Origin of the sequence: uncultured Solobacterium sp. (assembly GCF_963550625.1) — a bacterium.
Lineage (GTDB): Bacteria > Bacillota_I > Bacilli_A > Erysipelotrichales > Erysipelotrichaceae > Bulleidia.
This window is the reverse complement of record NZ_CAUVCV010000012.1, coordinates 1-45,084: the sequence shown is the minus strand read 5'-3', so window position 1 is coordinate 45,084 and position 45,084 is coordinate 1. Positions and strand designations below refer to the sequence as shown.

Here is a 45,084-nt window from a genome sequence, read left to right as displayed (position 1 = left end):
CCATGGGATTTTATTGCGTGTTTTTTGAAAACCCCACGCTATTTTAAATTACCAAGAAAAACACAGTAAACGACTTACTGTGTTTTAGAGTTTTAATTATTCACCCTTTTCAAGAGCTAGTGTTCTAGTTGTTAAATCACAAACCTCAGCTGGTCCATAGTACTGAATCGCACCTGGGTATGTGTAGCATGTTTCCTTAGCCCACTGTTCTCTGTGTGCTTCGAAGAACTTGAATGGCTTACCATCGAGTTCAACAAGAGCCTTTCTGATTACCGGCTTATCTTCACCATGTCTTCTTTCGATGTTCATCATCTTTGTGATTGGCATACCACCAGCTACCCATTCATCAGCTGACTTAGATAGGTTAGAAACCTTTGATAGATATCCATTGTAACCATATTGGATTAACATGAATGCATTGTAACCTAATGAATAGCAGTAGTCTGCATCGAAGTTAGATGGGAATGCACATCTTCCTTCATAACCGAAGAAGTGGTGTAATGCATTAAACTTACCCTTGTAAGTACCTGCAGCCTTTCTCTCTTCTAACTTAGCTTTCACGATAGCAGAGAATAACTTCTCAGATTCAATGAGAGATACCTGTACGTTTCCGTGTGGGTCTCTTTCTAAGAATAACTGCTGCTGGATTCCTTCTGGAAGAATTGCGAATACTGCCATTGCTTCCTGAGATAATCCTTTTTCAATAAATGCATACTTTTCTTTCCAGTTTGGTAAAGCATTGAATGTTTCTGCCTTACTACCAGCAAGTAATTCGTTGATTTCAGCGATTAATGCAGAGAACTCTGGAACGAATTCAACAACACCTTCAGGGATAATTGCTACACCGAAGTTCATACCCTTAGCAGCTCTAGCTTCTACAGAATCAGCGATATAGTCTGCAATCTGTGATAAGGACATCTTCTTTTCCGCAACTTCTTCAGAAATCAAGCAAACGTTTGGTTGTGTCTGTAATGCACATTCCAAAGCAACATGAGAAGCGGAACGTCCCATTACCTTAACGAAATGCCAGTACTTCTTAGCAGAGTTAGCATCTCTTTCAATGTTACCGATAACTTCACTATATGTCTTAGTAGCTGTATCGAAACCGAATGAACATTCAATATCTTCATTCTTTAAGTCACCATCGATTGTCTTAGGGCAACCAATTACCTGTACACCAGCATCATGAGCTGCGAAGTACTCAGCTAAAACAGCAGCGTTTGTATTAGAGTCATCACCACCGATAATAACAATCGCTGTGATACCGTGCTTCTTACAAACTTCAGCCGCAACTGCAAACTGCTCTTCTGTTTCAAGTTTTGTTCTACCAGAACCGATGATATCAAATCCACCAGTATTTCTATACTGATCGATATAAGCATCATCGAAAATTAAATAATCATCTTCAAGTAATCCACTTGGACCCTTCTTAAATCCATATAATACATTTTCTGGATTAGTTGCCTTTAAAGCATCGTATAGACCGCACACTACGTTGTGTCCACCAGGTGCCTGTCCACCAGAAAGGATAACACCTACAACCTGTTTCTTCGCTACGGATGTATTCTGTCCCTTTTGGAATGTGATTTCCTTCTTACCATAAGTATTTGGGAATAAAGCCTTGATCTTTTCCTGATCAGCAACGCTTGTTGTCTCTTCCCCTTCCAAAACTGAAATCTCAGAGATACCGTTTCTTAGCATCTTTGGAAGCTTTGGTGCATACTGATATCTAGCTTTTTGTAGTGGTGATAAATCTGTCATATTTTTACTCCTTTTCGATTTAAACCTCATTACTAGAATACCACAACTTTTTTGAAATAAACATACAGAAGATTTGCTTGTTTTCTTGGGATTCGAGCATGATTTTAAAAATTGAATACTGATATAAAACATCGCTATTACGCGATGTCTTAAAGATTTATATTTGCTTTTGAATATACCTTACAACTTTTGTTAGTTTACTCTTCTTCCACTTTCCATCTTCAGCCGTTTTGGCAAGTGGATAGATAATTTGAAAGTCTAATGCTTCTCCTTCTACACGTCCACTACGTTTAGGATTCAAGAAGTTTTCTTCCCATTTTTGTTCATTTGCATTTTGATATTCTTTTGGATTCAAGTAAACCAACTGTCGTTTATACGCAGAAACCATCATCTTAGCCGCAAGTGCTTCTAAGTTTCTATACTCTTCTTCTTGCACATCCACAAAGATATCAGGCAATTTTGCAGTACGCACATGTTCTAACTCGCGATTGATACGAATACCGCAAGCATCCCAAGTAAACTTCTTTTCAGTAAAGTTGATTTTAACTAAGATACCATGCTCTGTATTGTATTGTGCACGTTGATAATCTGTATCAAAGATAAAATTTCCAAGGGAATAGAAAATTACTTTTTCCCCTACAGTCTCATAATTCATTGGTACATGCGGATGATGCGCTACCACAATATCTGCACCCATCTCTAAGAATCGATGATAACGGTCTCTTGTATAAGAAGAAGGTAATGATGTAAACTCCTCACCACCATGGCAAACAATTACACACCAACGGCAAGTCTTTTTGATTTCATCAATGTTTTTCTGAATGCGCTCCATATCATTCCAAAGAAGACATCCAGCTCGATTCGTATCAGCCGGTTTGCAGCCTCGACGATATCCAACACTGAATAAACCAATCCCACCAGCTTCATCAAATAATAAAGGTCTAGCAGCTTCTTCAATATTCATTCCTGCCCCAACTGTTTGAACGTGATTCTCTTTAGCAAGTTTTAAAGTTTGTGCTACGCCTTCTTCACCAGCATCTAAGATATGATTGTTACATAAACTCCACACATCTGCATGCATGTTATTCAATACTTTAATTGCCTTTGGATTCATTGCATGAATGAGTTGTTTAACACCAGATGTATCATCCTGTGGTGGCAAGTCAATGAGTGCCCCTTCCACATTTGCCACAACATGGTCACCACTATGCAAAAAGCGCAAAACGCCATCTGTAATCAGATGTCTATCTTCCCATTTTTTATCCATGTATTTATCAAAGCCAATATCACCTGTAAATACAAATGAACTCTTCTTTTTCATCTCATCACCACGTTACTTATCTTTGACATCATAGTATAAGTTTAGTTCACTTTCAATTCTAATCCATCATTAACAGATTGTTCATCTCAAATTGTAATTGTTGCAAAGATACTATTATGCCCTTTGATTACCTCAAAGCCTGCTTCTTCATAGATTTTAATTTCTTCCTTCGCGTTTACATCCACTAAGGTCATCATTGTATTTGTTCCATTCATTTGAATGGCTTTTGATAAGAGTGCTTGTTCATACCCTAAGTTTTGATACTCAGGTAAAATAAATAAACTATACGGTTCATTTTGTTTATATGTATATGTAACATCTAAATATCCAATTAGTTGTTCGTGATTGATTGCCAAGAATACTCTAAAACGATCAAATGCAGATAACACCTTCTCTGCTGTCCAGTAAGTTTCCTTAACGTGCATATCAATATATGCCTGTTTCCACTGTTCAGTATAGAGTTGTATATCTAACGGATATTGTTTATGCGATGGAAATCTAGCAATCATACGTTGCTGTTCACTTTCAAATTTTGCATCTTTTGAAATGAGTATATTCTTGAGCAAGACATTCTTAGGATTTATAACAAAGTCGCAACGATATCTTTTGTAATTTTTCTCCAAATATTGAAACAGCTTATTGTATGCATGTTTAGACTTTGATATACCAATGATCATTTCAATATATTTTTCGGTTGGTAAAATCAGTAATACGAATATCCCATCCGTATTACCACCATCAATATTTGCATATACATATTGGTCTTTTTTCTCAAAAGCACCATACAGATTGTTATTATCATACAGATAATGCGGATCTACATAGTTTTCATCACTACATATTTCATTGATGAATGCTTCATAACTATCCAAAGAAGTAATTTCTTCCAACATTTTTTTGGTACCTTTCTTTTATAGATCTCTATTTTCTAATGAATTCATGATCAACATTTTCGTTTGTATCATCCGAAATATATCTTTCAACACGCATGTGTAAATCATATTTATCACGCAACTTCGCAATCTCTAACATCATTGGCGATGTGTGATGAAAATCAATTGATTCTTGATCCTTCCAAGAATCAATTAACAATACCGTTTCATCATCATTTGCAGGATAGAAATATTCATAGCGTAAGTTTCCATTTTCTTCACGAATCTTCTTTGTTAATCCACTAGATTCCATCTCATTAGCAAACTTTCTTGCATTTCCATTGATACCTGTATAGTAAATATTGATTGTAATACTTACTATGTATCCTCTCTTGAATTCATTACAATCATTATACCTAAACTTCCCATATTATAAAAAGCATTTCAGAACTGAAATACTTTTTATAATATCTACTAATTTAAACGTAAGTGAATTACCATAGTTCGTTTTAATCTATCTGAAAAAAACATCACAATCTTGGATATCAGTTTTAATCCTCTGCATTGTTTCAAAGCATCTGCAAAGAATCCACTCACATTTACTGGCTTCGTGTTTGTATCTTTTGCGAATTCACATGGATTATCTACCGCAAAATACATCTCTGCATTCATATTTCCAGTTCTTCTAACAAATATATTTGCACGCTTTAATCCAATACTATCTGTCGCATCAAATACCATTTCACATTTTGGAATTCTTTTTTGTATTTGATGAATAAAATGAATAATTTTATCTTTTGTAAAATATTGAAATACACCTGCTAAAACAATCAATGTATGTTTAGAGGTATCTAAGTATTCAGCCCACTTCATCGAGAACATATCACAATCAATGAGTATCTCATTTTTACCATGACCAAGAAGTTTTTCTCTCACTGCAATTACATGTTCCAAATCTACTTCATAGAAGTTAGAAATATTATTTCTGATGCGGAAATATGCTGTTTCTAAACCTGCACCTAAAAACACAACATTGCATGCATGGTTGTTTTCTAAAAATGAAATAATCTTTTTATCAATCATCTGCTGTCTACAAACACTAGCCATATTGAAATACTCAAATGTATTCTGTGCAATTTTCTTTAGAGAGATATGGTTCTCAAGTAATAACGCTTTTTCATCATAGAAATAATTAGGGAATCTCTTAGATGCATATATTCTCGCATATAAAGGAATGTACAATGTATCTTCTACTCCTTGTAAGGAACTTGTATCATTCATAACTCTTTCCCTTTCCATGGAATACAACGGTTTACGCGTTGTCGATATTGGACATACTCTTTTCCATATAAATCTTCTAACCATTTTTCTTCCGTTAACTTCATTAATACAGTCATAAACCCCCAGTAGATGATTGGCAATACTAACAACACTAGATTTCCGTAAATCAATAAAACCCCTGTGCACACAAACATGAACGCACTATACACTGGATTTCTTACGTATGCATAGACACCAGTAGTTACCAATTCATTCTTTATGATATGTGCATCAAGTCGGTCAATAATAACAGCCTTCAACCATAGAGTGATTCCAATAATGAAACATAAAATACCAATTAGTACAAATATCAATCGTATATTAGTAAATGTAATGATAGGAATCATTCTTGTGGTAGAAAGAATGATACTGATGACTGTCATCAAAATAATAGTGATGACATACATTGGTCCAACACCCAAGATTGGTAGATGATTCTTTTTCATATTTTCCATCCTCCAATAATTAAAAAATTCTAGTTAGTTATATCTAACTAGAATTTTAGCACTTCTCATCAGTACGTTTCAATATTAATTAAAGGTATAGATATTATTTTTTCCTTGAAAGATCTTTATCCAAGGAATTCCAAACTTTATCTAATAGAGAATGGAACTGTTTGCCTTCTTCTTCACTCAAGCTAGATAGCAAGATAGATTCTGTTGATATCATTCCTTTTCTAGCATTCGTGATTGCCGCATATCCCTCATCTGTAAGAGTAATCACCTTTTCACGTTTATCCTTAGAATCAATGCGTTTTAATAAACCCTTTTTCTCCATACGCTTTACAAGTCCACTGGCCGTAGGTTGTGCAACATGCAGTGCATTTTGGATATCTTGCACGGTTTGATATCCATCTTTACTATGGTGGAAAGATTCAATAACCATCAGTTGAGATAATGTTAAACCTCCCTTTGCCAATAATAATTCAGTCCGCTTCTCTAACACATCACTGATCCAGTGTATATACTCACCGCAATCTATTTTTCTTGTCATGAGAAAATTTTATAGCACGCTATGTATATCGTCAATAGATATAAAATGCGTAAATAAAAAAAAGCTTTGAAACTTCTTTTTATTAATATTTTTTGCAAATCTACGACTTTTTATATTTTTTATAAATATTTATATACGTTAGTATTAACAGTAATAATCCAATGGTACTATCAAACAGAATTATATTACCACCCATTTTCATATCATTTAAACCTACAATTGTACCTAGCCAAAGAGGCAAAGAAAACACAATCCACATTATTCCATTTGCATGGTTATATGCACGAACATCTGTAATATCCTCTTCATGGACTGTATCACCCGCCCAAAACCACATAGGTTTCTTTCTGTTCCATGCGTATATTCCAATGCATGTACATAGAAGACTTGAAGGAATCATTATACTCAGCCATATTAGATTATCCATATCTATAACCCTCCTATCAGACTGTATTCCAGAAATCCAATGAATATATCTAAATATAATATACTATTTTTTCATAATAAACGGCAGAGATTTTATACTCCACCCTTAATCAATATTATTTATTATGAGATTTACTACGCTTATGAAAATCTTCATCGATGCGTTCTTTCCAATTCTCATTCACAAAGTTACATTTTCTTAATGTACCAATTACTTCACCAATAACCTCATAATTTAATGCAGTACCTGCACTATCACAGTTGAAATTAACTGCTCTACTTTCATCAATACCCATATAACTTGCGACATTAACAGCATCAATATTGGCACCCAAGAATATAAACTCCCAGCCATACTTTTCTTTTTGTAATTCTATTAGTTGTCTTACCTTGCCATAATCATAGCTATGACTAGAATTTTCCATGCCATCCGTTGTGATGACAAACATCGTATGCTCTGGAATATCTTCTTTACGCGCATATTTATGAATATTCATAATATGGCAAATCGCATTACCTACTGCATCTAGGAGTGCTGTAGATCCTCCTGTAACATAATCTTTCTCTGTCATTGGAAATATTTCTTTTACATCGACTCTATCGTGAATCACTTTACTTTTGTGATCAAACAGTATTGTGGAAATCAGGGCTTCCCCTTCCTCTTTCTTCTGTTTTTCAATCATTGCATTAAAGCCACCAATTGTATCGTTCTCTAATCCATGCATCGATCCACTACGATCCAAAATAAATACTAGTTCTGTTAAATTCTTTTTCATACACTTACCTCCTAAGGTGATTACCTTTTGTATGACTTAAGTGTATCTATATTTTTTGATGTAATGGTCGCTTACAAAGCGACATTTTTTATCCACCAATTAAACTTTGGTCAAACGCAAATAATGCTTCATTGATTTCATAGACATTATAATTACCCTGTTTCACAAAGTATTCGATAATCAAATCAAACTTACTAGAATGTGATAATGCAAACCCAGCCTTTGCAAGCATGTTTTGCATTTCCTCTAACGATAATTCTAGTGCTAAAGCGAATGCAATAACTGTAGGTTTAGACGGCTTATATAATTTATCAGAACGAATCTTTGAAAAGAGTTTTCTATCGATATTTGCTTTCTTGTAACACTCCGCATCACTCATACCACTCTCGTCAATTTTTCTTAATAACATTTCTGAAAAGCTTTCATCAATATCATTAAGCCACTCCGTTATTGATTTCTGTTCAGCAGAACTTAATGGTACTGACTCTTCTTTTAAACATGCATGCTCAAACTCTACAAATCTAGCTCTTTGCAAAAATAAAGAATCAGAATGTTCATCTACATATTGATCATCAATGTATGATTTGATATCAGAATATAATTTATCCCCTATTTCATATGATTTACGATCAAATATCACAAGATATACCATCATCTCATTATCTAAAAGAAACTTTCTAATCTGTTCAACTGCAACTCTTAATGCTTGCGCTTTTGGATACCCATAAATTCCAGAAGATATAAGTGGGAATGCTATAGATTTACAACCGTATTCATTTGCAAGATTTAGAGAAGCTATATAACATGATTCAAGTAATTTTTTTTCATTATGACTTCCATCAATCCAACGTGGCCCTACCGTATGGATAACATACGTGCATGGTAATTGATACCCTTTGGTAATTTTAGCAGCACCTGTTTCACACCCATTTAGCAACTTACATTCCGCAAGTAATTCAGGTCCAGCAGCACGATGAATACAACCATCTACTCCACCTCCACCTAAAAGAGAATTGTTTGCAGCATTGACAATTGCATCAACCTTCATTTTTGTAATATCATTTCGAACAATTTGCAAAGGCATAAGAAACCTCCCTGTTAATAAAAACATTTGTGCATATAAACTTTCTTATATTCTACTTCACTTCATATTGTTTTGTATAAAACTTTACAAATATCATTTATCAGTGTACTTCTTTAAAATACGAAATTCATTACATTCATAAAAAAGAGTCATGTATTTATAACATGACTCTGTTTACACCTATTTTTTACTTACTCTTCTTGAAGCATAGGAACCAATCTAAGCAGTATTGATCTTCTGATTGATTTTCCATACGTTCTCTAGCAGTACCACAACTTCCAGCTGTTGGAACAATTACATCATCACCTGGACGCCAGTCTGCAGGTGTAGCGCAATGGTCTGAATCTGCTTTTTGAAGTGCGAGAATAATTCTCTTAATTTCATCAAAGTTTCTTCCAGTTGATAGTGGGTAGTATAAAATTGTACGAATCTTACCGTTTGGGTCAATTACAAATACTGCACGAACTGCTTGTGTATTAGAAGCATTTGGCTGAATCATGCCATATTTGTTAGCAACTTCCATACGGATATCTTCAATCAGAGGGAAAGTAACATTCACATGCTTCATATCCTTCCATTCAAGTTCTTGGATTCTACGTAACCATGCGATGTGTGCATAGAGTGAATCAACTGAAAGACCAACCAATTCAGTATTAATTGCCTTGAATTCATCAATCATTGAAGCAAATGTCATAAACTCTGTTGTACATACTGGTGTAAAGTCTGCTGGATGTGAAAATAGAATTACCCATTTTCCTTTGTAGTCTTCAGGGAAGTTAATCTCCCCCTGTGTTGTAATCGCCTTAAACGCAGGAGCATCTTCTCCTATCAAAGGCATTCTTTCTCTAATTTCTTCCATATTCAAATTCTCCTTTCATATATTTTTTGAACATGTATCTTTGATTAATAATATTATCTGCTATAATTTATATTAATCATTGTATTATTTGCGACAAAAATAGGAGGAAATTCTATGGATACGATTATTTTTCAAAATGAGAGTTTACCCGTACAGGTAGAACTTGAAAATGTAGCTTTGCGCGAAATGCATAGTGAAATACTTCATTTACACGATAATATTGAAATTATCGTCATAAATAGTGGAACTGTAATATGTTCGGCAGGAGAAGATAACTTTGAACTTCGGGCAGGAGATGTTTGTCTGATTAACCATAAACAAATGCATAGAATCTGTGCAAATGGTGAGGCTAGATGTGCTTATAAAGTATTAAATGTTGGTGTTAGTCTTCTAATGCAAAATCCACTCATCTATCAAAAATATCTCAAACCTATGATAGAGGATAACTCTTTCTCACATATTAGTTTTGATGGAAATAGCGGTGCAGCAGCTAAGATTGCGGAATTAATTACAGATATTGACGAACTCCTGCATACCTTACCGAGTGGTTATGAGTTACGATTAATCGCTCTACTGCATCTTTTATTCCATGAAATATATCTGACATATGTTAACGAGCCTAAAAAGCCACCGATGGAAAATAACGCATTTATCCAACAAAAAATGATTGAATATATATATAATCACTTTAACGAAGAAATTATTTTAGATGACATTGCTCACGCAGGTAATGTAAGTCGTAGCCAGTGTGCAAAGATCTTTAAGAAATATGCTCATCTATCCCCAATGAATTTCTTAAATAAACACCGCTTAGAAATCAGTCTTCATTTACTACGTTCTACTACAAACAGTGTTTCTGAAATTGCACAGAGCTGTGGTTTCTTTGATCAAAGCTATTTCAATCGACTCTTTCTAAGAGAGTATGGATGTACACCACTTAGCTATAGAAAAAGTGGATGGAAAAGTCCATCTATCTCCTAATCCCACAACTAAAAAATAACCTAGATAAATAATCTAGGTTATTTTTTATTATGCTTTTTTATATGTTCTAGAATAGATAATCATTTGTATAACGATAGATACAATGATTGATACTGTAATGTATACCAGCATCTGTGTCATATCTAAATAGCCATCAAACAACCATGCTTTAAATGAAAATAGTTCTTTGATGCTTGTCACAAACATTCCCTGTTCAACTCCATTCAATGATGTGTTCATATGCTCTAGTAACCCATTAATCAAGACATTTCTTAACACAATTGTAATCTGACTTGCCGGGAAGATATTACATACAGTTTGTACAGCTTCAGAGAACTGTGAGATAGGAATATATGCACCAATAATAAATCCAGAAGCTGCAGATAACATTCCAAAGAAAGCTCCGCTAGCACTAACAGATTTGAAGAATAAAACTACTATCATAAAGATTGAAGTTGCAGAGATAGATCCAAGTGCTACAACACCAAATGCCTTTAAAATCTCACCAATCCCAAGATAGATATCTCCTTGCACACCAATCACTCCAAGCCCAATCGCAAGTATCATACTTGTCAGAATCACTGAAGATAATGCCGCAGAGATAAAGTACGAGAAGATAATCTGTCCTCTTTTCAGGGGTGTTGCGAGAATGTCATAATCCACTTTATTTTCTCGATCTTTTACAAGGGTAATTAAACAGTTATATGGAACTGTAATCATAGCAGAACCTAGAATACCCGTTAAAAGGATTAGATTTGCAAACATGTCTTTATCATTCTTATCAATAAGTGAAGATAAACCAGGGAATTGATTTATTGCACTATCCATCGCATTTATAAATGTATCTTTTAAGAATAGTAGATACAATGCCAGTACGATCATTGATGTTAATAAGGAAAAAATAATAGATTGTTTATCCTTAAAAAATAGTAATAAATTTCTTTTTGTTAGTCCTAAAAAACCTCTCATGTTATGCACCAAGCTTTCTACCTGTTAAGTTCAGGAATACATCATCCATACTTCCTTTTACGATTTCATAATCCGTAATTTGATGACGATTTTGATATAAAAATTCTGTTAAATTAAATTCATTTTGCGATTCTAACTTCACGATATAGTGATCAACTTCATATCTGTATGCAAAGTCACTAATTAACTTTTCATTTTCACTGTTTTGTTCTGTATACCAGATGAGTTTTGTATTTGTATACTTATTCTTTAAACCTGCCGGAGTATCATTTGCGACGATATGACCTTTATCTAGAATTACTACTTTATCCGCATCTCTGACTTCTTCCATGTAGTGTGTTGTAAGGAATATTGTCATGTGCTTTTCCTTACGAAGATAGTCAATATACTCCCATACTACTTTTCTAGACATAGGATCGAGTCCAGTTGTTGGCTCATCCAGGAATAGAATCTTAGGATCATGTAGAAGTGCTCGTATAATATCAATTCTTCTTCGTTGCCCCCCAGATAATTTCTCATAATTACGATTCCAAATACTCTCTAATTCAAAAGCATGCATCAATGGATTTAAACGTTCCATAATTTCTTGTTTACTAATACCATAGTAGGAAGCTCTCGTAAGAAGATTTTCTTTTACAGTTAGTTTTCCATCTAGAACCGAATTCTGGAAGACAATACCTATATTCTCGCGAATCTTATCATCATCTTTTCCTAACGTATAATCAAATATCTGTACATCTCCTTCTGTTTTATCGAAGATTGTACATAGCATATTAATCGTGGTAGATTTACCTGCACCATTCTCACCAAGAAAGGCGAAGAACTCTCCTTCTTTTACTTCAAATGAGATATGGTCTACTGCAGTTGTCTTATCATATTTCTTTGTTAAGTTTTTTACTGTAATTGCATTCATAGTAATAACTCCTCCTAAATCTTTTTCTTTCTGAAAGCATCTTATCACCATGAAAGAATAAAAAAAGTGCTTCTCTACCAACCTGCATATACAGGCTACTGAGTTGCACTTTTCCTTTAAAATCATCTATTTTTATAATTCAATTCTTATTCTGAATCTTGTATATCTTTAATTGCCGTATTGATTTTTATCTCATCTGACTTCGCAATCCATGCAGTAACAAACCATATAAATACATAGATAATACTGTACAAAACAACAATCTTACGTACATCAAACAAGTTTCCATACCAGTCAAAAAGATAACCACATAGAACTACAATTCCACCAACTGATATAAAATGTATTACTATTCTCATCCACATTACATTCTTCTTCAAACTATCTAAATCTAAGAGAAAATAAGTTGGAAGTGAACACAAAAATCCTGTTAAACATATCGAAATAGGAACATTCCAGCTTAAAGTTAATGACTCTGCACCTGAGATATAATGTTGAAGAATCATCTGTATTCCAATTCCAAAAAGAATAGCAGCGGAAATCATAACCGTTTGATGAAAAATAATTTTTGCTTTTTGCATTTTAGATTCCTAGCCTTTCCTTTAATTCTTTTACATAACTTCTTGCGATGATAACTTGTTCTCCATTCAAAAGTTCTGCTGTCATCCTGCCGTTAATTTCAGATTTAACAGATTTGATCTTTCGAATGTTGATAATCATTGCCTTTGCGGCCCTGAAGAAATTACGAGTCAATTCACTTTCAAGTTCATATAATCGATATGAAACTTCAAGAGTATTATCCTTCGTATAGATATATGTTCTCTTATCTATAGATTCAATATAATAAATTTTATCAATCTGACACATGACAGTCTGACCATTATAACGCGCTGCTATAACACGACAGTTATTCTCAAGTGTATCGATTGCACTTTGAATTGTATCCGTCACTTCAACGACACTTACTTCAGCATGTTCATCATCATATGAATTTACTTTTTTGATTTCAACCTTCACGATGTCACCACCTATCAAAAAACTATACAAAAATCAGTTTCTATACTATACTGACCTCAAAAATTAGACCAAGAATCTAACGAATGGTGGTCAGCTTGATGCAGTTTTGGCCATCTGATCAACCATCTTATCCACATCAGATACTTCCATGCCCAAAGCAGACATAGTATCAGTTACCATGTATGATGCTGATGCAAGATGAATACCTCCTGCAGCTGCTAAGTTTAATACTGTAGAAAGCGTATCACGCATTTGCTGAGTATCGTATCCCGCAAGAGCAAGGTAATTAAGTGCCTCGGTACAGTCACTAGCTGAATACGCTGTCTTAGATTCCATTTCTTTTGCTAAAGCTTTTAGAGTATCCATTATGTTAACAGATTCTCCATTGACCTTAGACATAGAATCTTTCGTAATACCCATAGTAACCTGAACCTGACTCATGGAACCTTCAAAGTCAGCAGTTGTTTTAACTGATGCAGCACCAAGACAGCAACCGCTGTAGAAACAACAGTTACCTTCTTCCCTACATTTGTAATTCCGTTACCTATTTTCTCAAGCTTTCCACCAACCCCACCAATTTTAGTTAGTGTCTGATTGGTTTTAGATGCCTGAGATTTAAGACGGTTTAATTCAGCTTCGGTTTCTGCAATTTCTCTTTGTAATGTATCATATTGTGCTTAGATTATCTCCACCCTCTGCAACTGTTCATTTGCCTATTCAGCTGCCGTTTTTAAAGTTGCAAGCTTTTCCTTTGTTTCTCCAATATCCTGAGTTAAAAGCTTTTGTTTTTGAACAAGAATATTTGTGTTTGTTGGATCAAGCTCAAGAAGTCATTCCACATCTTTCAATGCTGATTGAGTATTCTTAATTTGACCATTAACGCCCTCAAGTGTAGTTTGTAGCTTGGTAGTATCATCGTCAATTTCTACAGTGATACCTTTGATTCTGTTTGCCATTGGCGTCTACCTCCTTAAAATTTTGCATAATAAAAACTCGGATTTCTACGAGCTAGTTGTATTTAATTTCAAAGTTCTCGTCCCAAAGAAAAATCTTCGTTATATTTGAACTTTCTTTATTGAATTGTATAAAAAATTTGACTTCTGCACTATTTTTATCTTGTCCATCTTCCCATTCTAATATATATTCGTATGGATAATAAACTGCACCTGGGCTTATTGGCTTTTTATTACAAGTTTCAAAAATTTTAAACTCTGTTTCCTTATTGGGTTCAAGAGTTAATTTTTGTGCATCATTCATTGCTCCAGATAAAGATATATTTCTTGCTGTTTTTAATGAAAAATTTGTGATTGTGCAATATATTGTAATATTTTCAATACTAAAATTTCCATCTTTTGTACAAATTTCATAAGAATTGTTATCTGAATTTCCATTTTGCAATATATTATCAATCTTTATATTAAAGTAGCATCCATCTCTACTTAATGATTTTTTTGAAAATACATTTGCCTTCTTTGCTTCGTCGTTGGCTTTCTTTGCAATAGAGTTTGCTCGTATCGCAAAAAACAATGCTAATGCAGATATTACATTTGTAAGAATCTCATTCCAATACGTTTTAACAAATTCAATTATCTCTTCCATGATAAGTTTCTCCTTTCTGTTCAGATAGGAAGAATATACCAGATTTTTAAATAAAAAACAATTTGTCAGAACTTATCAAAGTCCTCCTACGTTGCTAGATCATCATACTTCACTGAATCATTTAAAAATGAAGGAGTACATAATGACCACTCCTTCAAAGAAATTTACAATCAACTTTATCTATTTGATTTAATTTTGTAGTAATCCTCAGCATCTAAACCAACATTTACATGATGCTTTGCCTTCGCATTTTGGTTAATCAACAAACAAACCGTCTCTACATGTACTGTCTGAGGAAATAAATCAACAGGTTGTACGAGTTCTAGTCTGTATCCATTGTCACTGAGTATCTTTACATCACGTGCAAGTGTTGCTGGATCACAGGATACATAGACTAGTCGTTTTGGTGCGATAGTTACGATAGCGTCAATTGTATCTTTTGAGCATCCTTTGCGTGGTGGATCAATAATCATCGCATCTGTTTGTATCTTTGATTTGATAATTTGTTGTGCACCTTCGGATGCGTCCGCATTGATGAATTTAATGTTTGTTACATTGTTATTTTTTGCGTTGGTATTCGCATCACGGATTGCGTCTGTGACAATCTCAATACCATATACTTGCTTGGCTTGTTTTGCGGCGATGATACCCATCGTACCGGTACCACAATACAGGTCAATGAGCGTTTCATTACCTGTCAATCCTGCAAGTTCAATTGCTTTAGAATAGAGTTCTCGAGTTGCGTATGGGTTAATCTGATAGAACGATCTAGCACTGATTCTAAACGTACAACCAAGTAACTCTTCTTCGATGTAATGTCTTCCAGCCAGTAAGATTTCTTCACCATCGAGGATAACATTATCGTCTCGTTTATTCACGATAGCGACAAGGCTCTTAATTTGTGGGTAGTTTGCTAGGATGTCTTTGATTAAGCTATCACTATTGTGAAATGGATAGTTTCTTACCACAAGTGCCACCATCACTTCGCCTGTATTATGTGCATGCTTGATCAATACATGTCGCATATATTTCCCACATGCAAGCATGTCGAATTGTTTACGGAAGTAATTTGTAAGTTCATTTGATAAGTCCGTTTGTACATGACACACATCATATTGCACAATACGATTGGAATGTGGAGCATAGAATCCCATTTCTACCTTACTGTCATTGTATTGAACTGGTATTTGTACTTTATTACGATAATTCCAATGTGGTTCCACTTTGATAATTGGTTGTATTTCGACATCCATTCCTGCAATCTTATGGAAACAATCTTCGACTTTGTTTTCTTTGAACGTATTTTGTTCGATACTATCCATGTGTTGTAGTTGGCAACCACCACACTGTTTATAAACAGAACAGATTGGATCGATGCGATGAATTGATGGTTTTAGGATTTTGATAATACGACCGTAACCATAGTTCTTCTTCATTTTTGTGATGCCAATCTCTGCTTCTTCTCCATTTAGAAGACCTGGCACAAAAATGACGATACCGTTAATACGGGTAACGCCTGCACCATCTTCTGAATAACCTGTCGCTGTTGCGATATATCTCTCGTTCTTTTCCATCATCGTTTACATTCTAAAAAAGGGATATGTTGTATCCCTTATTGTTGAGTCTGTTGTGTTTCTTGTGTTTGAGTTGATTCTGTGTTTTCCTTGTTTTCAGTATTCTCAGTGTTTTGTTGGTTCTTTTGAGCTTCTGCTTCAGCAGCTGCTGCAGCTTCTGCTGCTTTTCTAGCTTCTACTGCATCTCTTAAAGCCTGAGCAATTTCTGGATTCTTTGGATAACTTACTAACTGATAGAGTGGCGCACTCATAGCGGATGTCTTTGTATATACACCATAGACGAAGTACTCTGCTTCACGACCATCTGGGATATTAGAAGTATGAATTTCTAAATCATACATCTTCATATCATTAGCCTGTGAAAAGTATACGTTTGGATCTAATACAGATGTAACTGCCGCATAAGCACTCTCTGAAGCTGCTTGTACCACATCATATGTTGTGTCATCTGGTAAATCGATATACACACGTAAAGTTCCAGTTGCTAGATGTACACTATGACCTGTTACACCTTCAATCGCACCTACTGCATCATCTACTTGCTTTAGCTGATCCTTTGTAATTGCAGGATTTAAATCATTTTCATAACGGTTACCCAATACTGGTGAATGGGAATCCATATATGTCGATGCTAGCATCCAACCAAAGTAAATCGCTGGTGCAAGAATCAATATCAAGCATACTGTAAATACAATATGCACAAGTTTTAATCCGTGTTTTCTGTTTTTCTGTGTCATATTACTCTCCGTACTTATTGTAGTCTTTTTCTGAGAAATACGCCAGTCTTAATCATGAACGCGTTTTTTGAGCTCTTCCTCTAAGATTTGAGATACCATTCCTGGGTTAGCCTGTCCCTTAGATTTCTTCATGACTTGTCCAACTAAGAAACCTACTGCACGGCCCTTACCATTCTTGTAATCTTCGATTGCTTGTACATTTGCGTCGAGCACTTCGTTAACCATTGCAGTTAACGCTGAACTATCGGAAACTTGTTTCAAGCCCTTTTCTTCAGCTGCTACTTCTGGGTCTTTACCTAGCATCAAGTCATCACACAATTGTTTTGCTTGTGCAGAGGATACTTTTCCTTCGTCCACTAACGCAATCATCTTGGCAAGCATTTCTGGTTTTAATTCAGATTTCTCAATGCTTGTTTCATGTTTGTTAAGCCATGCGCTGACTTCGCCTAATAGCCAGTTGCACGCAGCCTTTGCGTTTGTTGTATACTTCATGACTTCTTCAAAGAACTTAGACATTTCCATATCAGCGATTAAAATACGAATGTCATGTTCACTTAATGCGTATTGTTTTGCATAACGTTCTTTTCTCGCTTCTGGAAGTTCTGGCATATGTTCTTGAATATCTTGAATCCAAGAAGGATCTAGTTGTATTGGGAAAATATTTGGTTCAGGGAAGAATTTATAATCCACAGAACCTTCCTTACGACGCATCATGACAGTTGTATTTGTCTTTTCGTCGTAACGACGTGTCTCCTGATGAATCACTTCACCTGCTTCTAATAGTTTCTTCTGACGTTGAATTTCATACTCTACAGCTTTACCGACATGGGAGATAGAGTTTAAGTTCTTGATTTCATTTTTAACACCTAACTTATCAGAACCCTTTGGTGCGATAGAGACGTTAACGTCACAACGCATGGAGCCTTCTTCCATCTTACAATCAGATACGCCGATATAGAATAGTGTCTGACGAAGTGCTTCAACGTAAGCTTCTGCTTCTTCTCCAGTCTTCATATCTGGGTAGGATACGATTTCGATAAGTGGAGTTCCAGCACGGTTAAAGTCTAATAAGGAAAACTTTGTTAAGTGGAACTGCTTTGCTGTATCTTCTTCCATGTGAATACGTTCGATACGTATCTTCTTCTTACCAGCACTCGTATTAATTTCAATATATCCATTTCTTCCGATTGGATGGAATTGCTGGGTGATCTGGAATCCCTTTGGTAAGTCTGAATAGTAATAGTTTTTACGATCAAACTTTACAAGCGGATCAATTTCTAAGTGTAGTGCAGTACATGCTTGAATGGCTTTCTTAACTGCTTCTACATTCACTGATGGAAGTGTACCTGGATGACCTAAGTCGATCTCATTAACACAAGTATTTGCTTTACGTCCAAAGGAAGTTGGCGCACCAGAGAACATCTTTGTGTTTGTCTTTAACTGACAGTGAATTTCAATACCTATGGTTGCTTCGTATTCCATTATTTCACCTCCGTCTGCAAATCCCTTAAACCTGTGATATCTTCAATTGCCTTTGCAATTGTAAACATTGTGCTCTCATGCCATGCTGGGCATGTTAGGTTTACACCAATTGGACAACCCTCTTCAAATCCCATTGGGACTGTCATCGATGGGTCACCTGAGAAGTTTGCCATTGCCATGTAATTTTCTGCTACTAAGTAGTCAGTTGATAACTTATCATCGTTATTGATTTCATCGATGAATGGTGCGATTGTGCCACTGGCTGGAGCAATAATGCAATCATATTCCTTAAAGCATTCTTTCATCGCATTAACAATCAAGCGTCTAACCTTCTGCGCCTTACGGAAGATACGCTCTTGGTTAGCTTCAAATAAACCATAGGATCCAATCACAAATCTTCTACGAATCAAAGGCCCAAAGCCCTTTGTACGTGAGTTTGTCATGATTTCTTGCATATCTGCGCCATCTTCACGCACACCGAAACGAATACCATCAAGGTTAGAGTGATTGGAAGCCGCTTCACAGTTAGCGATTGTATAGTACGTAGGCAAGATTGCACGCATGAGCTTATCATCAAAGTGATACATATCTACCACAGCACCTGCTGCCTTGAGCTTATCTACAAGTTCATTAAATAGCTTCACTGTTTCTGGATTAGATACACTATCGATGACATTCCCAAGAATCGCAATCTTCTTACCTTGGATACTATCATTGAGTGCATCTGTGTAATGTTCAACTGGACGATTTGATGAAGTAACATCTAAATCATCACGTCCTGCTAATACTTCTAATGTAATGCATGCGTCTTCGACGGATCTTGTAAAGTAACCTACATGGTCTAATGAAGATGCGTAAGGAATAATACCGTAGCGACTGATTCTTCCATATGTTGGTTTTACACCAACAACACCACAATAAGATGCAGGTTTTCTTACAGAGTCACCTGTATCTGAACCGATTGCCATCGGCACAACACCTGCTGCCACAAGCGCTGCAGAGCCACCAGAAGATCCACCTGTCATACGACGTGTATCCCATGGGTTATGTGCTGCACCTGTAAAGCATGTTAAGTTTGTACCACCCATCGCAAGTTCATCCATGGATGCCTTCGCAATACATACCGCACCTGCTTCACGTAATTTCTTTGTGATTGTCGCATCATAGATTGGGAAATAGTTAGAGAGAATACGTGAACCTGAAGTTGTACGAATTCCCTTTGTATTTACGTTATCTTTGATTGCGATTGGAACACCATGCAGTAAACCGCCTTCTGGTAGTTGACTTAGTTGTTCCTTTGGATCAACAAATGTGATAACTGCGTTTAGTTTCTCCTGTAATTCCTGTGCTTTTGCGTAAGCTTCTTCACAGCGAGCAGCACTATCTGCTGGATGATTTACCATATCTTTAATCATTACTTCACCACCTTTGGTAGAACAAAATGTCCTTCCAATTTCTTCGTTACATTTCTCATCGCATCATCTTGAGAGATCACATGATCTGGCTCATCATGACGGATGTATGTTGTTGGTTCTTCAAACGGATAAATCATTTCTTCTACACCGTCTGTATTAATTTCTTCCATAAGCGCAAACTGTTGTTCAAGCGTTCCAAACTCACTTACAAGTTCGTCTGCCTCTTCGTTTGATAGATTAAACATCAGTTGGTTCGCTAACTTTTGGAAGTATTCTCTGTTTTTGTTTTCTACCATGATTTATACCTCATTTCTCGCTGATATATTTTAGCCTTAAATAGCGTTTTTATCAATGTTATCACCTTTTTTGCCATCGACATAAATACAATCTTCTAAAGATTCTATGTCTTTATTTCTTGACGTAAAAGTTTTTACGCTATAGGACCATGAATAAAGTTCCTATTGCGATAAAGATACAGCCAACTAGTGACTTGAGAGTGAACTGTTCGTGTAAAAAGATAAATGCGAATACCAAAGTGATGACAACGCTTAGTTTATCAATTGGCACAACCTTTGAAGCCTGTCCTAACTGTAATGCACGATAATAACATAACCATGATATTCCCGTAGCTAAGCCTGACAAAATCAAAAATATCCAACTCTTTTTACTGATTTCACTAATACCCGAACTACTATTTGTTAGAAATACCATACCCCATGCCATGAGAACCACAACCATTGTTCGTATCGCTGTCGCAAGGTTTGAATTGACATTTTCAATTCCAACTTTTGCTAGGATTGAGGTAAGTGCCGCAAATACAGCTGATAATAACGCAAAGATGAACCACATTGTTACACACTTTCCTTTTTCTATGATTCTTTCACAAATCGTGCAATAAACTCCTCTTCCGAAAGAATTGGAATGTTGAGTTGTTTTGCTTTTGTGTTTTTGGATGATGACGAAGTCACATCGTTATTAATTAGATAATTGGTTGATTTGGACACAGAACCTGTTACCTTACCACCCTGTGATTCAATATAGGCCTTTAGTTCATTACGATTTGCGTAATGATGTACATCACCTGTCACAACAAATGTTAGCCCTTCGCAAAGATTACCACTTGCGACTGTATTGGAACGTTGTACGGTAATTTCATCTAAGAGGTCTTCCAGTTGTGCAATGTTTTCTGGATCTTTGCACCAACTCACAAAGGCATTGGACTTTTCTGGTCCGATTCCATCGATGGAACTAAATACCTCTGTTGTCTCTGTATTCCTTGCAATATCGACTAGTTCTCTAAATGGATACACAGAGAGTAATCGTTTTGCGACATCCTTGCCAATCAAAGGAATATTGAGCGCATAGATGAGTTTTGCCTCATCAATTTCTCTTGCCTTATCAATGGAATTCATAATATTCGCTGCTGACTTTTCGCCAAATCCTTCTAGCTCTGTTATTTCATCGCGATGTTTGGATAAGCGGAAGATGTCGCCATTCTTTGTAATCCAGCCTTCGTTGATGAATCTTGCTAGTGTTTGTTCTGAGATACCGTCGATATCCATACCTGCCTTTGATACAAAGCGATTGAATTTCTTTAGTTTCTTAGCAGGACAACTAGGATTTGTACACTTGAGGGTTTCTGTACCACGCTCACTCATATCTACAACTGTTTCACTATGACAAACAGGACAAGTGTCTGGAATATGGAACTCTCCCACTGCCTGTTTAACACTGATGACCTTTGGAATAATCTTATTTGCCTTAATAACTTCTAGTTCACTACCTGCATCACCAATTCCTAAACGTTTACATTCACTAATATTGCAGAGGGATGCACGTTTTACGGTTGTACCTTCAATTTCTACTGGTTCAAAAACTGCTACAGGTGTAATGGTAGATGCTGCGCAAGACCACTCAATATGTTCGAGTTTGGATAGTACTGATTCATCTTGCCACTTAAACGCAAAACCGGCTCTAGTCGCATGGTGCCCTGTTACAGAACCACTTGCCGCATATTCTGTATCATCATAGACAACAACTAAACCATCCACTGGATATGGATTGATTGCGTTCGTAACTTTCTTTGTAAACTGGTCAATCTCTGCGTTGATATTTACAAGTGTTGGATGTTTTACACACTCACGTTCAACAACTTGGAAACCTAGCTTCTCCAAATAGTCCATACGCTTGCCCCAAGATGTAATTTCTTCTTCCGTATAAACAAGTGTAAATGGAATCCAATGAATCTGACGTTTCTTCACTTCTTCGATATCTTTTAGGGTTAATGAACCTGACGCAAGGTTTCTTGGGTTTGCGTAATCTTCGCCAGACTCCATCACAAACTGATTAAAGTCTTCGTATGAAATCACTGCTTCACCACGGATAACAAGATGTCCCTTTTCAGAGATTGTCTGGGGAATTCCTTGGATTGCGGAGGACAAATGGGTAATGTTTGTACCAATATGACCATCTCCACGGGTAACGACTTTACTTAACTTTCCGTTATCATATGTCACAACAAGTGTTAAACCATCTAATTTCCAGGAAATCCAGATCGGTTTTCCTTCTGCCCACTTTTCAACTTCTTCTGGTTTTTTCGTTTTCGCAAGTGATAAAGCCAAGAATTCATGAGCCTCTTTTTGGCCTGCGGTATGGTCGCTAGAGACTTTCATTGTTGGAGAGTCTTCTAACACAACACCAGTTTCTTCTTCTAATTTTTTCAGTCGATCAAATAAGGCATCCCATTCATAGTCTGTCATCTGTTCTGCCTTACCGTCATAGTATGCATCAGCTGCTTGATTTAACTGTGCGACCATCTGTCGCATAAGTTCTAATTTATCTTCGCTCATGTTAACTCCTTAAATCTGTCTTCTTCTTGATACTTGGATGTCCTGCCGCAACCTTCTTGACGCCAAATGGATACGGGAATGCGATTTCCGCAATCTCATTTTTGATACTGATAACTAAGCCTTCACCAAACTTTGCGTGAATGACTGTATCACCTTTCTTTAATCCTGAAGGTTTTGCCTTTGCCATCTGTTGTGTAAAGGATGCAGCACTATTATCAAATAATCTTTCTGATAAACGCACCTCTCTTTGTGTATTACCTGCATGCATACCAGAACCTAAATGTTCAATGTATTCTGCATCGATTTCCTCGATAAATCGTGAAGTCGTTCGTACACGTTGAAGAATCATTGAGAATCCACCTGCTTCTGTTAGGTAGAGTTTATTTCTAGCTCTTGTAAAGGCTACGTACGCTAGACGTCTTTCTTCTTCCACCCCACGATGGCTTTCATTTACTGCTCTTTCATTTGGGAAGATTCCTTCGTTCATATCTGAGATAAAAACAGTATCGAATTCCAACCCCTTAGCCGCATGAACAGTCATTAACTGTACAAAATCACTTGCCAGTGTTTCTTCACGGTCGCCATAGAGGGATACTAACTGCAAGTATTCATCTAATGTACTCTCTGGATATGTCTCAGAGAATTCTTTGACGTCATCGATTAATTCTTTTAGGTTTTCAATACGATCTTGTTCCTTGGCTTCCGTTAACATCGCACGATAGCCACTTTCTTCAATGATTTGTTCAAATAGTTTAAAGATTTCTACCTCACCACTATTTGCGCATTTACGCCATGATTCAACCATGTTTACGAAGTTCTCCATTGTTGTTAGCATCTTGCCACTAAATAGAGAAGTATCTTTCAACACTTCATACATAGAAGTATTTCTTGCTCGTGCAGTTTCCACAATCAAATCCATCGTCTTATTTCCAATTCCACGCTTTGGACGATTGAGAATACGTTGTAATGCAAGATCATCCGCCGTTGTTACCATACGTAGATAACATAATGCATCCTTAACTTCCTGACGTTCATAGAAGCGTGTACCACCATAGATGATGTATGGAATTCTTTCATCAAGTAGTGCTTTTTCTAAGGAACGAGACAAGTAATTGGAACGATATAAAATTGCAATGTCATGATAACTCTTACCTTCACGATGTAAACTAGAAATCTTACCTGCAATCCAAGCTGCTTGATATTCATCACTCGCTGCAGAATAATGGGTAATCTTTTCATCGCTATGTCGATTGGTAAAGAGTTCTTTATCCACACGATATTTATTATTTTTGATAACAGAGTTTGCACCATTGAGAATTGCCTCAACAGAACGATAGTTTTCATTTAGAATGATTGTCTTAGCTTGTGGATAATCCTTAGCAAAGTTCATAATGATATTTACATCCGCTCCACGCCATGTATAGATTGTCTGATCTGGGTCACCTACTACAAGTAGGTTATTATTTGGACCTGTTAATTGGTTGATTAATTCGTATTGTTTTTTATCGATATCCTGGAACTCATCTACCAAGATATAGTTAAAATGTCTTTGCCATTTCTCTAGGATTTCTGGGAATTTCGCAAACATGCGTACAGTCCATAAAATCAAATCATCAAAGTCTAATGCATATAAATCTCTTTGACGCTTGTCATAGAACGCATATATCTCTGCCTTTACTTTATCCGCATGATAATCACCAGCCAAAACAAGCGCTCTTTCTGGTGTAATATCTGCGGTTTTATTATTGGCAATGTAGTCTAACATAGAACTATAGGAATATGTTGTCGCATCAATTCCTTGTAACTTATACGCTTCCTTGAGTACAGACTTTTGGTCTTCTGTATCCATGATAGTAAAGTTACGTGGATATCCCATCGCAATAATATCTTCGCGTAGAATACGTACACATAAGGAGTGGATAGTACTTACCCATGGTGCACTTGTCTGACTAGCAAGCATATTACGAACACGCTCTTTCATTTCATTCGCTGCTTTATTGGTAAATGTGATTGCCAAAATCTTCGTCGGCCACACATTTTCATCTTCAATTAAATGCACAATGCGCATTGTTAAAACTCTCGTCTTACCTGAACCTGCACCCGCAATAATTCTGAGGTACTTTTCTTTCGATAAGACCGCATCTTTTTGGTTTTCATTTAAACTATTTATATCAATCATCGCTACATACTCCACATTCTGCATTACTTCATTTTGATTCAAAATAACAATTTCGGTGAATCTATTTCCCGTAGGTTCTATTATACCATTGACTACCCTCAATGAGGGGCTGTAGCACAATGTAAATATATTATTTTCTTTTCTGAAACTCCTAAGGAAAGCGTGCAGTTCATGGTATAATGAGCAAAGAGGTAACCCCATGGCAAGAATAGCAAATCAATGGAAAGATTATACCTGCTTTGATGCAGGAAATGGCGAAAAATTAGAGCAGTGGAAAGGTATCGTTTTAAGACGTCCAGACCCACAAGCAATCTGGCCAGCAAAGCAGAATACAAACCTATGGCAAGATACAGATGCCATCTATCATCGCTCGGATAAAGGTGGTGGTCATTGGGAGTATCGCAAGAAGCTTCCAGAATCATGGACTATCAATTATAAAGATCTTACATTCAAGGTATCTCCAACTGGTTTTAAACATACAGGCTTATTCCCTGAACAAGCAGTGAACTGGGATTGGATGTCTGATCTAATCAAGAAATATCCAAATGAAGAGATTCATGTTCTCAATCTTTTTGCCTACACTGGTGGTGCTACCATGGCATGTGCCAAGGCTGGTGCTGCAGAAGTTGTGCACGTTGACGCATCTAAAGGTATGGTGCAATGGGCAAAAGAAAATCGTGACTTGTGTGGTCTTCAAAATAATAAAATTCGTTTTATCGTTGATGATTGCTTGAAGTTCGTTGAACGTGAAAAGCGCCGTGGACATACCTATCATGGTATCCTAATGGATCCACCTTCCTATGGAAGAGGTCCAAATGGTGAGATGTGGAAGTTTGAAAAAGAAGTCACAAAGCTAATCCAAGCTTGTGCAGAAATTCTTGATAAAGACGCATTATTCTTCTTAATCAATAGCTATACCACTGGTTTTTCTTCCATTGTTTTAGATAATACACTTCGTACGATGATTTTGCCAGATCATCCAAATGGTATTGTGGAAACTGGCGAAATTGCCCTTCCAATCACAAATCGCGATTTACTACTCCCATGTGGAATCTATGGCAGTTGGCAGAGAAAATGATCAACGTCCTCTACGAAGATAACCACGTCTTGTGCGTGGAAAAGCCAATCAATATTCCTGTCATGGAAGATGATTCTCACGACATGGATTTATTAACCATGTGTAAAGAATATCTCAAAGAGAAATATCAAAAACCAGGTAACGTATATTGTGGTCTAGTACATCGTTTAGATCGACCGGTTGGTGGCGTCATGGTATTTGCGAAGACCTCCAAAGCAGCTTCTCGTTTATCTGAGTCTGTTCGAACACACCAACTCAAGAAAGAATACCTCGCCATTCTCGATGGTATTCCTGCAAAGAAAAGTGATACGTTAGAAGATTATCTATCCAAGGATACGCGTACCAATACCGTCAGTGTGACTGACGCAAAACATGGTAAGAAATGTCATCTATCCTATGAAGTCATTAGCCAAAAAGAAAAACAGTCCCTTGTACATATCGTGCTTGGTACAGGTCGATCACATCAGATTCGCGTTCAATTCGCTAGTCGCAAATTACCACTCATTCACGATCAACGATATAATCCACATACAACAAAAGGTCCGATTGGATTGTACGCATTCCGCTTAACATTCCCACATCCAACCTTAAAAACACCTATCGTAGTACAAGCAACCCCTGCTTCATCAATATGGAAAGAATTTGAGGTGAACTATGACAAACTATAATAAAAATCCCCAAAGAGTACAGCACAGTAGCGGTACAATCAATCCACCAAGAAAACGCAAAAAACCAAGACGTCGTATTCGTCCTGAAATTCTGATTGGACTTGTGATTGTTCTTTGTATTCTGGTAACAGCACTCATACTGCCAAATATGATTACCAATTCAAAGCTAAAGGGTCTTGGCTATACCAATACACAAATCAAAGAAATCAAAAATGAAAGACTCACAAAAGAAATCTTAGACAATCGATACTACTCTGTGGCACTTGCAAATGCACTTGATAAAAAGACACTGAATGTGGATTATTTAGAACTTTACACATCTGTAAAAGATAATCGTGCATTAACTGCAGAAGACTTCTTACTTGCAAGTCGCCTTAAGGATAAGGGATATGAACAAGCACAGATTCTCAATCTCTTTAAGAATCTAGAATATTGGGAAATTACACCACTACTCGTATTCGATTATCAATGGGATGAAAAAGTATATATCGATGATTGTGTACTACATCGTGATACAAACTCAAAAGATTCTTTCACATTATCAAATAAGTTCATTGAACCAAATACAGAAAATATCGTATCTGACCCTTCTTCCATCACAGTATATGTGAATCAGAAGAATAATCTACCTGCAGAATACGCACCAGAAGATCTTCAGACAATCGATCTTCAATACGCCTCTCAAGGTGTACAATTACGCGCAGAAGCTGCCAAAAACTTTGAAGCACTTTCTGCCGCAAGTATCCAAAACAAGGTTCCATTCTTTGCGTCAACAGGATATGTATCCTACCAAGCATTAAAGGATATCTATAATTCCTATAACGCAGATGTAGCCAGCTTATATGCGGATGTCCCTGGACAATCCGAACAACAGACAGGTTACGCTGCAGATGTAAGTCCTACATATGAAGGTGGTGCCTTCTCACAGACAAACACCTATCAATGGCTCAAAGAAAACGCAACAGAATATGGATTTATCTTACGTTATCCTGTTTCAAAGGCAGCGATTACAGGCAATAAGTCTGAAACAAACCAGTTGCGTTACTTAGGCAAATCACTAGCTAAGGCTATCGTTGATTCCAATCTAACTTATGACGAGTATTACGCATTATATCTAGCAAGTTGGTCAGATGAGAAAAATATGCCAAAGGAAAACGTATTAAGTGCTACGAATTATCAAAAATATCTAAATGAAAAGTCCGACGAATGATCGGACTTTTTCTTTCTATTTGCCTAAGAACTTCAAGATTTCTTCACGTCTAGCTTCCATATCATTGTAGCCAAGTTCATATAAGGCCTTTGTCTTTTCAACATCACCCTTATAGCGAGATACCTTGATATTCTGTGATGGTAGGATATGTATTGCTTTACCCTGTTCTACTTGTTGGTTGATAATTTCAACTTGATGATAGTAGTTTAAATGACGGACATGATAGTCTTTGGCCATCTGTGGACACTTGCGATAGATGATGCGCATTAAGAATTCCACAAACTTACTTGCTGGCTTACGAACATAGTCCTTTGGCTTTGTAGTGATGACAAGTGTCTTTGTACATCCTTGTTCTAATGCACGCTCAATCGGAATCATCTTTGTAATACCACCATCGAGTAACTTCTTACCACGATAGTTTACAATCGCTGAAGCGATTGGAAGTGCACAACTACCTAACAATACTTGCATACTATCGTCCATTTCATCAATGCCATAGTATACTGTCTTGCCTTCATCTAGCACATAACAACCCACTTCAATATTTGCCTTTTGATCTAATAAAGGCTGAATTGTCATATGTGCTTCCTTCTTTAATACATCATTGAATAGATGATTATATGCCACAAAATGACCTTCTTTTAATAGCGCCTTAAACCCAACGATATCTGGTGCAATAGAGTATTTTGTCGCCAAATCGTAGGCAATCTTTGTTTCTTTTTGCCAATAAAGTGCTAGATATACCGAACCACTCGAAATACCAACACCATAATCAAATGTAATATTGTTGTCGTTTAACCACTTTACGGCACCTGCAGTATACGCTCCACGGATACCGCCGCCTTCCAATACTAAACCAATCTTTTCCATATAACCTCTTTTTTATACTAATGGGATAAATACATTTAGAACCGCTCTAAATACCTTTACGATCCATACTGTATCACGCACCTCTTCATATGTAACTTCTTGTGATACTTCAAGTGCTTCTAAGAAATTCTCTTTCATCTTATATACAGAATCTGTATCATACATCACCACACCATTTTCAAAGTGTAGGAAGTAACTACGATAGTCTGTATTCGCTGTACCCACGATACCGAATTTATCATCAGCCACCATATTCTTGGCATGGTTGAAGCCCGGTGTGTACTCATAGATTTTAACACCGTTTGAAATTAAATCGAAATAATGTCCACGGGTAATCTGGAATACAAGTTTTTTATCAGGAATATGTGGTGTTAAAATACGCACATCTACACCATTCTTCGCAGCCATCTTCAGTGCAGTCTTCATTGACTCCGTTAGGATTAGGTAAGGTGCGTCGATATAGATATATTCCTTTGCATGCTGAATCATATTTAAATGCACATTTAACGCAAATGGTTCTTCATCTGTAGGGGTATCGGAGTATGGTTGATAGAAACCCTTTGTATTCGCAGGATATTCATACTGCAAGCGATACTGTTCGTAATCAATACTATCATTTGTGCCACGAACATAGGTATACATCCCTAGAAACATACATGTAAAGGACCATACTGCATCCCCTTCAACCATGATGGCACTATCTTTCCAATAACCAAAACGATGATGTCGATTGATGTATTCATCCGAGATATTCACACCACCTGTAAAGGCAACACGGTTATCTACCACCGTAATCTTACGGTGGTCACGGTTATTCATAAGAGCTGCTAAAGATGGACGTATCTTATTGAAACGATAAGTTTCAATTCCACGTTTTTGAAGTTGTTTATCAAAGTGAATTGGGATATCCAATGCTCCAAAGTCATCATAGATCATGATAACTTTGACACCCTGTTGAACCTTTTCCTCAAGTAACGCAACTAAATCATCTAACATCCAACCTTGATTAATAATGAAATATTCCAAGAAGATAAAATACTTTGCGCTAGAAAGCTCTTTTTTAAATACTGGGTACCATTCTTCACCACTCTTGAAATAGGTGCTTGTTGTGTGTTCATAAACTGGAAATCCACCACCGCGAATCCCATAACGGAAGATCTGTTTTGCGTCTTCATCGTGGATATCATCAAGTATCGATTCATCTGGTTTGATTAGATCTGAAAGGGAACGTGTTGCACGTACGGTTCCATGATGTAGTTTTTTCGGCACCTTACGGTTTCCTGTAATCAGATAAAGTGGAACCCCAATCACTGGTGCAGCTAATACCAATAATAACCAACCAATCTTATACGATGGATCGTTTCTTCGATTGATAATATAGATTGCGATAATCAGCGCTAAGATATCAAGCACTGGCATTGCAGTTCCATAAGTTGTAGAACCATAAAACAGTATTACAAAAAATCCCAACTGTAATAGGAGCAGTGGAATCACTACCATTAATCGACCTGTCAGTACTCGCCATAATTTCTTCATAAAAGTATTATATCAAACTCCTTTGAATTCTCTAAATTAGAGTGTTAATAAATAAATGTTCTTCACTTTCTCACCACGCCGATATAGCCAATGATTCTTTGGAACATTCACTGTCTGCAGTAGCTCTGCATGTAGGGATTGTATTGTCTTATCACTTGCGATATTGTCTGGTGAACATGTAATAATCACATTGTGAAAATGATACTCTTCTTTTGCGATTTGAAGTAACAATTGGCATGCATGATAGGCATAATGGTTTCCACGAAATTCATCATAGATTCGATAACCTATATTTCCTGCATAGTATAATTCTTCATCCATGCCAAAGCGTAAATCACATTCACCAATACACTCATAATCTCCATGACGATAAATGCTATAAACAATCGACTTTGGTGAACGATTAAAAAATGAAACTGGAATCACTTCCCGAATCCTCAAATCGACACTATCCGATTCATATAGTTGTTTCTTTATCATCACAAGTTTCCTATAGTTTTTCTTTTACGATATATACTGGACGATTCTTTACTTCCATATATGTCTTTGCTAGGTATTGGCCAATCACACCAATGGACAATAGTTGTAGTCCAGATGCTAGTAAGATAATACATACCAGTGATGGCCAACCAGCAGTTGGATCACCAAACATTAGCTTACGGATTACAACAAATATAATCATCAAAAATGAAAGGACACAAAACAGCACCCCTACAAAGGACGACATCGATAATAGTGCTGTGGAATATGCGGTTAGACCATCATATGCATATCTCCATAACTGCCAAAATGACCACTTGGTTTGACCATATTTACGCTGTACATTCTCATATGCAACCCACTTTGTATTAAAACCAACCCAACTAAAGATTCCTTTCGAGAAACGATTCTTTTCTGTAACGGAAAGAACAGCTTCTACCACACGCGTATTCATAACACGATAGTCTCTTGCGCCATCCATTACTTTTGTCTGTGAGAAACAATTTAAGATTTTATAGAATAATTTCGCAAACCAAGAACGGATACGTGGCTCACCCTCTCGCGCAGTACGTCTAGCAACAACTTGATCTGCGCCCGCAAAAATCTCATCAATCATCTGTGGTAGTAATGATGGTGGATCTTGTAAGTCAACATCCATAATCGCAACTAAGTTTCCCGAGGCATGTTGAAGGCCTGCATAGATTGCGGCTTCCTTGCCAAAGTTACGAGAAAATGAGAGGAGCTTTACGCGCTTATCCTTTTGATGTAAATTCTTGATTTCTGTAACAGTTCCATCTGTTGAACCATCATCCACGAAAATCAATTGATACATGATTGCATGTTTTAAAAAGTAAGCGTCATTCTTACAAAATTCTTCGTAGAAATATTTGATGTTTTCTTCTTCGTTATAACAAGGAACGATAACTGTTAATAATTTCGGCATAATACTTCCCTCATCTTTGCACTTAAAATAGCATAATCATCGCTACACTTCAATGTAGGATGTTACTTCAAAAGTAAAAAGGTTTAACCAGATGGTCAAACCTTCGCTTCATTAGTCAGCGACTTCTTTCGCAATCTTGCGATAGATATCCTGTAATTCTTGTTTTTGTGCATCGGACAATTGTTTATCTGGATCATCCTTTGATAATTCAAAATCATCTAAAAGTGATACATGATAATCAACCAGCTTACCATTCTTTACACCGATAACTGCTGGCACATAGAAGCCTTTTTCACCAGATGAATTTACCTTTAATACTGGATCAATGTATTCTAGTAACTTCTTGTAGTCATCTTTTTCAACTTTCGCAGAAGCGTCGACGTAATAAATTGTTAAGTTTAATTCCTTTGCGACTTCATTTAACTCTGGAACAGCACGGTTACACCAAGCACATTCATCATATCCGTAATAAAGAATACCTGTTCCACCCTCTTCAAACATACGTAGAGATTCTTTCAATGTGATAAGTTGGAAATCTGCGACATCATTGCGAATCCACTTATAACCTTTCATATCTGCCTTTGTGGAATTTAATTTGATTGGATTTGTGATTGTGAGTGTATTTGAAGTTTCACTTGTAGATGTGTTCTTCTTACTCTCAGTTTTATTGAAACAGCCTGCTAGTAATACGACTGCTAATAAGCATGTTAAGATTTTTTTCATTTGATACCTCTTTTCTTTGCGTTTTAGTATAGCACAATTTTGAAAACTCAATCTATTTTTCTTACTTCAACAGAATGGGAAAAAGATTCAATCTTTTCACGTGTAGCCATACCCTTAGAGTATGCAGTCGCAGAACCGCAAGATGCCCCAAAGCGGAAGCTATCAACGATATTTCTGGAACGGTTATATTCCATCAAGAATCCCGCAACGAGAGAATCTCCAGTTCCTACTGTATTTACAATCGTTGTTGGATCTAATACATCACAATGGAAAGTACCTTCCTTACAAGCAAGTATCGCATTTCCATCCAGATCTAAAACCATGACATTTTCTACACCTTGTGCATGTAGGTCTTTCGCTGCACGGCTCATATCATCGACTGTTTCAACAGGATAGGATACAAGTTCTTTTACTTCTTCCTTTGTTGTCTTCAATAAGAAAATGCCTGTTGATAACATACTCCTTACAAGCTGAGCATCTGTATCCAATACAACCTTGATGCCATCTGCCTGTAACTTCTTTAAGATGGATACCATCTGTTCAACGGTATACGATGGTGTATTTCCAGCCAATACTAGTACATCGTTTTCATACAAAGTATTTAGTTTTCCTGCTAGATTATCTAAATCTTTATCTTGAATATATGGACCACATGCATTCATGTTTGTGTCAGTTGTAGAATTACACTTTACATTGATACGTGTATTTCCATCAATATAAGAGAAGTTAGGACGAATATCCTGATATTTCGTTAATAAACGTATATAGAAATCTTTTGTAAATCCACCAAGGAAACCAAATGCACGTGATGGAACACCTAAGTTGCTTAAAACAATAGAAATATTGATACCCTTACCACCCGCTTCATAGTATTCCAAATCAGAACGATTTGTTTTACCTGCTTCAAGCGGTTCTGAAAACTCCATGTAATAATCTAACGAAGGATTAATTGTACATGTACAAATCATATTACACCTCTGCTACGTTCTGAATAATCTTCAAGATTACTTGTACAGATAATTCTAATTCATCGATGACACAATATTCGAAGCGACCATGGAAGTTTCCACCACCACAACCAATATTAGGACATGGTAGTCCCATGAAGGAAAGTTGCGCACCATCAGTTCCACCACGGATTGGTTCTTGTAGAATATGAATTCCTAACTCTTCCATGGACTTTTTCGCAATCACAACAGCAGTTGGATCTTTATCCAATACTTCCTTCATATTACGATAACTATCCTTGATTTCAATTGAGACAGCACCTTCTCCATACTTTGTATTGATAAATTCAGCTGCCTTTAACATTAACTCTTTCTTCGCTGTTAACTTTTGATAATCATGATCACGAATAATGTATTCTAATTCAGCATTTTCTACATCACCCTTCATATCATGAAGATGGATAAAACCTTCCCATAACTCTGTATGTTCAGGTACTGCATGTGCAGGCATCATTGCTTGATATTCACATGCAAGCTTTGCCGCATTAATCATACGATTCTTTGCGGAACCTGGGTGAATGGAACGTCCTTTGAAATGTAATACTGCAGATGCCGCATTAAATGTTTCATCTGATAATTCACGTACTGTTCCGCCATCCATCGTATAGGCAAACTTAGCACCGAACTTCTTTACATCAAAGAAGCGTGGACCATTTCCAATTTCTTCATCCGGTGTAAATCCAATCGCAATCTCACCATGCTTTACTTCTGGATGTTCATGCAAGTATACAAGAGCTTCCATAATGGAGGTAATACCAGCCTTATCATCTGCACCAAGTAATGTAGTGCCATCCGTTACCATTAAACGCTTCCCCTTAAATTCCTTCATCCATGGGAAACGTTCCATCGATAATGTTACCTCTGGATTTAAAGCAATGTCATTGCCATCAAAGTTTTCAATGATACGTGGATTTACATTGGTACCACTAAAATCAGGGGCTGTATCCATATGTGCAATAAAGCCTACTGTATCAATTACTTTATCTGTATTTGATGGTAGCTTTGCGTATACATAACAATGTTCATCAACGGATACATCTTGTAATCCTAATTCTTTTAATTCCTCAACGAGAAGATTTGCTAAATCAAATTGTTTCTTTGAGGAAGGTGTTTCTTGTTCATTTGCAGGATCTGATTGTGTATCAATCTTGCAATAACGGATTAATCTTTCTGCTGCGCTCATATTCTTTACTCCTTTTTATTGTTGTAAGAATGAGTGTTCATATTGAATCCCATTCTTTACGTTTTCTAATGTTTGTTTATCACATAGTGTTTCAATGATTTTTAATGCAAAATCAATCGTCGCACCCATACCACGACCTGTAATCAAATTGCCATCTTTTACAGCCAATACTTGTTGGTATTCACCACCAAAACTTAACTCATCAAATGTTGGATAACAGGTATACTTTCTACCTTGCAGTAAACCACGATGACCCAGAATCGATGGAGCAGCACAAATGGCACAGGATAACTTCCCTGATTTAAAGTGTGCTTCATACAAATCAACGAGTTTCTGATTGTTTTCAAGATTTTGTGTACCTAATTTTCCACCCGGGAAAATCATAACATCATATTCATTTTGAAACTCGCTAAACAGTTTATCAGCCTGAATCTTCACTTGATAAGATGTTGTAACTGTCAGTGTCTCATTCATTGAAATCATATCAATGGTTAATCCTGCACGACGTAATAAATCAACAGTGATTAGACCCTCACAAGTTTCAAATCCATCTGCCATAAAAATTGCACATTTCATTTCAATATCTCCTATCGATTCGTTGTTTCTGTTTCAACTTATGATAAATATTATACACCTTTAAGGCTTTGCCTTATCATTTATACTCTATTTTATATATGTTTGTAGCATAGAAAAACCGCAGTATCTGCGGTATTCACTTTAAAATTTGACGAACTCGTTTTTGCAGTTCTTTCACAGTTTTCTCTTCAAACCAAGGATTTTTACCCAGCCATCTAAAGTTGAGTGGACTTGGATGAACAATTGGAAAATACTTTGGTAGATATTCTTGATAGTTTTCTACTGTTTCCGTTAAATTCTTCTTTTTCTCTTTGCCAAGATAATAATCGATAGAATACTTTCCAACCAACAACGTTAATTCAATATTCGGCATTAACTTTAAAAACTTCTCATGATATTCTTGCGCAATGAACTTACGTGGTGGTAAATCACCTGTTTTTGCCTTACCAGGATAATAGAAGTCCATTGGTAAGATTGCGATATCCTTGCTATAGAATTCTTTATCATCAATTCCCATCCACTTACGTAAGCGAATACCAGATTGATCATCGAAAGGAATTCCTGATCTTTCTACATGTGACCCTGGAGCTTGTCCGATAATTAAGATTTTTGCGCTAGCATCTGCCTGTAAGATGGGACTGTATCCGTTCTTTGTATATTCTTTATTTCGTGGATCTTTTTTCAACTCTTCTAATAATTCATCTATTTTCATCTGTATGACCTCTGAAAGAAAAAATCCCGCTATCTTTCGATAACAGGATATATCAATTACATTTCAGATTCAATCTTTCCGATTTCACGAGCGTGTCTTCTACGATCGATTTCTGTTAAATACTTCTTACGAATACGAATATCTTCTGGTGTAATTTCTACAAGTTCATCATCATTGATAAATTCAATCGCAGCTTCTAATGACATGATACGTGGTGGAACAAGCTTCATCGCTTCATCGTTACCAGTGGAACGAACAGCTGTCATCTTCTTATTCTTGATTGGATTAACACCCATATCCATATTCTTAGCAGATACACCGATAATCATACCTTCATAAACAGGTGTCTGTGCACCGATGAATAACTGACCACGTTCCTGAATATTCCAAAGAGCGTATGTCATAGCACTACCTGTTTCAGTAGAAATGAGTGCACCATTTTCACGTTGTGGAATTTCACCCTTAAATGGTTCATAACCATCTAAACGCTGTACCATAGTACCTTCACCATGTGTCATATTGATGAAGTCGGATCTAAATCCGATTAATCCACGTGTAGGACACTTATAAGTGATACGTGTATATGTGCCAATTTCTTCCATGTCAGAAAGAATACCCTTACGTACATTGAGGGCAGAGATAACAGAACCAGAATATTCTGTTGGAACGTCAATCACAACTTCCTCGATAGGTTCACATGTAACACCATCAATCTTCTTCATAATAACTTCAGGACGTGATACTGCAATTTCAAAGCCTTCACGACGCATTTGTTCTAGTAAGATTGTTAAGTGTAATTCACCACGACCAGATACCTTAAATGTATCTGTAGAATCTGTATCTTCAACCTTTAAACCAACATTTACTTCAAGTTCTTTATCTAAACGTTCACGAATATTACGTGAAGTTACAAACTTACCAACTTGTCCAGCAAATGGAGAATCATTAACCATGAAGTTCATGGAAAGTGTTGGTTCTTCAATCTTTAACATTGGCATTGGATCTGGAGCACCTTGAGGACAGAGTGTATCACCAATATTAATATCAGGGATACCAGAAATCATACAGATTTCACCACACTGGATTTCTTCGACTGGAATACGACTTAATCCCTTGTAGATAAAGATCTGATTTGTCTTTCCTTGGTGTGCACTACCATCCGCATTACATACTGTATAAGATGTCGCAGCCTTTAATGTACCTTTATATACACGTCCAATTCCTAAACGTCCAATATAATCATCATACGCAAGTGCACTGATTTGCATCTGTACCGGCTCACCAATCAGGTTTGGATAAGCTTGTGTATGATGGATAATTGTTTCAAATAGTGGCACGATATCTTCATTTGTACCATCCTGCTCGTAATTAACAATACCCTCTCTAGCCTTACCAAATAGGATTGGGAAGTCTAACTGATCATCTGTTGCGTTTAGTTCGAGGAACAATTCATATACTTCATCGATAACTTCATTAGCACGAGCATCCTGCTTATCCATCTTATTGATTAATAAGATAGGACGAAGACCTGCTTCTAATGACTTCTGCAACACGAAACGTGTCTGTGGCATTGGTCCTTCTGCTGAGTCTACTAACAAGATAACCGTATCAACTGTTTTGATAATACGCTCAACTTCGGAAGAGAAGTCTGCGTGACCTGGTGTATCAACGATATTAATCTTGTAGTCTTTGTATGTTACAGAGCAGTTCTTGGAATAAATAGTAATTCCTCTTTCACGTTCGAGATCGTTGGAGTCCATAATGCAGTCTACAACCTTTTCGTTATCTTTAAATACATGACTCTGTTTGAGGAATGCGTCTACTAACGTTGATTTTCCAGCGTCAACGTGAGCAATCACAGCAATGTTAATAATCTTTTGATAATCCATCTTCTCTTCACCTTCTTTTAAGCATAAGCGGATAAATTATATATTTTATAGCCATAAATTACAACCCAAACCCACTTAAAATACAGATGTTTTCATTGACGATAGATGTGGAGGTTGCTATAATATTTGAGCGATGCACCAGTGGTGGAATCGGCAGACACGTACGCTTGAGGGGCGTATGAGGCAACTCGTGCAAGTTCAAGTCTTGTCTGGTGCACTAATTTAACCCACAACAGTGGGTTTTTTTATGCTTCCACCTACATTTTCATATGTACTTTCATGAAAAATATTGCAAGTCGGTATTTAATTTCAATAAAAGTAATGTAAGCGGTATAAAATCTCTTTACTTTTATTAGTAGCAAAATTATCATGTATATCTATAGGAGGAAAAGAGTAAATATGAAAAAAGTATTGATTCCGGCTTTAGCTTTAACTATGGCTTTATCCTTTGCCGGCTGCTCAAAATCTGAAAAAACAGGTTCTACAGCAGAAACAAAAGAGACAGTAAAGACAGACTACGATGTAGTAGTTATTGGCGCTGGTGGAGCTGGTCTTACTGCCGCTATTACTGCAGCTGAAAACGGTGCATCCGTTGTTGTTGTTGAAAAGATGGCAGCTATCGGTGGTAACACAGCTCTATCTGGTGGTGAAATGGCAGCACCTGGTAACTGGTTACAAAAAAAGGAAGGCATCGAAGATAGTGCTGATAAGTTCTATGAAGATGTCATGAAGGGTGGCGACTACAAGGCTAACCCTGAACTCGTTAGAGTTTTAGCTGACAACGCTTTAAGCGCTGCTGAATGGTTACGTGATGACATTAAGGTTGACTTCGAAGACAAGATGATGTTCTTCGGTGGACACAGCGTAATGCGTTCCTTAGTGCCACACAACGAATCTGGTGTTGAAATCATCCAGAAGTTAAAGGCTAAGGCTGACGAATTAGGTATCACAGTATTAACAAACACAAAGGCTACTGAATTAGTAGAAACAGACAAGAAGGTTACTGGCGTTAAGGCAACAACAAAAGATGGTGATGTAACATTCACAGCTTCTAAGGGTGTTGTTCTTGCGACAGGTGGTTTCGGTTCTAACATTGAAATGCGTAAGGAATACAATCCAGAAATGGATGAAAAGATCCTATCTACATGTTCTCCAGGAAGTACTGGTGACGGTATTGTAATGGCTGAAAAGATCGGTGCAGCTACAGTAGATATGTCATATATCCAAACATATCCAACATGCGACATCACATCTGGCACATTATTATATGTTGGTGACGTACGTTTAGCTGGTAGATCAATCCTTGTTAACAAGGAAGGTAAGCGTTTCGTTGAAGAACTAGAACGTCGTGACGTTATCTCTAAGGCTGTTACAGAACAGACTGGTGGCGTTTCATACATGTTCTGGGATGAAGCATCTATGGAAGCTTCTGGTGTTAAGGAAGCTCACCCTGAAGAATACGAAAGACTCATCAAGGAAAAGCACTTAGTGAAGGCTGATACAATTGAAGAAGCTGCTGCTTTCTTCGGTATTGACGCTGAAGCATTAAAGAAGACTATCGCAGATTACAACCAATACGCTGCTGATGGTAAGGACTTAGAATTTAATAAGCGTGGTAAGTTAGTTGCCTTTGGTGAAGGTCCATACTACATCATGGTTTCACAACCATCTGTTCACCACACAATGGGTGGTGTTGTAATCAACACTAACGCTCAAGTATTAGACAAGGATGGCAAGGCTATCGCTGGTCTATACGCTGCTGGTGAAGTTACTGGTGGTATCCACGGTACAAACCGTCTAGGTTCTGACGCTATCGCTGATATTACAGTATTCGGTAGAATCGCTGGCGAACAAGTATCTAAGTAATAAACATATAAAGCGAGATGTTATCATCCCGCTTTTTTATTTTGGTAACTACTATCATTTTTACATCTTTTTTACTGTAACAATCGTATTACTACATGAATTTACTATGATTTTAATATCATCAGTAATACATATCCAATTCCTTCCTTCTTTGGATATCTTACAATTCTTATCTCTTATTTTATTTTTACAATACTCGACAACATCTTCTATATCTGAACTCAAACTTTCTTGGATTCTAATTAGTCCTTTAGACGTTGTATTCATATTATCTATATTTAATAAAAATTCTTCTACTGTTTCATTTTTAAGTATTTTAGTATTATTTGAAAGGTATTTCTTTACATCTTTTACGTAATTCTCTATACATTCTTTCCATTCATCATCATTTCCCCACCAATGATATTTTGAATAATTCATTCTATCCAAAACTTTAGATGGGTAGATTTTTTTCAATCTCCAATTACAAATATGTTTACTTTTAATGATACATTCTATCAGACTATTTTTATGTCTAGATTTTCCTAAGACAACAAGTTTATCCCCACCATCTCCCCATTGATGTGGAGCAATATATACTTTAGTACCAGGAGAAAAAAGTTTTACACCAGATTTTATTTCATGTTCTTCCCCATAAAATCTTTTATCAACTATATTTCCAACCATACACCATCTCCAGGGATAATTTTTAACTTTGTTTTCTACCATAGTCATTTTACCTTGACCTAATTATAGCATGTAAAAAAGCCTCGATAACGAGGCTAATTCCATTGTTTAAAATCGTTATGATATAACTGAGAAAGTTCTTTTGGTTCTACACTGCCTTGTGGATATGTATAGACTGGAAGATTTGCGTCAGTATACATCTGCTTTAAAGCATCGATATATTCCCAACTATATTCAATCATCTCCCACTTAGTAAACCACGAGTTATCACCAATCATGCACGCATGTAACATTCTTTCGTATGCTTCTGGTGTGTTTAACTTAAAGATTAAATTACAGTTTTGGCAGAAGTCCATCTGTGCTTTTGTAATACTATCTTCACCTGGTGTCTTGATATTAAATTCAAGATATACTCCTTCTGTCGGCTGAATCTTAATCACTAGTACATTAGGATCTACATCCTCACGCTGTCTTTTGAATGTGATTTTAACTTCAATCTCACGTCGAGCCATTTTCTTACCTGTACGGATATAGAATGGTACACCTTGCCAACGTTCATTATCAATAAACAGTTTTAATCCCGCAAATGTTTCGGTAGTAGATGCAGGGTCCACATGTAGTTCTTCTCTATATCCTTCATACTGCCCCATCAATAGTGTGTCTTGAATCTTTAGTTCATTGACTGGACGTAGTTGTTTTAGAACTTCAAGTTGTTGTTCATTCATATTACCAGTTGGATCATCTACTGCTACGATACTCATAATTTGTAATAAATGGTTTTGAACCATATCTTTCAGAGCACCTGCGTGATCATAATAGTTTCCTCTTGTTTCAACACCAACTTCTTCCAGCGCAGAAATCTGAACATAATCAATGTTGTCTTTGTTCCAAACATTGTTAAATAGTAAGTTGGCATCACGAATTGTTAGAATGTTACGAACCATCTCTTTTCCAAGATAATGGTCTATACGGTAAATATGGTCACTTCCAAATAAATTCTCTAATTTTTTGCTTAGGAATTTTGCAAGTTCTAAACTTGCACCAAATGGCTTTTCCAATACAATCTTTGGATCATGCATGTTTTTCATTGTAGAGACACCATCTGTAATTCCTTCAAAGAAATCTGGTGCTACCGCATAATAAACAACATGATTCTCAGTTGGATGTTCTTCGTAGTATTGGTCTAATAACTCATATTGAGCTTGATCGGTAAAATCCATGCGGAAGTAATGAATATGTTTAAAGAATGCTTGTAACTGCTCATCTTTTACCTTTACTTGGGCAAACTCGCTAATCCAAGGTTCTATAATCTCATGGTAATCCGCATCTGTGTAATCACGTCTTCCAATTGGAGTAATTAAGAACTCTTCAGGAAGCTGATTTTTAATAAATAGATTATACATAGCAGGTAGAAGCTTACGATATGTTAAGTCTCCTGTTCCACCAAATATTGTAAGTGTTAATTTATTCATGGCTACCCCACTGATGGTGTTCAAAGCCTTCACGGTCGACTCTTTGATATGTATGTGCACCAAAGAAATCACGTTGGCCCTGAATAATATTCGCACCTAGACATACACTAGATAATTGGTTGATGTATGTAAGTGCAGCAGTAAATACTGGTAATGGTAAATCAATGGATTGTACAATTATCTCTTTTAGTGCTGGTGTATTTTCTAATACTTCATTTTTGAATACTGGATATAGAAGTAAATCATCTGCGCCATTATCATATGCATGCATGATATCTTGTAATAACTTTGCTTGGATAATACATCCAGCTCTAAAGATAGCCGCAATCTGCTTGAGATTTAAATCCCAACTATACTTATTAGACGCATCACGATATAAATTGAATCCCTGTGCAAAGGCAACTGTCTTAGCTAATTTATATGCTTGATGTACCTTTTCAATATCAACATTCTTCTTATGAATTCCACTTTCCTTGCGATATGCATCGCGTAATGCAAGTTGGTTAGACATAATACGTGCTTGATACGCTGCTGTTAATAAAGACGCATTAAATTCTTGTCGAAGTGCTTCAATACTTGTCCAACGACCTGTACCCTTATTTCCTGCAACATCTAAAATCACATCAACAAGGTCATGTTCTGTAATAGAATCTTTTTCACGTAACACAGTTACTGTGATATCGACAAGATAGCTCTGCACATCTCCTTGATTCCATTGTTCTAACACATCCGCAATTTCGCTATTTGTATAACCTGCGGTGTACTTTAGAATTAAATATGTTTCCGCAAGCAACTGCATATCCGCATATTCAATTCCATTATGTACCATCTTTACATAGTGACCACTACCTTCTGGTCCGATATATGCACAACATGGTTCTCCATCTTTCTTAGCAGAGATATCTTCCAATATCTTTCCTACAGAAGCGTACGCATCCTTATCTCCAGATGGCATAATACTCGGACCTTTTAAAGCACCTTCTTCACCACCAGATACACCAACACCAAAGTACTTTAATCCATGGCTAGCCATCTGCTTATGACGACGATTTGTATCTTCAAAGTAAGAGTTACCACCATCCATGATGATGTCTCCTTCATCTAATAGATCAACGAGTTGTAATAAGACATCATCAACTGGTTGGCCAGCTGGTACCATCAAAAATACACGACGTGGCTTTTCAAGAGAATTTACAAAATCCTCTAGTTTTTCAAAACCACTAAATCCAGGGATGTTCTCATCGATTAATACTTTCGTACGTTCGAAAGAACGATTATATCCACTTACCTTGTAGCCATGGTTTAGCATATTTAATGCAATATTCTTTCCCATGACACCTAATCCAATTACACCTATATTACTCATGTTCATTTCTCCTCATAATAATAGAAACACCTTCTGGAATTGTTACTGTAGATACCACATCCTGTACGTATGCATGTTTAATAGGTAGTACACTTAGTGAATCCGAAAAGCGATTTGCGACGATAATATCATCATCCACAATCACAAAGTCACGTGGATGTTTACCAGCACATGATGTCACTTGAATACGTTCGATATCTTTTCCAGATACATGTAGCACTGTAATGACATCCTGTGTACGTGTTGATACGTATAAATAATCACCCTTCTTACGTATTGCGGCTGTATCTTTCACATGTGAAAGACCGTTTTCTAACAGTTCTACTGTATTTACAACTTTCTTTGCATGCATGTCTACAACATATAGAAGATTACTTAATTCGCCTACCACATATAGGTATTTCTCATCATCTGAGAACACCGCATGTCTAGGTCCACTACCTTCTTCAAATTGAATCTCATCTATAACCTTAAAATCTTTATCAAGAATCTTTATCTGATCCAAAAAGAGACATGGCACCAGATATTGATCCTTGTATGGAATAACCTGATGACATCCAGCCTTTTCTTTGATATGTGTTCTTTCAAGCAGTTCTAATTTGTTATTTTCAAAACGCAATAGTGTTACATCTCCACTATGGAAGTGAGCTGTAAAGATCAAGTTGTCTTTTACACCAACGTAACAGGATGTAAATGCTTCAAAAACAATATGATCAATTTCATGACCACTCAAATCAAAGACAGCTACACCAGAGCCTTCCTCGAAATCACATACGGCTACGATATAATCATTCAACCATGCTAAATATTTTGGATTACACACTTTTGTAAATAAGCGGACGTCTTTTACCTTACGTTCTTCATATGTAAACGCATAAATACCTTCACTTTTTTCGGATGTATACGTTCCTACGTATCCTGTATATGACATTTTTAGCTCCTTTTTTTATTTCTATTGTTTTTATTGTATTCTCTTTTATTTAAAAACACTGCTATTTTGCCCTAAAACGCAAAAAAGCCAGAGTTCTCTGACTTTTATATTTCTTTGGATTTTTCCAGTGCAGACGCAATCACCTTATCCATATCATAGTACTTATACTCACCCAAACGACCACCAAAAAGAATATTTGTTTCGTGTGAGGCAAGTTCCTTATACTGTTCATATAAAGCAGTATTCTTTTCGTCATTGACTGGATAGTAAGGATCATCACCCTGTTTCCATTCAGAACTATATTCACGACTAATGACAGTCTTTGGCAAATCATTGCCTTCTTCATCTTTTCCAAATGTAAACCACTTGTGCTCAATAATACGTGTCCAAGGTGTTTCACGGTCTGTATAGTTTACAGCTGCATTTCCTTGGAAATTTGGAATATCTAAGAGTTCATTTTCAAAACGAACAGAACGATACTCTAATGTACCTAAGCGATAATCAAAATAAGCATCGATTGGGCCAGTATAGACTACCTTTTCCGCAAGTGCGTCATACTCATCTTTCACTTCAAGATAGTCAACATTAAGTCGTACTTCAATACCTGCAAGCAGGTTTTCAACTAGCTTTGTATAGCCACCAACAGGGATACCCTGATAGAGCGCATTAAAATAGTTATTATCAAACGTTAAGCGTACTGGTAAACGTTTGATGATAAATGCTGGTAGTTCAGTACAAGGCCTTCCCCATTGTTTTTCTGTATATCCTTTGATTAGTTTCT

Annotated in this window: 46 protein-coding genes and 1 tRNA gene; 6 read left to right on the top strand and 41 right to left on the bottom strand. The window is 36.5% G+C overall.

The annotated features are described in order from the left end of the window. Positions 1-96 precede the first annotated feature (96 nt). The 11 genes from RYK16_RS06755 to RYK16_RS06705 all read right to left on the bottom strand — a co-directional run bounded on the left by RYK16_RS06755 (position 97) and on the right by RYK16_RS06705 (position 9,412). A complete protein-coding gene (locus tag RYK16_RS06755; protein ID WP_314851505.1) occupies positions 97-1,761 on the bottom strand; it encodes a diphosphate--fructose-6-phosphate 1-phosphotransferase in 1,665 nt (554 codons plus the stop codon). 157 nt (positions 1,762-1,918) lie between these two features. Continuing rightward, complete coding sequence (locus RYK16_RS06750; RefSeq protein ID WP_314851504.1) at positions 1,919-3,082, bottom strand: CapA family protein; 1,164 nt, start codon at positions 3,080-3,082, stop codon at positions 1,919-1,921. Positions 3,083-3,168: 86 nt separating this feature from the next. After that, entirely contained in the window at positions 3,169-3,975 is an 807-nt protein-coding gene (locus RYK16_RS06745; RefSeq protein ID WP_314851502.1) for a GNAT family N-acetyltransferase, read from the bottom strand. Between the two features lie 28 nt (positions 3,976-4,003). Continuing rightward, positions 4,004-4,315, bottom strand: coding sequence for an antibiotic biosynthesis monooxygenase (locus tag RYK16_RS06740; RefSeq protein ID WP_314851506.1), 312 nt, complete (start codon positions 4,313-4,315; stop codon positions 4,004-4,006). Between the two features lie 113 nt (positions 4,316-4,428). Beyond that, entirely contained in the window at positions 4,429-5,235 is an 807-nt protein-coding gene (locus tag RYK16_RS06735; RefSeq protein WP_314851501.1) for a class I SAM-dependent methyltransferase, read from the bottom strand. Then, on the bottom strand, positions 5,232-5,720 hold the full coding sequence (locus tag RYK16_RS06730) for an isoprenylcysteine carboxylmethyltransferase family protein (RefSeq protein WP_314851500.1): 489 nt from the start codon (positions 5,718-5,720) through the stop codon (positions 5,232-5,234). Before RYK16_RS06730 ends, RYK16_RS06735 begins: the two co-directional genes overlap by 4 nt. 103 nt (positions 5,721-5,823) lie before the next feature. After that, positions 5,824-6,267 carry a MarR family transcriptional regulator gene (locus RYK16_RS06725; RefSeq protein WP_314851499.1) on the bottom strand — a complete coding sequence of 148 codons (444 nt, stop codon included), beginning with the start codon at positions 6,265-6,267 and terminating at the stop codon, positions 5,824-5,826. 100 nt (positions 6,268-6,367) lie between these two features. Further along, positions 6,368-6,694, bottom strand: a complete 327-nt coding sequence (locus RYK16_RS06720; RefSeq protein ID WP_314851498.1) for a hypothetical protein — start codon at positions 6,692-6,694, stop codon at positions 6,368-6,370. 115 nt (positions 6,695-6,809) lie between these two features. Further along, positions 6,810-7,469 (bottom strand): hypothetical protein, encoded by a 660-nt coding sequence (locus tag RYK16_RS06715; RefSeq protein WP_314851496.1) that lies wholly within the window; start codon positions 7,467-7,469, stop codon positions 6,810-6,812. A gap of 88 nt (positions 7,470-7,557) precedes the next feature. Continuing rightward, positions 7,558-8,553 (bottom strand): O-acetyl-ADP-ribose deacetylase, encoded by a 996-nt coding sequence (locus tag RYK16_RS06710; RefSeq protein WP_314851495.1) that lies wholly within the window; start codon positions 8,551-8,553, stop codon positions 7,558-7,560. Positions 8,554-8,740: 187 nt separating this feature from the next. After that, positions 8,741-9,412 (bottom strand): peroxiredoxin, encoded by a 672-nt coding sequence (locus tag RYK16_RS06705; RefSeq protein ID WP_294208964.1) that lies wholly within the window; start codon positions 9,410-9,412, stop codon positions 8,741-8,743. Positions 9,413-9,526: 114 nt separating this feature from the next. Here RYK16_RS06705 and RYK16_RS06700 point away from each other — a divergent pair, with 114 nt between their 5' ends. Continuing rightward, positions 9,527-10,393 (top strand): AraC family transcriptional regulator, encoded by an 867-nt coding sequence (locus RYK16_RS06700; RefSeq protein WP_314851493.1) that lies wholly within the window; start codon positions 9,527-9,529, stop codon positions 10,391-10,393. A 48-nt stretch (positions 10,394-10,441) separates the two neighbouring features. On the opposite strand, the gene RYK16_RS06695 is transcribed toward RYK16_RS06700, so the two are convergent. From RYK16_RS06695 to RYK16_RS06625, 15 genes are all read right to left on the bottom strand, one after another. After that, the gene (locus RYK16_RS06695) at positions 10,442-11,362 is read right to left on the bottom strand and encodes an ABC transporter permease (protein ID WP_314851492.1); all 921 of its coding nucleotides are present in this window, start codon (positions 11,360-11,362) and stop codon (positions 10,442-10,444) included. A gap of 1 nt (position 11,363) precedes the next feature. Then, positions 11,364-12,275 carry an ABC transporter ATP-binding protein gene (locus RYK16_RS06690; RefSeq protein ID WP_314851491.1) on the bottom strand — a complete coding sequence of 304 codons (912 nt, stop codon included), beginning with the start codon at positions 12,273-12,275 and terminating at the stop codon, positions 11,364-11,366. Between the two features lie 146 nt (positions 12,276-12,421). Beyond that, positions 12,422-12,856 (bottom strand): DUF3021 family protein, encoded by a 435-nt coding sequence (locus tag RYK16_RS06685; protein ID WP_314851489.1) that lies wholly within the window; start codon positions 12,854-12,856, stop codon positions 12,422-12,424. 1 nt (position 12,857) lies between these two features. Further along, entirely contained in the window at positions 12,858-13,292 is a 435-nt protein-coding gene (locus tag RYK16_RS06680; protein WP_314851488.1) for a LytTR family DNA-binding domain-containing protein, read from the bottom strand. Positions 13,293-13,382: 90 nt separating this feature from the next. Continuing rightward, complete coding sequence (locus RYK16_RS06675; protein WP_314851486.1) at positions 13,383-13,733, bottom strand: phage tail tape measure protein; 351 nt, start codon at positions 13,731-13,733, stop codon at positions 13,383-13,385. A gap of 389 nt (positions 13,734-14,122) precedes the next feature. Then, entirely contained in the window at positions 14,123-14,248 is a 126-nt protein-coding gene (locus RYK16_RS06670; RefSeq protein ID WP_314851485.1) for a hypothetical protein, read from the bottom strand. 52 nt (positions 14,249-14,300) lie between these two features. Continuing rightward, entirely contained in the window at positions 14,301-14,891 is a 591-nt protein-coding gene (locus RYK16_RS06665; protein WP_314851484.1) for a hypothetical protein, read from the bottom strand. Positions 14,892-15,067: 176 nt separating this feature from the next. Beyond that, complete coding sequence (gene rlmD, locus RYK16_RS06660) at positions 15,068-16,468, bottom strand: 23S rRNA (uracil(1939)-C(5))-methyltransferase RlmD (RefSeq protein WP_314851483.1); 1,401 nt, start codon at positions 16,466-16,468, stop codon at positions 15,068-15,070. A gap of 35 nt (positions 16,469-16,503) precedes the next feature. Then, entirely contained in the window at positions 16,504-17,202 is a 699-nt protein-coding gene (locus tag RYK16_RS06655; RefSeq protein WP_314851482.1) for a hypothetical protein, read from the bottom strand. A gap of 48 nt (positions 17,203-17,250) precedes the next feature. After that, positions 17,251-18,684, bottom strand: coding sequence for an Asp-tRNA(Asn)/Glu-tRNA(Gln) amidotransferase subunit GatB (gatB, locus tag RYK16_RS06650; protein WP_314851481.1), 1,434 nt, complete (start codon positions 18,682-18,684; stop codon positions 17,251-17,253). Then, positions 18,684-20,099 carry an amidase family protein gene (locus RYK16_RS06645; RefSeq protein ID WP_314851480.1) on the bottom strand — a complete coding sequence of 472 codons (1,416 nt, stop codon included), beginning with the start codon at positions 20,097-20,099 and terminating at the stop codon, positions 18,684-18,686. The genes gatB and RYK16_RS06645 overlap by 1 nt, the downstream gene beginning before the upstream one ends. Continuing rightward, a complete protein-coding gene (gatC, locus tag RYK16_RS06640; RefSeq protein WP_028077705.1) occupies positions 20,099-20,395 on the bottom strand; it encodes an Asp-tRNA(Asn)/Glu-tRNA(Gln) amidotransferase subunit GatC in 297 nt (98 codons plus the stop codon). The genes RYK16_RS06645 and gatC overlap by 1 nt, the downstream gene beginning before the upstream one ends. A gap of 139 nt (positions 20,396-20,534) precedes the next feature. Further along, complete coding sequence (locus RYK16_RS06635) at positions 20,535-20,948, bottom strand: EamA family transporter (protein WP_314851478.1); 414 nt, start codon at positions 20,946-20,948, stop codon at positions 20,535-20,537. Between the two features lie 20 nt (positions 20,949-20,968). Further along, entirely contained in the window at positions 20,969-22,948 is a 1,980-nt protein-coding gene (gene ligA / locus RYK16_RS06630; protein WP_314851477.1) for an NAD-dependent DNA ligase LigA, read from the bottom strand. Position 22,949: 1 nt separating this feature from the next. Beyond that, a complete protein-coding gene (locus RYK16_RS06625; protein ID WP_314851476.1) occupies positions 22,950-25,127 on the bottom strand; it encodes a UvrD-helicase domain-containing protein in 2,178 nt (725 codons plus the stop codon). A gap of 199 nt (positions 25,128-25,326) precedes the next feature. Between RYK16_RS06625 and RYK16_RS06620 the strand changes: the two genes are divergently transcribed. From RYK16_RS06620 to RYK16_RS06610, 3 genes are read left to right on the top strand one after another with little or no spacing between them, the layout of a single operon-like run. Further along, the gene (locus tag RYK16_RS06620; RefSeq protein ID WP_314851475.1) at positions 25,327-26,205 is read left to right on the top strand and encodes a class I SAM-dependent methyltransferase; all 879 of its coding nucleotides are present in this window, start codon (positions 25,327-25,329) and stop codon (positions 26,203-26,205) included. Further along, entirely contained in the window at positions 26,190-26,873 is a 684-nt protein-coding gene (locus tag RYK16_RS06615) for an RNA pseudouridine synthase (RefSeq protein ID WP_314851474.1), read from the top strand. Before RYK16_RS06620 ends, RYK16_RS06615 begins: the two co-directional genes overlap by 16 nt. Continuing rightward, positions 26,860-28,083, top strand: coding sequence for a M15 family metallopeptidase (locus RYK16_RS06610; RefSeq protein ID WP_314851473.1), 1,224 nt, complete (start codon positions 26,860-26,862; stop codon positions 28,081-28,083). Before RYK16_RS06615 ends, RYK16_RS06610 begins: the two co-directional genes overlap by 14 nt. A gap of 15 nt (positions 28,084-28,098) precedes the next feature. Here the strand turns inward: RYK16_RS06610 and RYK16_RS06605 are convergent, their stop codons facing one another. From RYK16_RS06605 to typA, 10 genes are all read right to left on the bottom strand, one after another. Continuing rightward, positions 28,099-28,953, bottom strand: a complete 855-nt coding sequence (locus tag RYK16_RS06605; RefSeq protein ID WP_314851472.1) for a patatin family protein — start codon at positions 28,951-28,953, stop codon at positions 28,099-28,101. A gap of 12 nt (positions 28,954-28,965) precedes the next feature. Next, complete coding sequence (gene cls, locus RYK16_RS06600) at positions 28,966-30,489, bottom strand: cardiolipin synthase (protein WP_314851471.1); 1,524 nt, start codon at positions 30,487-30,489, stop codon at positions 28,966-28,968. A gap of 36 nt (positions 30,490-30,525) precedes the next feature. Beyond that, entirely contained in the window at positions 30,526-30,969 is a 444-nt protein-coding gene (locus RYK16_RS06595; RefSeq protein ID WP_314851470.1) for a GNAT family N-acetyltransferase, read from the bottom strand. Between the two features lie 10 nt (positions 30,970-30,979). Further along, entirely contained in the window at positions 30,980-31,912 is a 933-nt protein-coding gene (locus tag RYK16_RS06590) for a glycosyltransferase family 2 protein (RefSeq protein ID WP_314851468.1), read from the bottom strand. Positions 31,913-32,023: 111 nt separating this feature from the next. After that, on the bottom strand, positions 32,024-32,635 hold the full coding sequence (locus RYK16_RS06585) for a hypothetical protein (RefSeq protein WP_294020684.1): 612 nt from the start codon (positions 32,633-32,635) through the stop codon (positions 32,024-32,026). Between the two features lie 47 nt (positions 32,636-32,682). Continuing rightward, complete coding sequence (locus RYK16_RS06580) at positions 32,683-33,603, bottom strand: 1-phosphofructokinase family hexose kinase (RefSeq protein ID WP_314851467.1); 921 nt, start codon at positions 33,601-33,603, stop codon at positions 32,683-32,685. A 1-nt stretch (position 33,604) separates the two neighbouring features. Then, a complete protein-coding gene (gene pepT / locus RYK16_RS06575) occupies positions 33,605-34,825 on the bottom strand; it encodes a peptidase T (RefSeq protein ID WP_314851466.1) in 1,221 nt (406 codons plus the stop codon). 15 nt (positions 34,826-34,840) lie between these two features. Then, complete coding sequence (locus RYK16_RS06570; RefSeq protein WP_314851465.1) at positions 34,841-35,401, bottom strand: DJ-1 family glyoxalase III; 561 nt, start codon at positions 35,399-35,401, stop codon at positions 34,841-34,843. A gap of 136 nt (positions 35,402-35,537) precedes the next feature. Beyond that, the gene (locus RYK16_RS06565) at positions 35,538-36,113 is read right to left on the bottom strand and encodes a uracil-DNA glycosylase family protein (protein WP_314851464.1); all 576 of its coding nucleotides are present in this window, start codon (positions 36,111-36,113) and stop codon (positions 35,538-35,540) included. Positions 36,114-36,169: 56 nt separating this feature from the next. After that, the gene (gene typA, locus RYK16_RS06560) at positions 36,170-38,002 is read right to left on the bottom strand and encodes a translational GTPase TypA (protein ID WP_314851463.1); all 1,833 of its coding nucleotides are present in this window, start codon (positions 38,000-38,002) and stop codon (positions 36,170-36,172) included. 135 nt (positions 38,003-38,137) lie between these two features. Between typA and RYK16_RS06555 the strand changes: the two genes are divergently transcribed. Together RYK16_RS06555 and RYK16_RS06550 are read left to right on the top strand one after the other, a co-directional pair. Further along, a tRNA-Leu gene (locus tag RYK16_RS06555) sits at positions 38,138-38,219 on the top strand. A 182-nt stretch (positions 38,220-38,401) separates the two neighbouring features. Next, a complete protein-coding gene (locus tag RYK16_RS06550) occupies positions 38,402-39,868 on the top strand; it encodes a flavocytochrome c (protein ID WP_294207705.1) in 1,467 nt (488 codons plus the stop codon). Between the two features lie 60 nt (positions 39,869-39,928). Here RYK16_RS06550 and RYK16_RS06545 read toward each other — a convergent pair whose 3' ends face one another. From RYK16_RS06545 to RYK16_RS06525, 5 genes are all read right to left on the bottom strand, one after another. Further along, the gene (locus tag RYK16_RS06545) at positions 39,929-40,576 is read right to left on the bottom strand and encodes a DUF3781 domain-containing protein (protein ID WP_314851462.1); all 648 of its coding nucleotides are present in this window, start codon (positions 40,574-40,576) and stop codon (positions 39,929-39,931) included. Between the two features lie 53 nt (positions 40,577-40,629). Then, entirely contained in the window at positions 40,630-42,006 is a 1,377-nt protein-coding gene (gene zwf / locus RYK16_RS06540; RefSeq protein WP_314851461.1) for a glucose-6-phosphate dehydrogenase, read from the bottom strand. Continuing rightward, a complete protein-coding gene (gene gndA / locus RYK16_RS06535; protein WP_314851460.1) occupies positions 41,999-43,372 on the bottom strand; it encodes an NADP-dependent phosphogluconate dehydrogenase in 1,374 nt (457 codons plus the stop codon). The genes zwf and gndA overlap by 8 nt, the downstream gene beginning before the upstream one ends. After that, positions 43,365-44,303 (bottom strand): beta-propeller fold lactonase family protein, encoded by a 939-nt coding sequence (locus tag RYK16_RS06530; protein ID WP_314851459.1) that lies wholly within the window; start codon positions 44,301-44,303, stop codon positions 43,365-43,367. Before RYK16_RS06530 ends, gndA begins: the two co-directional genes overlap by 8 nt. A 104-nt stretch (positions 44,304-44,407) precedes the next feature. Further along, a partial coding sequence (locus RYK16_RS06525) for a UDP-galactopyranose mutase (protein ID WP_314851458.1) occupies positions 44,408-45,084 on the bottom strand: 677 nt, incomplete at its 5' end.

What these genes read in the sequence shown, in the direction of transcription:
- RYK16_RS06670 (WP_314851485.1), bottom strand. Translation starts at nt 14,248, where the DNA reads ATGGCAAACAGAATCAAAGGTATCACTGTAGAAATTGACGATGATACT.
- RYK16_RS06700 (WP_314851493.1), top strand. Translation starts at nt 9,527, where the DNA reads ATGGATACGATTATTTTTCAAAATGAGAGTTTACCCGTACAGGTAGAA.
- RYK16_RS06735 (WP_314851501.1), bottom strand. Translation starts at nt 5,235, where the DNA reads ATGAATGATACAAGTTCCTTACAAGGAGTAGAAGATACATTGTACATT.
- RYK16_RS06725 (WP_314851499.1), bottom strand. Translation starts at nt 6,267, where the DNA reads ATGACAAGAAAAATAGATTGCGGTGAGTATATACACTGGATCAGTGAT.
- RYK16_RS06595 (WP_314851470.1), bottom strand. Translation starts at nt 30,969, where the DNA reads ATGATAAAGAAACAACTATATGAATCGGATAGTGTCGATTTGAGGATT.
- RYK16_RS06675 (WP_314851486.1), bottom strand. Translation starts at nt 13,733, where the DNA reads ATGAGTCAGGTTCAGGTTACTATGGGTATTACGAAAGATTCTATGTCT.
- gatC (WP_028077705.1), bottom strand. Translation starts at nt 20,395, where the DNA reads ATGGTAGAAAACAAAAACAGAGAATACTTCCAAAAGTTAGCGAACCAA.
- rlmD (WP_314851483.1), bottom strand. Translation starts at nt 16,468, where the DNA reads ATGATGGAAAAGAACGAGAGATATATCGCAACAGCGACAGGTTATTCA.
- RYK16_RS06590 (WP_314851468.1), bottom strand. Translation starts at nt 31,912, where the DNA reads ATGCCGAAATTATTAACAGTTATCGTTCCTTGTTATAACGAAGAAGAA.
- pepT (WP_314851466.1), bottom strand. Translation starts at nt 34,825, where the DNA reads ATGAGCGCAGCAGAAAGATTAATCCGTTATTGCAAGATTGATACACAA.
- RYK16_RS06620 (WP_314851475.1), top strand. Translation starts at nt 25,327, where the DNA reads ATGGCAAGAATAGCAAATCAATGGAAAGATTATACCTGCTTTGATGCA.
- RYK16_RS06715 (WP_314851496.1), bottom strand. Translation starts at nt 7,469, where the DNA reads ATGAAAAAGAATTTAACAGAACTAGTATTTATTTTGGATCGTAGTGGA.
- RYK16_RS06745 (WP_314851502.1), bottom strand. Translation starts at nt 3,975, where the DNA reads ATGTTGGAAGAAATTACTTCTTTGGATAGTTATGAAGCATTCATCAAT.
- RYK16_RS06695 (WP_314851492.1), bottom strand. Translation starts at nt 11,362, where the DNA reads ATGAGAGGTTTTTTAGGACTAACAAAAAGAAATTTATTACTATTTTTT.
- RYK16_RS06635 (WP_314851478.1), bottom strand. Translation starts at nt 20,948, where the DNA reads ATGTGGTTCATCTTTGCGTTATTATCAGCTGTATTTGCGGCACTTACC.
- RYK16_RS06585 (WP_294020684.1), bottom strand. Translation starts at nt 32,635, where the DNA reads ATGAAAAAAATCTTAACATGCTTATTAGCAGTCGTATTACTAGCAGGC.
- RYK16_RS06665 (WP_314851484.1), bottom strand. Translation starts at nt 14,891, where the DNA reads ATGGAAGAGATAATTGAATTTGTTAAAACGTATTGGAATGAGATTCTT.
- RYK16_RS06710 (WP_314851495.1), bottom strand. Translation starts at nt 8,553, where the DNA reads ATGCCTTTGCAAATTGTTCGAAATGATATTACAAAAATGAAGGTTGAT.
- RYK16_RS06690 (WP_314851491.1), bottom strand. Translation starts at nt 12,275, where the DNA reads ATGAATGCAATTACAGTAAAAAACTTAACAAAGAAATATGATAAGACA.
- ligA (WP_314851477.1), bottom strand. Translation starts at nt 22,948, where the DNA reads ATGAGCGAAGATAAATTAGAACTTATGCGACAGATGGTCGCACAGTTA.
- RYK16_RS06625 (WP_314851476.1), bottom strand. Translation starts at nt 25,127, where the DNA reads ATGATTGATATAAATAGTTTAAATGAAAACCAAAAAGATGCGGTCTTA.
- RYK16_RS06730 (WP_314851500.1), bottom strand. Translation starts at nt 5,720, where the DNA reads ATGAAAAAGAATCATCTACCAATCTTGGGTGTTGGACCAATGTATGTC.
- RYK16_RS06550 (WP_294207705.1), top strand. Translation starts at nt 38,402, where the DNA reads ATGAAAAAAGTATTGATTCCGGCTTTAGCTTTAACTATGGCTTTATCC.
- RYK16_RS06755 (WP_314851505.1), bottom strand. Translation starts at nt 1,761, where the DNA reads ATGACAGATTTATCACCACTACAAAAAGCTAGATATCAGTATGCACCA.
- zwf (WP_314851461.1), bottom strand. Translation starts at nt 42,006, where the DNA reads ATGAATAAATTAACACTTACAATATTTGGTGGAACAGGAGACTTAACA.
- gndA (WP_314851460.1), bottom strand. Translation starts at nt 43,372, where the DNA reads ATGAGTAATATAGGTGTAATTGGATTAGGTGTCATGGGAAAGAATATT.
- RYK16_RS06750 (WP_314851504.1), bottom strand. Translation starts at nt 3,082, where the DNA reads ATGAAAAAGAAGAGTTCATTTGTATTTACAGGTGATATTGGCTTTGAT.
- RYK16_RS06580 (WP_314851467.1), bottom strand. Translation starts at nt 33,603, where the DNA reads ATGATTTGTACATGTACAATTAATCCTTCGTTAGATTATTACATGGAG.
- gatB (WP_314851481.1), bottom strand. Translation starts at nt 18,684, where the DNA reads ATGGAATACGAAGCAACCATAGGTATTGAAATTCACTGTCAGTTAAAG.
- RYK16_RS06570 (WP_314851465.1), bottom strand. Translation starts at nt 35,401, where the DNA reads ATGAAATGTGCAATTTTTATGGCAGATGGATTTGAAACTTGTGAGGGT.
- cls (WP_314851471.1), bottom strand. Translation starts at nt 30,489, where the DNA reads ATGAAGAAATTATGGCGAGTACTGACAGGTCGATTAATGGTAGTGATT.
- RYK16_RS06530 (WP_314851459.1), bottom strand. Translation starts at nt 44,303, where the DNA reads ATGTCATATACAGGATACGTAGGAACGTATACATCCGAAAAAAGTGAA.
- RYK16_RS06610 (WP_314851473.1), top strand. Translation starts at nt 26,860, where the DNA reads ATGACAAACTATAATAAAAATCCCCAAAGAGTACAGCACAGTAGCGGT.
- RYK16_RS06605 (WP_314851472.1), bottom strand. Translation starts at nt 28,953, where the DNA reads ATGGAAAAGATTGGTTTAGTATTGGAAGGCGGCGGTATCCGTGGAGCG.
- RYK16_RS06705 (WP_294208964.1), bottom strand. Translation starts at nt 9,412, where the DNA reads ATGGAAGAAATTAGAGAAAGAATGCCTTTGATAGGAGAAGATGCTCCT.
- RYK16_RS06545 (WP_314851462.1), bottom strand. Translation starts at nt 40,576, where the DNA reads ATGGTAGAAAACAAAGTTAAAAATTATCCCTGGAGATGGTGTATGGTT.
- RYK16_RS06565 (WP_314851464.1), bottom strand. Translation starts at nt 36,113, where the DNA reads ATGAAAATAGATGAATTATTAGAAGAGTTGAAAAAAGATCCACGAAAT.
- RYK16_RS06645 (WP_314851480.1), bottom strand. Translation starts at nt 20,099, where the DNA reads ATGATTAAAGATATGGTAAATCATCCAGCAGATAGTGCTGCTCGCTGT.
- RYK16_RS06685 (WP_314851489.1), bottom strand. Translation starts at nt 12,856, where the DNA reads ATGCAAAAAGCAAAAATTATTTTTCATCAAACGGTTATGATTTCCGCT.
- RYK16_RS06655 (WP_314851482.1), bottom strand. Translation starts at nt 17,202, where the DNA reads ATGACACAGAAAAACAGAAAACACGGATTAAAACTTGTGCATATTGTA.
- RYK16_RS06720 (WP_314851498.1), bottom strand. Translation starts at nt 6,694, where the DNA reads ATGGATAATCTAATATGGCTGAGTATAATGATTCCTTCAAGTCTTCTA.
- typA (WP_314851463.1), bottom strand. Translation starts at nt 38,002, where the DNA reads ATGGATTATCAAAAGATTATTAACATTGCTGTGATTGCTCACGTTGAC.